Here is a 56,139-nt window from a genome sequence, read left to right on the forward strand (position 1 = left end):
CCGTCATCCACAGATCGAGCATATGTTCGAAGAATGGGCTCTGATCAGGTAAGATCGGGTCATGTCCACCGCTGCCCCCGCACCCCCGCGGCCGGCCCCTGCCGTGTCGCGGGGGCAGCGGGTGGCCCGGATGGAACAGCTCGTCGCGCTGCGGAACTCGATCAACGCCGAGATCGCCGAGGAGGTCCGCGCCCTCGCTCGGGACGAAGCCCGAGCCCGGGCCGAGCAGCTGCTCTCCGGGTTGGTCGATCCCGAGCAGATCGAGGCGGCAGTCGTCGGTCGGGTCGCGACGGCACTGGGGGTGTCCCCGACGCGGGGGCGGGAGCAGCTTCGGATCGCCCGGGACCTGCACTCCGGGCTGGATCGCGTTCGGGAGCTCTATGCCGGCGGTGAGGTGGACGAGCGGAAGGTAGCCGCGATCGTCGCCGCCGGGTCCTGGTTGGACACCGACGAACGAGCGCAGCTGGATGCGGAGCTCGCCGCGCACCGGATCAGCCGACTCGGGCTGCGGCGCGTCGGAGACCTGGCCCGGTCCATCGCGGCCCGGATCGCGCCGGAGAAGTTCGCCGAGCGGGCCGCCGCGGCGCGGCGCGGCCGGTACGTGTCGGTCACCCCGGCAGGGGACGGCATGGCCTGGCTGCGGGCGCTCCTCCCCGCCGAGCAGGCGATCCGCTGCCTCGGCGCGCTCCACAAGGCTGTGCAGGAGGAGTTCGTCGGACCCGGCCCGGTCACCCGCGGCCGCTCCCAGATCCTCGCCGACACCCTGGTCGAGCGGGTCACCGGCACCCCTGCCGCCAGCACCGACGTCGAGGTCCAGGTCCTGGTCCCGGTGCAGTCGCTGCTCGACGACGAGTGCGGCCCGTTGCCGGCCGAGATCCCCGGCTTCGGGCCGGTCCCCGCGGACCTGCTCACCGGGAACGGGCGCCGCACCTGGAGACGCCTGATCACCCGCGAGGGGCTGGTCATCGGCGGGGACTCCCGGCGCCGCACCTTCACCGGCCCCCTCGCCGCACGACTACGGATCCGGGACGGCGGCCGGCGCACCGCCCCGCACTGCGATGCCCCGATCCGCCACCTCGACCACATCCACCGCTGGGCCGATGGCGGGGCCACCCGGTTCGACAACGGGCGAGGGTTGTGCGAGTTCCACAACCTCGTCCGCGAGATCCCCGACCCGACCCACCCGGCTAGCGAGGATCTGACGCTCCCTGGCCGCCCGTCGGACACAGGACGCGGTGGCGTGTGCGGAGCCGGCCCGCCGATGGTGCCGGTCGGGGAACCGGCCTGCCCGGACCACGGCAGCACCCTCCGGCCCACAGCCTCCAGAGCCGATCAGGTCGGCCCGGACGCGTCGCCGACATTCCCGGACGAGGCCCCGGAGCGCCGGCGGTAGTGGGCGTTGCGGAGGCGCAGGACGATCGCGGCGAGGAGCGCGGCGACGACGGACGCCAGCACCACACCGATCTTGACGTGGTCGTCCTCCGCACTGCCGGGGCCGAAGGCCAGCTCCCCCACGAGCAGGGACACCGTGAAGCCGATGCCGGCCAACAGGGCCACGCCCAGGACGTCCCACCAGCTCAGGCTCTCGGCCAGCCGGGCCCGGGTCAGCCGCTGGGTCAGCCAGGCGCCGCCCAGGACGCCGATCGCCTTGCCCGCCACCAGCGCGACCGCGACGCCGAGCGCCACCCGGCTGCCCAGCGACGCAGCGAGCCCGCCGGCATCCACGATGGACACGCCGGCGGCGAAGAACGCGAACACAGGTACTGCGATCCCGGCCGAGATCGGGCGGAAGCGGTGCTCGAACGCCTCTGCGAGAGCGGGCTGCCCGGTGGCCTTCCGCGGCAGGGCCGGCACGGTGAAACCGAGCAACACTCCGGCGACCGTGGGGTGCACCCCGGACTCGTGGACCAGCACCCAGGTGAGCACGGCCAGCGGGAGCAGCAGCCACCAGGCGCGGACCCGGCGCTGGACGAGCAACCCGAAGAGCGCCAACGGGACCAGCGCCAGCAGCAGCGGGACCGGGTGCAGCGAGTCCGTGTAGAAGACGGCGATGATCGTGATCGCGAGCAGGTCGTCGACCACGGCGAGGGTCAGTAGGAAGATCCGCAGGGCGACGGGCAGGTGGCGGCCGAGCACGGCCAGCACCGCCAGGGCGAACGCAATGTCCGTGGCGGTCGGGACCGCCCAGCCCACGACTGCCGGCGTGCCCGCGGTGACCAGCACGAAGATCACGGCGGGGACGGCCATGCCGCCCACCGCGGCGATGATCGGGAGCGCGGCCCGGCGCGGATCGCGCAGGTCGCCGGCGACGAACTCACGCTTGAGCTCCACGCCCACGACGAAGAAGAAGATCGCGAGCAGTCCGTCCGCCGCCCACGTCGCGAGGTCGAGCCGCAGTGGCCCCCAGCCCAGCTCGACCGACGACAGCGCGAAGTACGCCCCGCGCCAGGGGGTATTGGCCCACACGAGTGCCAGGACCGCGGCACCGACCAGCAGGACACCGCCGACCGTCTCGGCCCGCAGCACCTCGCCGATCCGCCGGGTCCGCGGCCGGGATCCGCGGCCGAACAAGGGCAGACGGGCGAGAGCGGGACGCACGGGTGGCCTCCGGGGTCGGCGGATCGTCACGCCGACCAGACTTCCCGGCACACCGGCTGCCAGCGTACCGGAGCCGGCCTGCCGGGAGGCGGTCCGGCGGCTAGCGTCACGTCCATGAGCACGACTGTCGAGAAGGCCGCAGAGCTGCGGCGGTTGCACGAGGCGCCCGAGCTGCTGCTCGTCGTCAACGTCTGGGACGCGATCACCACGACCGTCGTGGCGAACACGCCGGGCACGAGGGCGATCGCCACGGCGAGCCACAGCATCGCAGCCTCGCGGGGCTACGAGGACGGCGAGAACATCCCCCGCGACGAGATGATCGCCGAGGTCGGGCTCATCGCCAGGACCGCGGGCGACCTACCCGTCACCGCCGACCTCGAGGCCGGGTACGGGGACGCGGGCGGCACGATCGCGCGGGCGATCGACGTCGGCGTGGTCGGGGCCAACCTCGAGGACCAGTGCAAGCCCATCGCCGACTCGGTCAAGGCCGTGGAGGCGGCCGTGGCCGCCGCCGAGAAGGCCGGGGTGCCCTTCGCGCTCAACGCCCGCACGGACGCGTTCCTGCGCGCCGGCGACCGGGACCCGGAGGAGGTGCTGGCGGACGCGATCGAGCGCGGCCGTGCCTACCTCGCCGCCGGTGCCACCAGCTTCTTCGCGCCCGGCAAGCTCGACGAGACCACGGTCGGGCGGCTCGTCGAGGCCCTCGGGGAGCGGAAGGTGAACCTGATCGGGATCCCCGGCTCGATCTCCCTCGAGGCGGCGCAGCGGCTCGGGGTGGCGCGAGTGTCGTACGGGCCGTGGAGCCAGAACGTGGCCCTCACCGCGCTGGCGTCGCTGGCCGAGGACGTCTACGCGGGCGGCGGGCTGCCCGCCGGCGCCCGCAAGCTCAACTGACCCCTCGTAAGTGGCAATAGCTGCTATGGCGACTATTGCCACTCACGGGCGCTTCTTGGCCAGCTCGGCGCCGAGGACGGCGGAGAGCACGAGCAGGACGCCGAGGACGACCAGCCAGGACAGCAGGATCGTCGCGACGCCGAGCAGGCCGATCCGCTCGGCGGAGCGGGCCACGGCGATCGGGATGACCAGGCTCGACGCCGTGACCAGCAGGGCCTGACCCACGCCCGTCAGGACCGCGCCGGGCAGCAGCGCGCGCCAGCCGATCCGGCCCCGGAGCAGCACGTACTGGATCGGCCACCACAGGATCAGGCCGGTCACCCCGGCCACCACCTGCGCCACCACCGGGCTGCCGAGCAGCCAGCCCAGCAGCGGCGCGAGCAGGACCAGCACCAGGAGCTCCGCGACCAGGGCGGCCGAGGCGAGCAGCCCCCGTCCGTACCCGCGCAGGCCGGTGGGCGGGAGGTCCCACGCGGCGGAGTAGGCGCGCTGCAGCGAGCGCACGAAGCCCAGCACCGAGACCACCAGCAGGATCCAGCCGAGCCAGCTCAGCGAGTGGTCCACCGAGGAGCGGTCGACGAGCTCCTCCAGCGGCCTGGCCGCGGACCGGGAGAAGCCGAGGCCGGTCGCGAGGGCCGCCGCGCTGTCGTCGCCCAGGGTGGAGGACAGCACCAGGACCGCGGGGACCAGCGCGACGAAGGACTGGGAGGCCAGGGCGAGGGCGCGGTCGTAGCCGTCGATGGAGATCATCCGGCGGAACACGCGGACCAGGAGGTGGTCGGCGTAGGGCTCCCACCACACGTCAGGCATGGAGGTAGCACTCGCGGGCCAGGAGGATCCGCTGGATCTCGCCCAGCAGGCCGTCGAGGAACTCGGCGCGGTAGTCGGCATCCGTGATCGTGTAGACGGCGAAGTAGAGGCCGGACAGGGCGCCGATCAGGATGCTGACCTGCAGCAGCTCGTTCGGCAGGCCGACCGGGAAGCCGAACAGGACGCCGGGCGTGGGTGGGTGGCCGACCCACGCCTCGATCACCGCGGGCTCGATCGCGATGCTGCCGAAGAACAGGAACACGGCGAACACCGCGACCGACAGCAGCAGGATCTGCAGGCCCTGGGCCACCACCAGGAGGGCGACGAGGTTCGTGCGCTCCGCGCGGCGCAACGGGTGCCGCGGGCCGAGATCGCCGGGTTCCAGCGCGCCGGCGCGGGCGGCCAGCGGGGTGTTCTCGCAGGCCTCCCGCACGTGGTCGACGCTGTGCGGCACCTCGAGGCGGGCCAGCTCCTTGGGCAGCCGCACCGCGAAGAACACCAGCGTGACGACGGCGAGGAACCCGACCACGCCCCAGAGCCGCGACCGGGGCAGCTCCGCCGACATCTGCCAGGCCTCGGCGTTGATGAACAGGAACGCGACGAGCAGGAGCAGCAGCGGGATCGCGCGCGTCGCGACGGACAGCATGGTGCCGAACCGCAGCACGGCGCGGCGGACCGCCCAGCCGAGCAGCGCACCGAGCCCGCTCAGCGCCAGCGCCAGCCCGACGGCCAGCAGCACCGCCGCCTCCCCGAGGTCGCTCAGCGCCTTGCCGAGGCCGCCGGCGAGCAGGCCGGCCACGAAGTTCAGGAGCAGCGCGGTCCCGACGCCGACCAGCCCCGCGCGGGTGCCGCGCAGGACCTCGCGGGTCCGCCGCAGCCGCAGGAACACGAGCACCGCGACCACGCCGACGGCGATCGCCGCGATCGAGACCACGAAGCTCGCCACGGCCGCCTCGGGAGGGGGGTCCTCGTCGTCGACACCCGGGAGGAAGGCGGCCCAGAGCAGGATGAACAGGGGCGCGTAGACCAGCACGAGGACGGTGAACGGCAGCATCCGGCCGAACGCCGAGTGCCGGGCGCGGACGATCGCGGGCACGCCCTCCCGCAGGAACCAGCGCTCGACCGCGAGGTCCGTCACGATCAGGCCGGGAGCTCGCCGCCGTGGCGGACGCGGTGCCGCAGCTCCCGGTGGTGGTGCGTCTCGTAGCCGACGAGCCCACCCAGCACCACGGCGAGGATCGTGAGCGTGAGCATCGCGGGCAGGTGCGCGACCAGCGGGGTGATCGCCAGCAGCACCACCCCGACGACCACCCGGACCGGGCTGAACGTGTGCACGACGTACCACTTGAAGCCGACGTGCGCGAACAGGTAGAGCACGGCGCCGCCGTAGAGCGCGGCGAGCGGGATGCCGTAGATCGGGTCCGCGAGCGAGTGCCCGTCGCCGCCGCCGATGTAGAGCAGCGCCTTCTTCAGCCCGAGCGACATCAGGATGATGCCGACGACCATCGGCAGGTGCAGGAACGTGTAGCCGCCGGTGGCGAGCTTGATCCGCCGCTCACCGGTCGCCTCGGCCAGGGCGTGCTCGGTGAGCAGCGCGGTGACGTCGAAGTACGCCCACCACATCGCGCCCGCCACGGCCAGGCCCAGCGCGCTCCCGATGATGATCGGCCAGGAGATCGGCAGCTCGGCCACGCCGATGCCGATGGACACGATGGACTCGCCGAGCGCGACGATGATGATCAGCCCGTGCCGCTCGGCGAAGTGGCCGGCCGAGTTGAGCCGCCAGGCGGAGCCGGCGAGCGCGGTGCCCAGGTAGTCGCCCAGGACCGCGGCGATCCACAGCGCCGTCTGTACCCAGCCCTCGGTCTGCGAGGCGATCAGCAGGAGCACGGTGCCGAGCACGACGGACGGGACGAACCGCAGGACCTGGCCGCGCAGCTGCGCGTCCCCCCGGCTGCTGATCCAGAACATGGCCAGATGGACGAGCCGCACACAGAAGTACGCGACGGCGAACACGACCGGGCCGGAGAGGCCGCCGGGCAGGTCGTCGAACGCCTCGGGGATGGTGATCGCGCCGACGAACACCGCCGCCATGGCCACGAACATGCCGATCCGGATCAGGCCCTCGTCCGCCTTCACGACGTTGCCCAGCCACGAGTAGCCGACCCACGACCACCACATGACGATCAGGATCAGCACCCCGCGCAGCACGGCCTCGGCGGAGGGGTCCTCGGCCATCCAGTCCGTGACCCGGGTGAGGGCGAAGACGAACACGAGATCGAAGAAGAGCTCGAGCGTCGTGACGGAGGCGCCCTCCGTCACCGCCTCGATCCGCGTCCGGCGGGGGGTGACCATGGGCGGAATGCTGCCAGATGGATTCCCCAGGGGGTGTCTGGTGGATCCATGCCGAGTCCGCGGGGCTCCAGGTGGATGCCCCGCAAGGCCGAGGAGGGTCCGATCCCGGGGTTGGATCGGGCCCGACGAGAACGTCGCGGGGCGCGGCCTGGGGCCCCGCGGGCCGGCTGGAGATCCACCAGACACCCCCCTAGCGCTCGGCCCGCGCGGCGGCCACCCTGGACGCATGCGACCGAACCGCGTGATGCTGCCCGCAGCGCGCTCGTCGCGGCATCCCGTCCCGAAGCCGGAGAAGGGCACCGCGGTCGACGCGCTGCCGCGTCGGCTGCGCAGCCTGTTCAGCCCCGGTGCGGCGATCGCGACCACCGGGGAGCCGGAGCGGCCGAGCAGCCGTCAGCTCGCGCGAGCGCGGGCGGAGGAGTCGGTCGGGGGCTGGACGGCCCCCGGCGATCTCGAGCCCGTGCGGCCGGACGCCGTGGAGCCGGTCGACCTGGACGGGTGAGGGGTGTGACATCCGGGCCCCGGTGATCGATGTCAGGGCATGGCCCAGGAACGTCGCACGCCCTTCCGCTGGTTCGCCGAGGGTGGGTGGTGGTTCTTCGCCGTCGTGCTGTCGATCGGGATGCTCGTCCCGGTGCCCTTCGTGCACGCCGCGACCCGGCTGCGCACCAGCTGGGCGTGGATCTGGGCGGCCGTCTACACCGCCGTCGAGGTCGGGCTGATAGTCGCGGTGCAGAAGACGGACACGAGCTCCAACAACAGCGCGCTCGGCGGGGTCATGGTGGGTGTCATCGTGATCGCGATCTGCCATCTCGTCGCGCTGCGCAGGCGGGTGTGGGCGACGGCGCCCACGTCGGCATATGGCAGCACGGACCCGGCGGTCGCCGCCGCGATGGCAGCGCGCGCCCGGCGCGAGGAGGCCCGGCGGATCGCAGCGCAGGACCCGGCCCTGGCCCGGGAGCTCAAGATCGGCCGCCCGGACCTGATGCCCCGCACCTACGACGACGGCGGGCTGGTCGACCTCGCCGGCGCCCCGACCCTCTACATCGCGATTGGCTGCGACATCGACCCGGCGATCGCGCACCGGATCGAGGAGGCGCGCCAGGCCCAGCCGCTGACCAGCGTCGACGACGTCTTCGCCTTCACCGACATCCCCTACCCGCTGTGGGACCGGATCCGGGACCGCGGGGTGGTCGTACGGTAGCGATCCACTAAATCTCGATGATGGAGATATTCGCGTAGCCTGGCGGGCATGCCGGATGTGGTGGCGATCAACGCACAGATGACCCGCACGATCCTCGACGGACCGGCGCAGCCCCTCGCCGAGGGCGGCTACGCCCTGCGGGTGCTGCGCAGCACCGGCCGGCGGAGCGGCGCGACCCGCGAGACGCCGCTCGGCGTGCTGCTGCTCGACGGCCGGGAGTACCTCGTCTCCCCCGACCCGACGCGCGCCTGGGTGCACAACCTCCGGGCGGAGCCGGTCGCCGAGATCGCCTCCGCGGACGGGTCCGTGCAGGTCACGGCCGCGCTCGCCGGGCCGGGCGAGACCACGGCCGCGGTCGCCGCCTACCTGCGGGCGGTCACCGTGCCGTGGGCGCTGCGGGCCTTCCCCGTCGGGCCCGACGCCTCCGTGGAGGAGATCGCCGAGCACCTCGACAGCCTCGCGGTCTTCCGGCTGGAACCCCGATGACGCCCGTGCGGGTGGTCGGCGGCGGGCCGGGCGGGATGCTGCTGGCCCATCTCCTCGCCCGCGCCGGCATCCCCGTGACGCTCCTCGAGGCGCACAAGGACTTCGACCGGCGCTTCCGCGGGGACTCGCTGCACCCCTGGACCCTCGAGCTGCTCGACCAGCTCGGGCTGGCGGACGGGCTGCTGGCGCTGCCGCACCATCCGGCGCGATGGTTCCGCTTCCACACCCCTGCCGGCACGCTGACGCCGACCGACTACGGGGCGCTGGACAGCAGGTTCCCGTACGTCGCGCTGATGCCGCAGGCGCGGTTCCTCGACTACCTGGCCTCGGAGTCCCTCCGGTACCCCTCGTTCGAGCTGCGCACGGGCGCGCGGGTGTCCGGGCTGGTCGAGGAGGACGGCGTGGTGACGGGCGTGCGGATCGGCGAGGAGGAGCTGCCGGCCTCGCTGGTGGTCGCCGCGGACGGGCGGTTCTCCAAGGTCCGGAACCTGGCGGGGCTGCCCGCGCGCTCGCTCGGCGCGCAGACGGACATCCTGTGGTTCGAGCTGCCTCACCGAGACACCGATCCGCCGGACGCGGACGTCGACCTCTACTTCGGGGCGGACCACTACGTCGGCCTGCTGGCCGGGCCCGAGAACTGGCAGGTCGGATACTCGCTGCCCAAGGGCGGGTACGCGGCGGCCCGGGCCGCGGGTGTGGAGCCGATCCGGGCGTTCCTGCGCGAGCACGTCGGCTGGCTGGCCGATCGCGCGGACCTGCTCGCCGAGTTCGGGCAGACGACGCTGCTGTCGGTGGAGATCGCGCGCGTCGACACCTGGCACCGGCCGGGGCTCCTGCTGATCGGCGACGCCGCGCACGTGATCTCCCCGGTCGGCGGGAACGGGATCCTCATGGCGCTGCAGGACGCCGTCGCGGCGGCCAACCGGCTGGTCCCGGCGTTGCGGTCCGGTGGGGTGCACGAGACGGACCTGATCGCCGTCCAGGCGGACCGGCAGGCCGGGCGGCCGGAGGCGGTGTTCTTCCCCCGGTCCGCCCTCAAGCCCGTGCAGGCGGCAGCGATGCTGCGCGCCGGCCTCGACCTCGACGGCGAGCTGCTCGCCCTGGCCGCGGCCAGCCACTCCGGCGAGCCCGGGCACCTCGACGGGGCCGCCCGGATCCTCGCCGGCGCCGGGCTCGACGAGGGCTTCCTGCAGAACACCCCGGACCTTCCGCTCGACGCCGACCTGGCCGCGGCCTGGCGGGTGGCCGGCACCCCGCCGTCGTCACTCGCGCAGAACTGCTCCGGGAAGCACGCCGCGATGCTCGCGACCTGCGTGGCCAACGGGTGGGACCTCGCGACCTACCGGGACCCGGGACATCCGCTGCAGCGGGCCGTCCGGGCCCACGTCGAGGCCCTGACCGGCGCGGACGCCACCCACGTGGCCGTCGACGGCTGCGGCGCGCCCCTGTTCTCGACGACGGTGGCGGGCCTGGCCCGGGCGTTCGCCGCGCTCGCCACCGCGGACCCCGGGACGCCCGAGGGCCGGGTCGCCGCGGCGATCCGGGGAAACCCGTGGTGGCTCGGCGGGACCGGACGGCTGCCGACCCGGCTGATCGAGGCCGTGCCCGGGCTGATCGCGAAGGACGGCGCCGAGGGCGTGTTCGCGGCGGCCCTGCCGGACGGGCGGGCCCTGGCCGTCAAGGTCCTGGACGGCAGCCCGCGACCGCTACCGGCGATCGTCGCCGCGGTGCTGGGGACCGTGCCCGAGGAGATCGCGCACGTGCCGGTGCTGGGTCACGGGGTGGAGGTCGGCTCCGTCGAGGCGGTCGGGTCCTCCTCCTGATCGAGGAGCTTCTCGGTGCGGTGCCGGACCACCAGCGCCACGCCCAGCCCGACGAGCACGGCCACGATCAGCCCGATCCAGGAGAAGCGGGAGAGCCACTTCTCGGCGGCGAGCCCGAGGAAGTAGACCGCCGCCGTGGTGCCGCCGGCCCAGGCCAGCGCGCCGCCGACGTTGGCGATCAGGAAGCGCGGGTAGTGCATGCCCAGCGCGCCCGCGAGCGGCCCGGCGAAGATCCGCAGCAGCGCGACGAACCGGCCGACGAACACCGCCCACATGCCCCACCGCGCGAACAGCCGCTCGGCCAGCGCGACGTGCTTGGGCCCGGCGTGCTTCGGGAACCGGCGACCCAGCTTCTCGAACAGCGCGAGCCCGTAGCGGCGGCCGACCAGGTAGCCGATCGAGTCCCCGATCACCGCGCCCGCCACCGCGACCGCACCCACCCCGATCGGGTTCACGGCCAGCTCGTGCTGCGAGGACAGCAGCGCGGCGCTCACGAGCACGATCTCGCCGGGCAGCGGGATCCCGAGGCTCTCCACCCCGACGACGAGGCCGACGATCAGGTACACCGCGATCGGCGGGATCGCCTCCAGGATGCTGTCCACGCTCATGTGTCCAGCGTGCCCGACGGGCCGGGCGGGGTGTCAGGGGGCCACCCACCGGATCCCGCGGGGTGCCCGCACCCGTCCCGGTCCGGTTCGTCCCGCTCCGGCACGCCCCGCCCGACTCACCCCGCTACGGTCGGGGAGGTGCGCCCGACTCCCCGCTCCACCCCGCCCGCGCCGACGCCACACGGGCGACCCAAGTGGCGTTCCCCGGTGCTGGGGGCGCCCCGGCGTCAGCTCGCGGTGGCGGTGCTGGCGGTGGGGCTCCTCGCGGGGTGCTCCGCCGGGACGCCGACCGGGCCGGGGGCGACCACGCCCGCCCGGGCGACCCCTCAGTCCGCCCCGGCTCCCGGCGGCCCGCGCGTGATCACCACCGGCCTCGAGGTGCCGTGGGGTCTGGCCTTCCTCCCCGACGGGTCCGCGCTGGTCACCGAGCGGAAAGCCGCCCGGATCTCGCGGGTCGCGCCGGACGGGAAGGTCACGCCGGTCGGCACCGTCGCCGGCGTCTCCCCGCAGGGCGAGGGCGGGCTGATGGGAATCGCGGTCTCCCCCGGCTACGCGACCGACCGGGCCGTCTACGTCTCCTTCACCGGGGCCGACGACAACCGGGTCGTCCGGCTGACCGCCGCCGCGGACGGGACGATCGACGGGGCCCGCCAGCAGCCCGTCGTCACCGGGATCCCGAAGGGCTCCATCCACAACGGCGGCGCCGTCGCGTTCGGGCCGGACGGGTTCCTCTACGTCGCCACCGGCGAGGCGGGCCGCCGCGATCCCGCCCAGGACCGCGCGGACCTCGGCGGCAAGATCCTCCGGGTGACCACGGACGGGGCGCCGGCGCCCGGCAACCCGTTCGGCACCGCCGTGTACAGCTACGGGCACCGCAACGTCCAGGGCCTGGCCTTCGACCCCCAGGGCCGGCTGTGGGCCACCGAGTTCGGCCAGAACACCTACGACGAGGTCAACCTGATCACGCCCGGCGGGAACTACGGCTGGCCGGTCGTCGAGGGCATCGGGAAGCGGGCGGGCTACACCGATCCGCTGGTCCAGTGGACCACCGACGAGGCCTCGCCGAGCGGGCTCGCGATCGCCGGAGGCTCGCTGTACGTCGCCGCGCTGCGGGGCGCGCGGATCTGGGAGGTGCCGCTCGCCGGTGCCGGTGTCGGCACCCCGCAGGCCCTGGCGCAGGGCGAGTTCGGCCGGATCCGCGGCGCCGCCACCGCCCCGGACGGCCGCTCGGTCTGGTTCACCACCAGCAACCGGGACGGGCGCGGCTCCCCCACCGGCGACGACGACCGGATCCTCGTCCTGCCGGTGGGCTGACCGGCAGCGCGTCCCGCTACCGTTCTCCCGGTGAACACCCGGGTCGGCAGGTACGTACGGATGGTGGCGGTGCCCGGGAGCGGGGCGGCGCTGGCCGAGGGCCTCCTCAAGGTCGCCGAGGGGATGCGCACCGCGCCGGGCTGCGAGCTCTACGTCGTGAACCGGACGCCGGACGAGGAGGACGCCGTCTGGGTCACCGAGGTGTGGTCCGACGAGGCCGCCTCGGACGCGGCCCTCAACCGGGACCTCGGCGAGGCCGGCTTCGGCGAGGTGCTGCCGCTGCTCGCGGGCCCGCCCGAGTTCATCGAGCTCAACCCGGTCGGCGGCCCCGGGCTCAGCTAGCGCCCTCGTCCGCCTTCTTCCTCGACGCCCGCAGCGAGCCCGGGTGGGCCGTGGCCGCGGGGTCGTTGCGGGTCTTGACCAGGCTCGCGACGGTCACGATCACCAGGATGCCGACGATCACGCCGAGGCTCAGCGGGGTCGGGATCTCCGGCACGCCCGGGGCGATGTCGACGTGCAGCCAGTGCAGGATCAGCTTCACGCCGATGAACGCCAGGATCACGGCCAGCCCCGCGGACAGGTAGACGAGCCGGTCCAGCAGGCCCTTCACCAGGAAGAACAGCGCGCGCAGCCCGAGCAGGGCGAACGCGTTGGCGGCGAAGACGATGAACGCCTCGCTGGTCACGCCGAACACCGCGGGGATCGAGTCCAGCGCGAAGAGCAGGTCGATGCCCCCGATGGCGACGAGGACGATGAACAGCGGGGTGGCGAACCGCTTGCCGTCGATCCTCGCGAAGAGCCTGCCGCCGTGGTACTCGTCGGTGACCGGGAAGAGCCGCCGCGCCCCCTTGACCACCGCGTTGTCCTCGACGTCCGGGTCCTCGTCGCGGTGCCGGAACAGCTGCACGGCGGTGAAGAGCAGCAGCAGCCCGAACAGCAGGAACATGAACGAGAAGGCGTTGAGCAGCGTCGCGCCCACGGCGATGAAGATGCCGCGCATGATCAACGCCAGCACGATCCCGAAGGTCAGGACCTTGTGCTGGTGCTCCTCCGGGACCGAGAACGTCGTCATGATGATCACGAAGACGAACAGGTTGTCGACCGAGAGGCTCTTCTCGACGATGTAGCCCGAGAAGTACTCGATGCCGAACTGGGAGCCGGCGAGCATCCAGAAGACGACGCCGAACGCGATCGCGACGGCGATGTAGAAGACCGACCACAGCACGGCCTCGCGGAAGCCGACCCGGTGCGGGCGCGCCGCCGCGACGATCAGGTCCAGCGCGAGCAGCAGGACGATCACGCCGATCGTCGCGGCCCATGCGAGCCCGGAGACCTCGAGCACGGAATCTCCACCCTTCGTCCGGGCCCGGTGCGGGCCTGTCCGGGGCGAGGCTACCGACGAACCGAGTTCCGGACGAATCGGACTCCTGTCACTCCCGTCACCGGACCGGGGTGACCCGACAGGTTCCGGAGACGGCGACGGCGCCGGGCGGCAGGGTCGTGCGGGCGCCGGACCAGGCCGGGTCGGCGGCATGGGCGGTGCTCGCCGCCAGCCACCCGGCGGCCGCGGTGTCGGCCTCGGCGACCAGGAGGTCGCGCGGTCCGGTCCCGGTGGCCCCCAGGTCCACCGGGACGGCTGCCGGCCCGGGATCGGCGCGTACCGGGGCGGCGGCGCCGAGAGTGCCGGCCGGGCGGCTCAGCACCAGCCAGTAGGTGTGACCGGGATCGGGGGCACGGGTGACGGCGATGTCCACGCGGGCCGCGGCGGGCAGGTCCGGGCCGCCGTCCGCGGCCACCACCGCGCGGATCGCGACCCGGGCGGTCGCCGGGGTGTCCGCGCAGCTCAGACCGGGTGCCGACGTGTCCGGGAGCGAGGCTGTGGGATCGGTGCGTCCGAGGACGGTCCCCAGGACGGTGCCGAGCCCGAACAGCACCACGGCACCACCGAGGAGGGCGAGGAGGACGGACCGGCGGAGCCGGCGGGGCTCCGGCGGACCCGGGGCCGGCGGAGCCGGAGCCGGGGCCGGCGGGGGGACGGCCGGGTCCTGCGGGGCGTCGGCGTCAGGCGCGGGGGGCTCGCCCGGGCCCGCCCCGACCTCGACGTCGGGCGCGGCACCGTCGCCGGGCCGCACCGGATCGTCGGCGGGCCGGGCGGGACCGTCGGCAGGCCGCACGCCATCGCCGTCGGGCTGGACGGGACCGTCGGCAGGCCGCACCCCATCGTCGTCGGGCCGCGGGGAACCGTCGATCGGCCGGACCGGGTCCTCGGCAGGCCGGGCCGGGCCGTCGGGGACCTGTGCCGGAGGAGCCGGCCGCCCCACCGCGGGGGCGGGCGCCCGTTCCGCCCCGGCCTCGGGAGCCCCCGGGGCGTCCCCGGCCTCGTCCGGAACCGGAGCGGCACCCTGGTCCGCCGTCCACGCCTCCCGCGCCGAGGCCCAGCGTGGCGCGAAGGGCTCCGGGTCGACTCCGTGGACCACGAGGAAGGCCCGCACCGACTCCCAGCGGGGCAGGGCGGTGCGGCCCGCGTCCGTGCGGCGCGGCCCGAGCATCCGCGAGGAGGTCGCGACCGAGACCGTGACCAGGTCGGGCCGGTCGGCGCGCGCGGCCACGATGGCCTGCTCGACCTGCCGGAGCCGCTCGAACGGCCCCGCGGAGTAGACCTCGCGCAGGGCGCCGACCACCTCGACGACGGCTCCCGGCAGCCCCTCCTGCAGGGGGTCGAGCCCCTGCTGCGGCATCGCGGCACCCCCGCAGAACACGGCCCGCGACCATCGCGGCACCGCTGTTCCACTCGCCCGAACGCCGCACCGGGTTACACAGGGCGACGCCGGACCGTCCCGGACTGCGCCGTGTGGGTCTGCTCAGACCCGCGCCACGGTCACCAGGACTCGAGCCGGAAGTCCGCCGGTAGTGCCGCTCCGTCGTGCCCGAGCAGGGCGAGCACGTCCGCATCCGTGCTGAAACCCGTGGGCCCGGACGGGGAGCCCTCGGGCTCCCCGTCCGAACCCTGCTCGGGTTCGCGACCGTTGTGCCGCATCGCGACCCCTCCCCCCTCGAACGGGGGAATGATCGCCCGGATCAGCCCGCCCGATGTGGCATCCGTGCCACATCCGCGTCGGTCTCCACGAACTCCTCCAACGCCGCCACGTCGAACACCCGGAGCCGGCGCGGGCGTGCCCGGTAGCCGGTGTCGATCAGTCCGCCGGCCTGCAGCCGGGCCAGCTCGAGGCCGACGATCCGCGGCCGCGCGCCCACGAGGTCCGCGATCCAGGGCTGCGACAGCGGCGCGTCGAGGACGACCCCCCGGCCGTCCCCGGACGGGGACCCGAAGTCCCGGGCGTGGTCCACCAGCACCCGGCCGATCCGGGTGGACAGCGAGCCCTGGGAGTAGCGGACCCGGCGGTCCACCAGCGCGCGTGTGCGCGCGGCGACCAGCAACGTCAGGGCGAGCATCACGGTCGGCCGGGCCGCGGTGACCCGCTCGGCGACCGGCCGGGACAGCACCCGCACGCGGACGGGCGTCGTCGCGCGGACGGTGCCGGAGCGCGGCCTGTGGTCGAGGAAGCCGACCCCGCCGAGCACCGAGCCCGGGCCGTCGAAGGCCAGGAACACCTCGGCCCCGTCCGCCGTCGACACGGTCACCGAGACGTAGCCCTCCTCCAGGAGGTACAGCGCGTCCGACGACCCGCCCTGGCTGAGCACCGCCTCGCCGCGGCCCAGACCCACACTGCGGCCCGCGGGCCAGAGCGCCGCCCACGCCTCGGGATCCAGCTGCTCGAGGCCGTGGGTCCGCTGCACCTCCGGGACGGACACCGTCCCCTCACCCCCCGAACCGGACCGACAGCCGTCACGGAAAGTACCGGACCGGAGTCCGAATCGTCCCCCTCCACCACGGCAGTACCGGTGGACGGCAGGCGACGGGAGACCAACAGGGAGACGAACGGTGTCACGGAACCCGGCGCCGATCTCAGCGCGCCCATCCGTAGCTCCGCAGCACCGCCCGCGTCCAGTTCTCCCGCTCCCGTTCCCGCACGGCCGGGTCCATGGAGGGTTCCCATCGCGCGGCCCGGTGCCAGTTGGCGCGCAGGACCTCCGCGTCCGGCCAGTGGCCCACCGCGAGACCGGCCGCGTACGCCGCGCCGAGCGACACCGCCTCCGACCCGAGCGGGCGCTCCACCGGCACGTCCAGCACGTCCGCGACGTACTGCATCAGCAGGTGGTCGGCCGTCATCCCGCCGTCGGCCTTGAGCCGGCTCACCGGGATCCCGGACTCGGCGTTCATCGCGTCGACCACCTCGCGCGTCTGCCATGCGGTGGCCTCCAGCACCGCGCGGGCCAGGTGCCCGCGGGTGATGTAGCTGGTCAGGCCGACGATCACGCCGCGGGCGTCCGGCTGCCAGTGCGGCGCGTAGAGGCCGGAGAAGGCCGGCACGACGTAGCAGCCGCCGTTGTCCGGGACGGTCATCGCCAGCGTCTCGATCTGCGCGGCGGTGCCGATCATGCCCAGGGAGTCCCGGAACCACTGCACCAGCGAGCCGGTGACGGCGATCGACCCCTCGAGCGCGTAGACGGGCGTGTCCCCCATCAGGTACCCGACGGTCGGGATCAGCCCCTGCGCCGATCCCCCGATCCGCGATCCGGTGTTCTTCAGCAGGAACGCGCCGGTGCCGTAGGTGCACTTGACCTCGCCGGGCGAGAAGCAGGTCTGGCCGACGAGCGCGGCCTGCTGGTCCCCGAGCGCGCCGGCGACCGGGACGCCCGGCAGCACCTCGCTGCACACGCCGTAGACCTCGGCGTTGGAGCGGATCTCGGGCAGCATCCGCTCCGGCACGTCGAGCGTCTCCAGCAGCTTGGGCGACCACTCCAGCGTGCGGAGGTCCATCATCATCGTGCGGCTGGCGTTGGTCACGTCCGTGACGTGCACGCCGGGCGGGCCACCGCTCCCACCCGGCCCGCCGGTGAGCCGCCAGATCAGCCAGGACTCCATCGTCCCGAACAGCACGTCGCCGGCCTCGGCGCCCTCGCGCGCCCCGGGCACGTTGTCGAGCAGCCAGCGCAGCCGCGGGCCGGCGAAGTAGGCGGCGGGGCCGAACCCGCTGGTCGCGGAGTAGAGGTCGGTCAGTCCCTGCTCGACCAGATCGGCGACGATCGACCCGGTGCGGGTGTCCTGCCAGGTGATCGCCCTGGCCAGGGGCACGCCGGTGTGCCGGTTCCAGACGAGCGTGGTCTCCCGCTGGTTCGCGATCCCCAGCGCGACGATGTTCTCCGGCCCGAGCCCCGCGCGTTTCAGCGCCTCCGGGACGACGCGGGCGACGTTGCGCCAGATCTCCTCCGCGTCGTGCTCCACCCGGCCGGACTCGGGGTAGTGCTGGCGGTGCTCGCGCTGCGCCACGGCCAGCATCCGCCCCGAGCGCGTGAACAGCAGGCACCGCGTGGACGTCGTCCCCTGGTCGATCGCGGCGACCACCCGTTCCCGCACCCCACCCCCCGATGAGCGAACGGCACTCTCGCTCACACCTACGGAGCGACCGTGCCGTTCGCTCATCGGAGGGATCCGAGCTGCGCCGAGATCTCCCGGCCCGCGTGCTGCAGCTGCTCCGCCTGCGCCCGCCGCGGCTCGCCTCCGCCCCCGAACAGGTCCTCGACGGGCGCCGCGATCCCCAGCGCGGCGACCGTCAGTCCGCCGCCCGAGCGCAGCGGGACCGCCGCCCCGCCGACGCCCGCCTCGTACTCCCCGACGTCCGTCGCCATGCCCCGGGACCGGGCCCCGGCGAGCTGCGCCTCCAGCATCACGACGGTCGTGGCGGTCCGGCCCGTGTAGCGGCGCAGCTCCAGCTCGCGGGGGGCCGGCGTGGCGACCGGCGCGAACGCCAGCAGGCACTTCCCCCACGCCGTGGCGTGCAGCGGCTGCTCCGTGTTGGTGCGCAGCGTCTGCGGCGAGCCGTCCGGGCGGAACACGTGGTGGACCACGATCGCCGCCGCCAGATCGGGCACCGCGAGGAACACCGCGCACCCTGACGATCCGGCCAGGGCGTCCGCCCAGTTCATCGCCCGGGCGCGCAGGTCGTGGCGGTCCCAGCCGGTCCCCAGCCGGCGCAGCCCCGCGCCCGGCCGGTAGTGCGAGGTGGCGCGGTCCTGGTCCACGAGCCCCTCCTCGCGCAGCGTCCGCACCAGGCCGTGCACCGTGGGTCGGGGCAGGTCGAGGGCGGCCGCCAGCTCCGCGAGGGCCAGCGGACGACCGGCGCCACCGAGGAGCCGCAGGATCGCCGCCGCCCGTTCCACGGACTGGATCGGTCCCGGCACGCGACCGAGCGTACGACCGTGTGACGTGGTCGTCAGGATCAGTTCGACATGGTCGAACGCCGCACGTTGTCGCGGGGCACGGTGGTTCCTAGCTTCGGACACCGTCCGCTCTCCCGTTCTCCGACGGGCAGACACCCACCGGAAGGAGAGTTCAGTGCGGAACTCCTACCTCGGCGAGCTGAGCGCCGAGTTCGCCGGGACGATGATCCTGATCCTGTTCGGCAACGGCGTCGTGGCGCAGGTGGTCACGGCGACGAAGGACAGTCCTCTGGGCGACCACGACTCGATCGCGTGGGCCTGGGGCCTCGGCGTGACGCTCGGCGTCTACGTCGCGGGACGGATCTCCGGCGCCCACCTCAATCCCGCCGTCACCGTGGCACTGGCCGCCTACCAGGGCTTCCCCTGGCGCAAGGTGCTGCCGTACGTGGCGGCCCAGACCCTCGGCGCGTTCGTCGCCGCGCTGATCGTCCGGGTCACCTACTCGGATCTGATCAACCGGATGGATCCGGGCCACACGATCAAGACCCAGGGCATCTTCTCGACGTTGCCGGGCAACGGCGGGGACGGCGTCGGCATCCCGACGGCCTTCCTCGACCAGATCATCGGTACCGCGATCCTGGTGTTCGTGATCTTCGCGCTCACGAACACGCGCAACAACCCGCCGCTGTCGAACCTGGCCCCGGTGTGCGTCGGCCTGCTGGTCGTCGCGATCGGCATGGCGTGGGGCGCCAACGCCGGGTACGCGATCAACCCGGCCCGTGACTTCGGGCCGCGCCTCGCCTCGTTCGTCACCGGGTACGGGACGGCGTTCCTCGACCAGAACGGTGATCAATACTGGTGGTTGCCCATCGTCGCGCCGGTCATCGGCGCACTGGTGGGTGGCGCGCTGTTCAAGGTGCTGATCGACCGCTACCTGCTGGCGGACGACAGCGAGCCCCAGCCCGTGGGCCGCGAGCCCGTGACCGAGCACAAGGGAGAGAGCTGATGGCGGAATACGTCGGCGCGGTCGACCAGGGGACCACGAGCTCCCGCTTCATGATCTTCGACCACGGCGGCAACGAGGTGGGCCGCCACCAGCTCGAGCACGAGCAGATCCTGCCGCAGGCCGGCTGGGTCGAGCACAATCCCGTCGAGATCTGGGAGCGCACCTCCTCGGTGATCCAGACGGGCCTGAACAAGACCGGCCTCAAGGCCTCCGACCTGGCCGCGCTGGGCATCACCAACCAGCGCGAGACGGCCGTGGTGTGGGACCGGACCACCGGGCGTCCCCTCTACAACGCCATCGTCTGGCAGGACACGCGGACGGACCGGATCGCGTCCAAGCTGGAGCGCGACGGCCACGGCGACACCATCCGCCGCAAGGCCGGCCTCCCACCGGCGACCTACTTCTCCGGCGGCAAGATCCAGTGGATCCTGGAGAACGTCGACGGCGCCCGCGAGGCGGCGGAGCGCGGGGACGCGATCTTCGGCAACACGGACAGCTGGCTGGTGTGGAACCTGACCGGCGGGGTGAACGGCGGCGTGCACGTCACGGACGTCACCAACGCCAGCCGCACGATGCTCATGGACCTGGAGACCCTCGACTGGGACGACGAGCTGCTCGCCCTGTTCGACATCCCCCGGTCGATGCTGCCCGAGATCCGCTCGTCGAGCTCGCCCACCCCCTACGGGACGACGCTGGCGAACGGGCCCCTCGGCGGCGAGGTGCCGCTCACCGGCATCCTCGGCGACCAGCAGGCGGCCATGGTGGGGCAGGTCTGCCTGGCGCCCGGCGAGGCCAAGAACACCTACGGCACCGGCAACTTCATGCTGCTCAACACCGGTACGGACCTGGTCCGCTCGGAGTCCGGGCTGCTGACGACGGTCTGTTACAAGTTCGGCGACGATCCCGCGGTGTACGCCCTGGAGGGCTCGATCGCGGTCACCGGCTCGGCCGTGCAGTGGCTGCGCGACCAGCTGGGGATCATCTCCGGGGCCTCGGAGTCGGAGTCGCTGGCCCGCCAGGTCGAGGACAACGGCGGCGTGTACTTCGTGCCCGCGTTCTCGGGCCTGTTCGCCCCGTACTGGCGCAGCGACGCCCGCGGCGCGATCGTCGGGCTGTCCCGGTTCAACACCAACGCCCACCTGGCCAGGGCCACGCTGGAGGCGATCTGCTACCAGAGCCGGGACGTGGCCGACGCGATGGCGAAGGACTCCGGGGTGAACCTCGACGTCCTCAAGGTCGACGGCGGCATCACCGCCAACGAGCTGTGCATGCAGATCCAGGCGGACGTCCTCGGCATCCCGGTCTCGCGCCCGGTCGTGGCGGAGACCACCGCATTGGGTGCCGCCTACGCGGCCGGCCTGGCCGTCGGGTTCTGGAAGTCTCCGGACGAGCTCCGCGAGAACTGGAACGAGTCGAAGCGCTGGACGCCCGAGTGGACGAGTGAGCAGCGTGACACCGCGTACGCCCGGTGGCAGAAGGCGGTCGAGCGGACGCTGGACTGGGTGGACGTCGACTGAGCGACGCCTGCGGAGCGGACCATCGGCCGATGGTTCGCTCCGTCGGCTCCTCCCACCAGTTCGTCCCGTCACCGAAGGGAACACCATGAAGACCGTCGCGCTCTCCCCGGAGGCCCGTGCCCGGGCTCTGTCGGACATGGCGTCCGGAGAGCTCGACGTCCTCGTCGTCGGGGGCGGTGTCGTGGGCAGCGGGTCCGCCCTCGACGCCGCCACCCGCGGCCTGCGCGTGGGCCTGGTCGAGGCCCGGGACTTCGCCGCGGGGACCTCGTCGCGCTCGTCCAAGCTGATCCACGGCGGGCTGCGGTACCTGGAGATGCTGGACTTCCGCCTGGTCGCGGAGGCCCTGCAGGAGCGGGGGCTGCTGATCCAGAAGATCGCGCCGCACCTCGTGCACCCGGTGCCGTTCGTGTACCCGCTCAAGCACCGCGGCTGGGAACGCCTCTACGCCGGCTCCGGCGTGGCGCTCTACGACACCCTCGGGCTGCTCTCCGGGCAGGCCCGCGGCGTGCCGCACCACCGGCACCTGACCCGCCGCGGCGCGCGCAAGATCGTCCCTTCGCTGCGCAAGGACGCCCTGGTCGGCGCCCTGCAGTACTACGACGCCCAGGTCGACGACGCCCGGCACACGATGTTCGTCGCCCGCACGGCGGCCGCGTGGGGCGCCCATGTGGCCACGCGGGCCCGGGTGGTCGGCCTGCTCAAGGAGGCCGGCCGGGTGGTCGGCGCCGAGGTCCACGACCTGGAGACGGGCGAGACGATCAAGGTCCGGGCCAAGCAGGTCATCAACGCCACCGGCGTGTGGACGGACGAGACCCAGGGTCTCGCCGGCGAGCGCGGGCGCTTCCACGTCCGCGCCTCCAAGGGCATCCACCTGGTCGTCCCGCGGGACCGGATCCGCTCGGAGTCCGGGCTGATCCTGCGCACCGAGAAGTCCGTGCTGTTCGTCATCCCGTGGGGGCGGCACTGGATCATCGGGACCACGGACACGGACTGGGACCTCGACAAGGCCCATCCGGCCGCGTCGAAGGCGGACATCGACTACCTGCTCGAGCACGTCAACGCGGTGCTGGAGCAGCCGCTCACCCACGAGGACGTCGAGGGCGTCTACGCGGGGCTGCGGCCGCTGCTGGCCGGGGAGTCGGAGTCCACGTCGAAGCTCTCCCGCGAGCACGCCGTCGCCACCCCGGTCCCGGGGCTGGTCGTGGTGGCCGGCGGGAAGTACACGACCTACCGGGTGATGGCCAAGGACGCCGTCGACGCGGCAGTGCACGGTCTCGACGCCAAGGTCCCCGAGTCCGCGACGAAGAACGTCCCGCTGCTCGGGGCGGACGGCTGGGAGGCGCTGCAGAACTCGGTGCACCTGATCGCCGAGCGCTGGGACGTCCACCCGGCCCGCATCGAGTACCTGCTCGGCCGGTACGGCTCGCTGATCGACGAGGTGCTGGGCCTGTCCGAACAGGACAAGTCACTGCTCGAACCCCTGGAAGGGGCGCCGGACCACATCCGCGCCGAGGTCGTCTACGCGGCCTCGCACGAGGGCGCGATGCACCTCGACGACATCCTCACCCGCCGGATGCGCACCAGCATCGAGACCTTCGACCGCGGCCTCGGCGCGGCGCAGGAGGTGGCGGACCTGGTCGCTCCCGTCCTGGGCTGGACGGAGGAGCAGAAGGCCAAGGAGGTCGAGCACTACCGGGGCCGGGTCGCCGCGGAACGGGAGAGCCAGACCATGCCCGACGACGCCACCGCCGACAGCGCCCGCATGGGCGCCCCGGACGTCGTCCCCGTCGCGTAGCCGCGCGGGGCCGGTCGCCGCCGACCTCGTGAGTGGCAATAGTCGCTGGAGCGACTATTGCCACTCACGGGTCGGGTGGGGTCGGATGTGACCATGAGTCCTGTGATCGTCATCGCGACCATCTCCCCCGCTCCCGGCCACGAGCAGGCCGTCCGGGACGTCCTGCTCGAGGCGATCCCGAAGGTGCACGCCGAGCCCGGCTGCGTGCAGTACGCCCTGCACGAGGCCATCGGGGACTCCACGGACCTGGTGTTCGTCGAGAAGTGGGAGTCGATCGACGCCCTGCGCGTGCACGGCAAGGCGCCGGCGCTCGCCGAGGCCGGCCCCAAGCTCGCGGACAAGCTGGCCAAGCCAATGGACGTCCGCCGGCTGACCGCGATCCCCGCCGGCACCCCGGAGCAGGGCGAGATCTGACCCGGGAGCACCATCGGGCGGTGCCCGTTCCGAACAGCAGCAGCACGGCCACCACGCTCGTCGGTCTCGACGACGTCCGCGCGGCCGCCGAGTCCATCGCCGGCCACGTCGTGCGGACCCCCACGGTGTCGAGCCCCGGCCTGTCCGCGCTGCTCGGCGTCCCCGTCACGGCGAAGCTGGAGCTGTTGCAGCGCACCGGGTCCTTCAAGGCCCGCGGGGCCGCGGCCAAGCTGTTGTCGCTGACCCCGGCCGAGCGCTCGGCCGGGGTCGTCGCCGTCAGCGGCGGGAACCACGGGATCGCCGTGGCCGAGATGGCCGCCGCGCTCGGGGTCGACGCCGCCGTCGTCATGCCCGAGGCCGCCTCGCCCGCGACGGTCGCCGCCTGCCGCGCCACCGGCTCGGACGTCCGGCTCACCCCGGACATCGCCGGCGCCTTCGCGCTGGCGGCGGAGCTGCAGGCGGCCGGGCGCACGATGGTGCACCCCTTCGACGATCCGGTCGTGGTCGCCGCGCAGGGCACCGTTGGGCTCGAGCTCGACGCCGACGCCCCCGCCGACCTCACGGACGTCCTGGTCAGCGTGGGTGGCGGCGGCCTGATCTCCGGGGTGGCCGCGGCCCTGCGCGCCCGCCGCCCCGACGTCCGGATCTGGGGTGTGGAGACCACCGGCGCCGAGGCGATGTCCGCCGCGCTCGCCGCCGGCGGGCCGACGCCCGTCGCCCTCTCCTCGATCGTCACCTCGCTGAGCGCGCCGTCGGCCTCGCGCCTGACCTACGACCACGTGGTCGCCCTGGTCCAGGAGATCCTCGTGGTGAGCGACGACGAGGCCGTCCAGGGCAGCAAGGACCTCGCGAACCACGCCAAGGTCTGGGCCGAGCCCGCCGCCGGCTGCCTGCTCCCCGCCGCCCGCCGCATCCTCGCCCGTACCGGCCCCGACACCCGCCTCGGCCTCGTGATCTGCGGCGGCAACGCCACCCTCCCCCTGTGACTGCTCACCGGCCCTGCTGAGCTGCGGAAACAATCCCGGCCGCGGCAGGGTTGAGAGCGGCGTGGACGTGGTGGTGATCGGTGCCGGGCAGGCGGGCCTGTCGACCGCGTACGGCCTGCGCCGCGCCGGGCTGGACTTCGTGGTGCTCGACGCCGAGGAGGCGCCCGGCGGGGCCTGGCGGCACCGCTGGGACAGCCTGCGGGTCTCCGGCGACGCGTTCGCGGCACACCGGATCCACTCGCTGCCCGGGCTGGAGTTCGCGCCGGAGGATCCCTCGCGGCCGGCGAACGAGGTCGTCCCCGAGTACTTCGCGGCCTACGAGAAGACCTTCGCCCTCCCCGTCGAACGGCCGGTGCGGGTGACCGCGGTGCGGTCGGCCGGGGAGCTGCTGGCGGTCGAGACCGATCGTGAGGCTTGGACGACGAGGGCCCTGGTCAACGCCACCGGCACGTGGACGCATCCGTTCGTCCCCAGCTACCCGGGCGCCGCCGTGTTCCGTGGCCGCCAGCTCCACGCCGTCGACTTCCCGGGCGCCGAGGCCTTCCGCGGACAGCGGGTCGTGGTGATCGGTGGGGGGACGTCCGCGGTGCAGTTCCTGCTCCAGCTCGCGCCCGTCGCCGCCGCGACGACATGGGTGACGCGGACCCCGCCGCGCTGGCGGGAGGGCCCGTTCGACTCCGATGCCGGCCGGGCCGCCGTCGCACTCGTCGAGGAACGGGTGCGGAAGGGTCTCCCGCCGCGTCCCGTGGTGAGCGTGACGGGCCTCCCCCTGACGCCGGCCTACCGCGAGGCGATCGACGCGGGGATCCTCGACCGGCGGCCGATGTTCTCCCGGATCACTCCGGACGGCGTGGAGTGGGCCGACGGCACCCGCGAGCCGGCCGACGTGCTGCTCTGGGCGACGGGCTTCCGGCCGGCGATCGGCCACCTGGCCCCGCTGCACCTGCGCTCCCCCGAGGGCGGTATCGCCCTCGACGGCACCCGCGCGGTCCTCGACCCCCGCGTGCACCTCGTGGGCTACGGCCCCAGCGCGAGCACGATCGGCGCCAACCGGGCGGGCCGGGCCGCGGCCCACGAGCTCGCGGAGTACCTCCGCCCCGCCGCCGCCTGACCGCCCCGCCGCCTGACCGCGCCGCCTCCGCTGCCCCACCTGCCGAGACCCCGTCGACATGATCATCAGGACCTCACGGCACCGTCCGCCGCACCTCGCACCCCGTCAGCATGATCATCAGACCCTGGGTGTCGCTCGCCCCGCGCTGCGCAACCCTGCCTCCCATGATCACCAGGACCTCGGGACGCCCGGCGATCGCTCATGTCCTGATGATCATGACGAGCAAAGATCACCAGGACGTGGCCGCGGATTTTCACTGATCATCCGACAGCCAGGTCCTGCTGATCATCGACGGAGTGCGCTGATGTCCTGATGATCACCGCGCCGAGCCCGCGCCGAGCCCGCGCCGAGCCCGCGCCGAGCCCGCGCCGGGGCTGCGCCGAGCCCGCACCGAGCCCGCGCCGGGGCTGCGCTGATCACCGCGCCGAGCTCGCGCCGGGGCTGCGGTGGCTCCTCCCGGCGCTCGAGGGTGTCCTGCTGGTCGCGATGAGCGTCATGATCCCGGCCGGATCTCGACGTCCTCGACGGTCCTTCGCGGCGTCCGGTCTCGCGGTGGCCAGGGCCGTCAGCGTGCTCGGTCGACCCTCCGCAGCACCACGTACTCCCGGATCACCAGCACGATGATCGCGGTGTCCAGGGCCGCGAGGAAGGGCAGCAGGATCGAGCCCGTGTGCACCGCCCGGACCACCTCGTAGACGACGAACGCGCCCAACACCACGACGGCGACCGGGTACGCCGGTAGCCACCTGCGCAGCAGCGCCACCACCAGCGCCAGCTTCACGACGCCGTGCAGCGCCAGATACAGCACCGCGAACGTCCGGTCGCCGGACACGAACTCCGACGTCCCCGCCACGAAGTGCCGGGCCAGCGACCCGTCGGGCGGGCCGAGCAGGTCCCGGGCCAGGACGTCCGCGACGAGCCGCTGCACGGTCGCGCCGGAGACGAGCACCAGCACGATCGCGCCGATCAGCTCGGCGGCCCCGTCGATCCCCTTGATCAGGAGCGCGACCCGGAACAGCCTCACCGCGTGATGCCCGTGTGGCCCAACGAGTAGCGACCGGGCTGCGGCCAGACGCACAGGCCGTGCGGGCCGTTGCCCACCGGGATCTTCTGGATGAGGTGGCCGTCGGCCGTCGAGAGCACGTAGAGCACGTTGTCGTAGCGGCCGGAGAGCCAGAGCTGGCTGCCGTCCGCCGTCACGTTGCCCATGTCCGGGCTGCCGCCGCCGGGGATCTGCCACTTGGTCAGCACCGCGCCGGTGTAGGAGTCCAGCACGCTGACGCTGCCCTCGTGCCGGTTCGTGACGTACAGCTGCTTGGCGTCCCGCGAGAGGTAGAGGCCGTGCGCGCCCCCACCCGTCGGGATCTGCTTGACGACCTTGGTCGCGTCCTTGTCGAGCACCCAGAGGCCGCCCTGCTGCGAGTCCGCGATGTAGAACGCGGAGCCGTCCGGCGCGAGCTTGATGTCCTGCGGGCCCATGGTGGTGTTGCGCTGTGGCATGTCGATCGTGCGCAGCAGGGTGCGGTGCTCGATGTCGATCACGGCGACGCGGCCGGCGAACTCGCAGGTGAACACCGCCGTCCTCCCGTCCGGCGTGAAGTCCGCGTGGTCGATGCCCATGCACGTCGGCGTCTGCAGCTCGCCCTGGACCGCCCAGGTGTGGGGGTCGTAGAACACGAGCTTGCGGCGGGCCTCGGCGACCGAGATCGCGGACTTGCCGTCCGGCGTGAAGTACATGTTGTACGGGTCGATCACCGGGATGTTCGCGCCCGGCTTGCCCGTCACCGGGTCGAACGGCGTGACCTTGTTGGTGGTGTCGTCCGTGGCGTAGAGCGTCTTCATGTCCCAGGACGGGACGACGTGCTGCAGCTCGCCGCCGAGCTTGTACTTCCCGACGGTCGCGAACGTCGTCGGGTCGATCACCCAGACCTCGCCGGACTTGGTGTGCGGCACGTAGACCAGCGGCTTCGCCGCCTTCGCGGCGTCGGAGAGCATGTTGGCGCCGGCCGCGGCGTCGACGTTGTGCGGGTCGGTGACCGGCGGCATCCCGGGCAGGCCGTTGCCCACGGGCGTGGCCGCGGGCTCGGCCGCGGCACCCGGGGTCGGGGCGACGGTCGGGGTCGGCGCGGCCGCGGTGCAGCCCGCCGCCGCGAACACCAGCAGAGCGGCCGCGAGCAGCCTCAACCGGACGGAGATCCCCACGCGCGTTTCCTCTCGCGTCAGCTGAAGAGTCGGGTCGCCGTGACCGGGGTGAGCCCCCGGCCGGCGAGGTCGTCGAGCAGGCCCGGGATCGCCGTCAGCGTCCCGGGATGGCCCAGGTGCATGCTGACGACGCTGCCGGGCCTGGCAGAGGCGACGTTGCGCCTGATCGCGAGGGCACCGGGATCGGTGAAGTCCTTCGAGTCGACGTCGTAGGACAGCACGGTCGGATAGCCCGCCGCGGCGGCGAGCCGGATGACCTCCGGCGTGGCGTGCTGGGCCTGCGAGGGCCGGAAGAACGCGCCGGGCGAGCCGATGGCGGCGGAGATCAGGTCCCGGCAGCGCTCGATCTCGGTGCGGACGGACGCGGCACCCATGGAGTCGACGTCGCCGTGGGAGTACGTGTGGTTACCGAGCTCGTGGCCGAGGCCGGTGACCATCTTCGCCGCGTCCGGGCTCTGCCTGAGCCAGGTCCCGACGGCCAGCACGGTCACCGCCGCACCGCGGTCGTGCAGCGCGGTGAGCACCGCGCGGGCCAGCTCCTCGTCGCCCGCGCCGTGGAAGGTCAGGGCGATCTCCGGACGGCCGGTGCTCGCCCGGGCGACCTCACCGGTGGGTGGGGCCACCGGCCGGGTGGTGACGGGCGGGGGCGGCGTCGTGGGCGCGGGCACCGCCACCGGGGCCGGGGCGGGGGCGGGGGCGGGGGCGGGGGTGGAGCAGGCAGCCGCCAGCGGCAGCACGGCCACGGACCACAGCAGCGCACGCCGCGTGACCGGCGCGACGCCGTCGTTCACCCTCACGAGGAGGGAACCCTAGCGAGCGACCCGCCACGACCTCCCTTCGGCATGGCCCTGACCGCGGCGTGCCGGGGGATCCCGCAGGTCGTGCTGTGGGGCGGACGGTTGCGCGCTATCATCATTAGCGATGCTAAGAGGCACTGCGGGTCCCGACCGCTACAAATGGGTCGCCCTCACGAACACCACCATGGGCGTCCTGATCGTCTCGATCAACATGTCCATCCTGCTGATCGCGCTGCCGGACATCTTCCGCGGCATCGGCATCGACCCGCTCGCGCCGGGCAACATCGGCTTCCTGCTCTGGCTGATCATGGGCTATCTCGTGGTGACCGCGGTGCTGGTGGTCAGCTTCGGGCGGCTCGGGGACATGTTCGGCCGCACCAGGATGTACAACCTGGGCTTCGCCGTCTTCACGGTGTTCTCGATCCTGCTCGCCGCCACGTGGCTGCACGGCAGCGCGGGCGCGCTCTGGCTGATCGTCATGCGGGTGCTGCAGGGCGTGGGCGGCGCGCTGCTGCTGGCGAACTCGACCGCGATCCTCACCGACGCCTTCCCGAACCACCAGCGGGGCCTCGCCCTGGGCATCAACTCCGTCGCCGGCATCTCCGGGTCGTTCCTCGGCCTGGTCGTGGGCGGGGTGCTCGCGCCGGTCAACTGGCACCTGGTGTTCCTCGTGTCGGTGCCGGTCGGCCTGTTCGGCACGGTCTGGGCCTACTTCATGCTGCGTGAGACGGGGCAGCGGCGTGCCGCGCGGATCGACTGGTGGGGCAACCTGACCTTCGCCGTCGGGCTCGTCGCGATCCTCGTCGGCATCACCTACGGCATCCAGCCCTACGGCGGGCACACCATGGGCTGGACGAGCCCGCTGGTCCTGGGCCTGGTCGTCGGCGGCATCGCGGTGCTGGGCCTGTTCGGCATCGTCGAGACCAGGGTGGCCGACCCGATGTTCGCGCTCGCGCTCTTCCGGATCCGCGCCTTCACCGCCGGCAACGTCGCCAACCTGCTGGCCTCGCTCGGCCGCGGCGGGCTCCAGTTCGTGCTGATCATCTGGCTGCAGGGCATCTGGCTGCCCCGGCACGGCTACGGCTTCGAACAGACGCCGCTGTGGGCCGGGATCTACATGGTGCCGCTGACCATCGGTTTCCTCGTCGCCGGGCCGATCTCCGGGGTGCTGTCGGACCGCCACGGCGCCCGGGCCTTCGCCACCGGCGGGATGGTCGCGGCGGCGGCCAGCTTCCTGCTGCTCGACCTGCTGCCCGTCGACTTCCCCTACTGGGCGTTCGCGCTGATCCTGGCCCTGAACGGGCTGGCCAACGGCCTGTTCGGCTCCCCCAACCGGGCCGCGATCATGAACGCGTTGCCGGCCGAGCGGCGCGGCGCGGGCGCCGGGATGATGACGACCTTCCAGAACGCCGCGACCGTCCTGTCCATCGGGCTGTTCTTCTCGATGCTGATCCTGGGGCTGTCCGCGACGCTGCCGCAGTCCCTGTTCACGGGGCTGACGGAACAGGGGGTGCCCGCCGCCGTGGCCCAGCAGGTGTCCGGGCTGCCGCCCGTCGCCACGCTGTTCGCCGCGCTGCTGGGCTACAACCCCATCCAGACCCTGCTGGGTCCCCAGGTCCTCGACGCGCTCACGCCGGCCCGGTCCGGGTACCTGGCGGGCCGGGCGTTCTTCCCCGACCTGATCTCCGGTCCGTTCGCCTCGGGCCTGAACTACGCGCTCGCCTTCGCCGCGGGCGCGTGCCTGGTCGCGGCGGTGGCGAGCCTGCTGCGCGGCGGGAAGTACGTGCACGTGGAACCGGCGCGCGAACCCCACCCCGTGTCGTGAGTGGCGATAGTCGCCATGGCGACTATCGCCACTCACGGGGTCAGGACTTGACCTCGGTGCCGTCCTGGGACCAGCGGGTGTGGAAGGCGCCCTCTTCGTCGGTGCGCTGGTAGGTGTGCGCGCCGAAGAAGTCGCGCAGGCCCTGGATCAGGTTGGCCGGGCCCCGCTCCCGGCGGTAGCCGTCGTAGTAGCTCAGCGAGGAGCTGAACGCCGGGATCGGCACGCCCTGCTCCGTGGCCTTCACGATCACCCGCCGCCAGGCGTCCTGCGCGTCGGCCACGGCCTGGGTGAAGTACGGGACCATCAGCAGGTTGTCCAGGTCCGGGTGCTGGTCGTAGGCCTCGCGGATGCGGTTGAGGAACCGCGCCCGGATGATGCAGCCGCCGCGCCAGATGGTGGCCATCTCGCCCAGCTTGAGGTCCCAGCCGTTCTCCACCGAGGCGGCGCGCATCTGGGCGAAGCCCTGCGCGTACGCGACGACCTTGGACGCGTAGAGCGCCTGGCGGATGTCCTCGACCAGGGACTCGTCGACCTCCTTCGACGGCGTCGGGCCCGCGAGCACGGCAGCCGCCGCAGTCCGCTCCTCCTTCAGCGAGGACAGCCCGCGCGCGAACACGGCCTCCGTGATGCCGGTCAGCGGGATGCCCAGGCCCAGGGCGTCGATCGCGGTCCAGGTGCCGGTGCCCTTCTGGCCCGCCTTGTCCACGATCACGTCGACCAGCGGGCGGCCGGTCTTCGCGTCCGTCTTGGCGAGGACCTTGCCGGTGATCTCGATCAGGAAGGAGTCGAGGTCGCCGGTGTTCCACTCCTCGAAGATCTTCCCGACGGCCGGCGCGTCCAGGCCCGCGACGTTCGTGAGCAGGTCGTAGGCCTCGGCGATCAGCTGGATGTCGGCGTACTCGATGCCGTTGTGCACCATCTTCACGTAGTGCCCGGCACCGCCGGGGCCCACGTGCACGCAGCAGGGGGTGTCGTCGACCTTCGCCGAGATCGTGGTGAAGATCTCCTCGACGGTCGCGTAGGCCTCGGTGTCGCCGCCGGGCATGATGCTCGGCCCGAGCAGCGCGCCCTCCTCGCCGCCGGACACGCCGACACCCATGAAGCGGATGCCGTTGGCCTCGCACTCGGCCGTGCGGCGCACGGTGTCCGGGAAGTGGGAGTTGCCGGCGTCGATGATGATGTCGCCCTGGTCGAGCAGCGGCGTCAGCTCCTCGATGACGGCGTCGACGGGCTTGCCCGCCTTCACCATCACCACGATCGTCCGCGGGCTCTCCAGCGCGTCGACGAAGTCCTGCACGGACTCGGCGGCGGTGAACGCGCCCTCCGGGCCGTACTCCTCGATGAACTCCCGGGTCTTCGCGGTGGTGCGGTTGTGCACGGCCACCGTGAACCCGTTGCGCGCCATGTTGCGGGCCAGGTTGGCCCCCATCACCGCGAGCCCGGTCACGCCGATCCGGCTCTTCGTGGCCTCGTTCTGGGCCATGTCGCTCCCTCGCTCGGGGTCAGCTCTCCGCGGGTGCCCGCCAGCGGGACAGCCCGTTACCGGTGCCCCATCTTGCCGCTCCCGGCCGCCGCCTGCGAGGACCTGAGTTCCCCCGCACGGTGTGATCCGGATCGGGCGGGCCGGTGTCAGGACCGGGTGCCCGCGTCCCACATGGCGAACACGCGACCGGCGAGGTGGTGGTGCGCCTCGAGCGCCTCCGGCGGCGGGGGGACGATCAGCGGGCCGTCGGCACCCCAGCGGCGCAGCACGATCCCGTCGACGCCGGGATCGAGGTCGAGCAGCCCGTGGACCATCGCCAGGTCCCGGACGAGGTCGGGCAGGGCCACGGCGCTCGGCCCCGGCCCGGCGGACGACCCGGTCCCGGCCGCCGCGGGGGTCGCGAGCAGCTGCCTGCCCAGTGCGCGGGCGTGCGAGCCCAGCTCCGCGACGTCGTCGGCGTCCACGGTCACGTGCACGAGCCGCGGCTCGAGGTGGTGCTCCCCCGGCCGGGCCCGGCGGGCGGCGGGGGCGAGCGCCGCGACGAGCCGGGTGGCGGCCGGTGAGAGCGACGGCGGCGGGTTCCCCGTCGCGGCGAAGCCGAGCGCGACGGAGCACAGCAGGCGCCGCCAGTCGGCCGGTGCGTACGGCACCGCACGGCACAACCCGCGTTCCACCCGCGCAGCATCGCCGCGAACGAGGCCGCCCACCATACGTCGACCTGCGTAGTCAGCCGTGACGACGCCGTTCGGAGCAGCGCTCAGAAGGCCGGCCAGGGGATCGCGGGCCCGTATCCGGAGGGTTCCGGGAACAGGGGCACCGCCAGCAGGAGATCCACCCGCTCGGTCAGCGTGCGGATCTCGGTGAGCGTGACGTGGGGGCCCAGATCGTCCTCGAGCGTGCCCGCCAGCTCGGCCCGCAGCCGCGACAGCGCCTCGATCTCGGCCTCGGCCAGCTGCTCGCCGACCCAGCCCCACAGCACCGTCCGCAGCTTGTCCTCGGTATGCATGGTGAGGCCGTGGTCGACGCCGTAGACCCGGCCGTCGTCGCCCGCGAGCACGTGCCCGCCCTTGCGGTCCGCGTTGTTGACGACGACGTCGAACGCGGCCATCGCCCGCAGCCGCGGATCGTCCGCGTGGGCCAGCACGGCGGGCGAGCCCTCCCCGTCCCGGGCCCGGAGCACCCGGCGCCAGCCCTTGGGCACGGCCTTCGGGGAGCACACGTCGACCAGGCCGTCCGTGGTGTCGGTGTCGACCCAGGCCTGCAGCATCCCCGGCCCGAACGGGCCCGTCCCCCGCAGGATCGTCGGCGGCACGACGTGCCACCCGGCGGCCTCCGAGACCAGGTAGGACGCCACCTCGCGACCGGCCAGGGTGCCGTCCGGGAAGTCCCAGAGCGGCCGCTCCCCGCGCACCGGCTTGTAGACGCACTGCAGCGTCTCGCCGTCGCCGGACACGGTGCCGAACAGCGTCGCGTTCGACGCGTCGACCATCCGGCCGGTGATGTCGATCTTCCCGCGCTGCAGCAGCGTGAGGACCGCGGGGTCTCGGAGGTCGACCCTGTCCTCCTGCGGGGTGGGGAGGGGATCCGGTGCGTCGCTCAAGCCCGGTTACTCACCCGGGTCGGCGGCCGCGTCCCCCATCGGGGACCGCTTGTGGAAGCCGTTGAGCCGCACGCAGATGTGCCCCTCGGGATCGAGCGGCTCGGCACACAGCGGGCAGGGCGCGCGACCGGCGGAGACGACCTTCTCGGCCCGCTCGGCGAACGCCCGGGCCTGCGGCGGGGACAGGAACACGCGCAGCGCGTCCGGCCCCTCCTCGGTGTCGTCCAGCACGACGGACTCGTCGACCTCCTCCTCGCTGACCGCGAGCAGCTCGACCACGATGGACTTCGAGTCGGCGTCCCAGCCGAGGCCCATCGTCCCGACGCGGAACTCCTCCTCGAGCGGGACGGCGAGCGGATCGGTGTCCGACGCGGCGGGCTCCGGCGCGGCCTCGGCATCGCCGAACCGGCGCGCGACCTCGGTCAGCAGCGCGTCGATCCGCTCTGCGAGCACCGAGACCTGCTGCTTCTCCAGCAGGACGCTGATGGTGCGGGCCTCTTCGATCGCCTGCAGGTAGAAGGCCCGGTCGCCGGGCTCGCCGACGGTCCCGGCGACGAAGCGCTCGGGCTGACGGAAGACGTGGATGACGCGTGACATGGCGAATTCCAGAGTAGGCCACCCGGGAGCCCACGGCACGCCGGTGTGTCCAGGCAGGCTTCAGACCCCTGTGGACCCGCCCACGACGGCCTCCGAGCTGGGCTCCGCGGCGGCGTTCTCGACCTTCGGGATCAGCGCGGAGACGTCCCCGCCCACGTCGTTCACCCGGGCCACGAAGGGCCGGGTCTGCGTGTAGGTGATCACCGACATCGAGCAGTTGTCCACGACGATCCGCTGGAAGTTGTCCAGGTGGCTCGCCAGCGCGTCCGCCACCACGGACTTGATGACGTCCCCGTGGCTGCACGCCACCCACACCGCGGAGGGCCCGTGCTCGGCCGCGATCCGGCGCTCGTGACGGCGGATGGCCGCGACCGCCCGGCACTGCATGTCCGCGAGCCCCTCACCGCCGGGGAACACCGCCGCGGAGGGGTGCGCCTGGACGACCTTCCAGAGCTCCTCCTTGCCCAGCTCCTTGAGCTCGCGGTTGGTCCACTCGCCGTAGTCCACCTCGGTGATGCCCGGCTCGATCACCGGCTCCAGCGCGCGGGCGGCGGCGAGCGGCGCGACGGTCTGCCGGCACCGCTCCAGCGGCGAGGTGACGATCGCCGCCAGCGGCACCGGGGCGAGCCGCTCGACGACCTTCGCGGCCTGCTCGCGGCCCTTCTCGTCCAGCTCGACGCCGGGGGTGCGCCCGGCCAGCACGCCGGACGTGTTCGACGTCGACCGGCCGTGCCGGAGCAGGATCAGGGTGGTCACGGTGATCGAGCGTACGTGTCGGTCCGGCGTCAGGTGGCGGACACGGCGCCGATGGCCAGCGCGGCCAGCAGCGCGCACCCGAGCGCGATCCGGTACGCCACGAACACGTACACCGAGTTCTTCTCGACGAACCGCAGCAGCCAGGCGATCACCGCGTAGCCGACGAGCCCCGCGATGACCACGGCGACGACCAGCTGCGCCGGCGTCGTCCCGTCGCTCTTGAGCACGTCCGGCAGCGTGAACAGGCCGGACGCGAACACCGCCGGGATGGCCAGCAGGAAGGAGAACCGCACCGCCGCGGCGCGCTGCAGGCCGAGGAACAGGCCGACCGTGATCGTGCCACCGGAGCGCGAGACGCCCGGGACCAGCGCCATCGCCTGCGCGAAACCCAGCACGATGCCGTCCTTCATGGTCAGCTTCTCGATCGGCCGCTCCTGGCGGCCGAAGCGCTCGGCGAGGCCGAGCAGGATGCCGAACACCACGAGCGTGGTCGCGATGAGCCAGAGGTTGCGCGCGACCGTCTCGATCTGGTGCTTGAGCAGGATGCCCAGCAGGCCGATCGGGATGGTGCCGATGATCACCATCCAGGCCATCCGGTACTCCTGGGTCCCCCGCACCTCGGGATCCCGCAGCCCGCGGAACCACGTGACGATGAGGCTCCAGATGTCCTTGGCGAAGTAGACGATCACCGCCACCTCGGTGCCGATCTGGGTGACGGCGGTGAAGGCGGCGCCGGGGTCGTTGTGGAAGAACAGCCCGGAGACGATCCGCAGGTGCCCGGAGGACGAGATCGGCAGGAACTCCGTCAGCCCCTGGACCAGGCCCAGGACCACGACCTCGAACCAGCTCATCGCGCTCGCTCGCTGCGCGAGCTCGGCACTGACCTGGAGCGCTGTGCTGATGATTCGCTCGCCGGCTCGCTCATGCGGCGTCTCCTGGGATCACGGGGCGTCACGGTAGCGAGACCGGGGTGGGCCACGGCCGCCGCACCCCCTGATGGCAGGCTCGGCGGCGTGCTGCGCAGGAGGGTGGGCGGGTCCGGGCTGCAGGTCTCGCGGATCGGCCTCGGCACCATGACCTGGGGCGAGGACACGGACGCGGACGGCGCGGGCGAGCAGCTGATCGCCTTCGTCGAGGCCGGCGGGACGCTCGTCGAGACCGCGGACGTCTACGGCGACGGCACCGCCCAGGACATCCTGGGCGCCCACCTCGCGGACGGCCTGGTGGACCGGGACGATCTCGTCATCGCTGGCCGCGGGGGTCCGCCGCCCGGCGCGCTCGGCGAGGCCCCGGCCCGCGGCGCCCTGCTCCAGGCCCTCGACGCCACCCTCGGCCGGCTGCGCACGGACCGTCTCGACCTCTGGCAGCTCCCCGCCTGGGACTCCTCGGTCCCCCTGGAGGAGACGCTCTCGGCCGTCCAGGTCGCCGTCCTCGCCGGCAAGGTCCGCTACGCCGGGCTCGTCGCGCCCGCGGGCTGGCAGCTCGCCACGGTGGCCGAACGCGCCCGCGGCCTGGGCAACGTCGTGATGCCCGTCTCGGCGCAGGCCGAGTACTCGCTGCTGCACCGCGGGGCGGAGGCCGAGCTGCTGCCGGCCGCGCGCCATCACGGCCTGGGCCTGCTCGCCTGGGCGCCGCTCGGGCGCGGGGTGCTCACCGGCAAGTACACGGACGGCACCCCGGCCGACTCCCGCGCCGCCTCGCCGCTGTTCGCGGGGTACGTCGAGGCCCGGCGCAACGAGCGCAGCGCCCGGATCGTCCAGTCGGTCCTGACCGCCGCGGACGGGCTCGGGACCTCGCCGCTGACCGTCGCTCTCGCCTGGGTGCGGGACCGGCCCGGGGTCGCCTCGGCCGTCGTCGGCGCGCGGGATGCGGCGCAGCTCACAGCCTCGCTGGCCACGGAGGCGGTCTCGCTGCCGCCGGAGATCCGCAGCGCACTCGACGACGTGAGCGCCCCCGTCTGACTCGCCCGCCGGGCTCCACGGAGCCCGCGGACGGACCTGGCCCGGGTACCGGGCACGCGCCTATGGTTGTCCTGTCACCCCGCGTTCACCGGGGGGAGCGAGCACGTCAGGAGGTGACCGGTGGCGACCGGTTCGGTGGAGGCCGTCGACTCCGACGGGAATATCACCGTGGAGGGGGACTGGGAGTACCGCCCCCTCCGGATCGACGGCGACGTCCCGCGGCTGACGGCGGCGGTGCGGCTGGCGATCCAGGCCGAGTACTCGGGCTGGGAGCTCTCCCGCGTCCGGCTCTACCCGGGCGGTGTGCGCAAGGTGTGGCTGCGCCGCAAGCGCACCGGGCAGATGCTCCCGGAGCTGTCGTACTGACCACCCTGCGATCGCACCTCGGTGCGGTCCGGGCGCGGCTCCCCGTCGAGGGGCCGTACGTCGTGCGGATCGTCGTGGCGGCGGCGCTCGGCTGGCAGATCTGCGTGTGGCTCGGGGCGACGCAGCCGCCGATCTACGCGGTGATCGTGCCCCTGCTGACGCTGCGGGACGAGCCCGGGACGGCCTGGAACCTGTCCTTCACCCGGATGGTCGGCGTCGTCGCCGGGCTGCTCGTCGGGATCGGTGTGCTGGCCTGGCTGCGGCCCTCGACCGGGGCGGTGGCGCTGGTCCTGGCGGTCGCGCTCGGGATCGGTCTCGTGCTGCGGGCCGGCGGCGCGATGAACATCCAGGTCGCCGTGTCCGGCCTGCTCGTGCTGTCCAATCCCGCGCCGGAGGCCTATGCGCTGTCCCGGATGTGGGAGACGGCCGTGGGGGTCGGGGTCACCGTCGTCCTCGCCCCGTTGCTGTTCCCGACGAACCCGGTGCGCGCCTTCCGGTCCCGGCTCGACGAGGTCACGGGCTCCTGCGCCACCGTGCTCCGGGACGCCGCCGGGGTCCGCCGCGGCACCGGCTCGCCCGCCGCACTCGTCACCGACGCCCGCACGCTGGACCGGCGAGCGCACGACCTCGGCCCGGAGCTCGCGAAGGCGGGCAGGGCGGTGCGGGTGCACCCCTACTGGCGCCGCCGCTTCAGCGCGGAGGTCGCCGCGCTCGGCCCCGTCGCCGACGCGACGACGACCATCGCCGCCCTGGTCCGGGTGCACGCCGAGGACCTCGCCGAGATGCGCGCCCGCCCGGACGCGGCCCCCTGGCTGGCGGAGTACGGGCCGCACGCGGCGGAGGTGGAAAGCGCGGTCGCCGACGCCGTCGACGCCGCGGCGAGGCAGGGCACGATCGGTTCCGTGGTCCCCACCCCGACCACCCCCTCAGCCACGCCGTCCGGAGCCACGCCGTCCGGGGCTGCCGCGGAGGTCGCGTCCCCGTCCGAGGCTGCGTCGGCGCTCGCCGCGGCCCGGCGGATCCTCGCCGACGACTCCACGGCCGATCCCGGCCCACTCGGCGTCGTGGGGCGCCGTCCCCTCACGAGGATCCTGACCGTCCTCCAGGGCCCCCAGGCCCCGCTGGGCCCGCCCACGGCCATCGGCTGACCGGATCGGGCGGGGCAACGGTCGATTTCCGACCGTTGCCCCGCCCGATCGGGCTCAGTGCGACTCCCAGCTCACCGGCGGTGGGGCACCGGCGCCCTTCGGGCCGGGCACGCCGCGGAAACCGTAGGGGGCGGGCTCGCGGCCCGGCTGCACGAACCAGCACTCCCCCGGCGCCCCGCGCTCGAGGATCCCCTCGATCGCCGCCGCCACGTCGTCGGGCGTGAGCAGCGGGAAGTCCCCGAACTGGTCCTTGGCCCGGGCGATCAGGGGGGTGTCCGCGAAGCCCGGGCACACCGCGTTGACGACGATCCCGTCCGCCTCCAGCACCGGTGCGGCGGACCGCACGTACCCGACCACCGCGTGCTTGGACGCCGTGTAGAGCGCATCCCCCGGCATGGCGACGAGCCCGGCGAGCGAGGCCGTCGCGATGATCCGGCCACCCCCGGCCCGGCGCAGCGCCGGCACTGCCGCCGCCGTCCCGAACACGACGTGGTCGAGGTTCACGCCCATGATCAGCCGGTACCCGGCGAGATCCAGGTTCTCGACGCCGGACTGCCCGGCCGTGACGCCGGCGTTGAGCAGCACCAGGTCCAGCCGGCCGTGCCGCTCCTCGGCGGCCGCGACCAGGCCGGCCATCGCCTCGGGATCCGTGACGTCCGCGACCTCCGCGCTGCCGCCGATCCGCTCCGCGACCTGCCCGGCCCGCTCGCCGTCGAGATCCGCGACGACCACCGCCGCGCCGGCCGCCGCCAGCCGCGCGGACGCCGCCGCGCCGATGCCCGACGCACCCCCGGTGACGAGGGCGACCTTGCCCGTGAGATCCATCAGCACATCCTCACGCCGTATCGATGATCCCGCTCACGCCGTCCGCAGGAAGCGGTCCAGCACCTTCGTCCCGAACTCCAGCGCGTCGACCGGCACCCGCTCGTCGATGCCGTGGAAGAGCGAGGCGAAGTCCAGCTCCGGGGGCAGCCGCAGAGGAGCGAACCCGAAGCAGCGCATGCCCAGGTCGACGAACGCCTTGGCGTCCGTGCCGCCCGAGAGCATGTACGGGACGGTCCGCGCCTCGGGGTCCTCGGTCCGCAGCGCAGCGGCCATGGCCTCGACCAGCGGCCCGTCGAACTCGGTCTCGAGCGCCGGCAGGTCCTGGATCCACTCCCGCTCGACGTCCGGGCCGAGCAGCTCGTCGACCTCGCGCAGGAAGGCGTCCCGGCGGCCCGGCAGCACGCGGCAGTCCACCGTCGCCTCGGCCGTCGACGGGATCACGTTCGCCTTGTACCCCGCGGAGAGCATCGTCGGGTTCGCGGTGTCCCGCACCGTCGCACCGACCATGCGGGCCACCGGGCCGAGCTTGGCGAAGGCGCCCTCGATGTCGGAGTCCGGGAACTCCATGCCGGTGAGCTCGCGGATGTGCTCGGCGAAGGAGCGCACGGTGTCGGTGAGGACGAGCGGGAAGCGGTGGTTGCCCAGCCGCGCCACCGCCTCGGCCAGGATCGTGACGGCGTTGTCGTCGTGGAGGAACGAGCCGTGCCCGGGCTTTCCCTTGGCGCGCAGGCGCATCCAGGCCATGCCCTTCTCGGCCGTCTCGATCAGGTAGACGCGGCGGTCCTGGCCCAGCGTGAGCGAGAACCCGCCCACCTCCCCGACGGCCTCGGTGCAGCCCTCGAACAGGTCCGGCCGGTTCTTCGTGAGCCAGTGCGAGCCGTAGGACCCGCCGGCCTCCTCGTCCGCCAGGAACGCGAACACGATGTCCCGCGGGGGGACGAAGCCTTCGCGCTTGAACTGCCGCGCGACGGCGATCGTCATCGCCACCATGTCCTTCATGTCGACGGCGCCGCGGCCCCACACGTAGCCGTCCTGCACCGCCCCGGAGAAGGGGTGCACGGACCACTCGGAGGGCTCGGCGGGCACCACGTCGAGATGGCCGTGCACCAGCAGCGCGCCGCGCGACGGGTCGGCACCCTTCAGGCGGGCGAACACGTTGCTGCGCCCGGGGGCCCCGGAGTCGAGCACCTCGACCTCGTACCCCACCTCGGAGAGCTTGCCCGCGACGTACTCCGCCGCCTCCCGTTCGCCCTTCACGGTCTGCGGATCGCCGGTGTTGGAGGTGTCGAAGCGGATGAGGTCGGAGCAGAGCTGGACGACCTCGTCCGGCGCGGTCGGGGAGCCGGTCATGTGGATGTTCCTACCACCTGCGAGACCCCCCGGAACGCTCCGCTATGCTTCCCCCATCGCGCCGGGCATCGCCCGGCGAGGTCCGAGTGGCGGAATGGCAGACGCGCTAGCTTGAGGTGCTAGTGCCCTTTAACGGGCGTGGGGGTTCAAGTCCCCCCTCGGACACCACATCATCCCGGAGAACGCCCAGGTCGATGGCCTGGCGCCAGCGCCCCGATGCGGCCTCTGCTTCTCCGGTGATGCCAGGCGCGTGAAGTCATCGTCCGAACACCACCGCTGCAAAGGTGCCAGCCGCCTCGCACCGCATCGTCGGGATGACGTGCGAGTACGTGTCCAGCGTGATCGAGATCGTCGCCTGCCCGACGCGCTCCTGTGCGACCTTGGGGTGCACACCCGCGACAAGGAGGGCGGTCGCGTGGGTGTGGCGCAGGTCGCGCAGACGGATCACAGGAACTATCTCCCCCATCGTCCGCTGCGCGAGTACAGCAGCCGAGACAAGCTCCACTTCGGCGAGAAGGCGCTCGGCCCGTGCCAGCCGATCGACGAAGAAACGCAGGAACCGTTCCGGGTGGCGGACGTCGCCGCTTCTGCTCGGAGTGACAGGCGCAGCATCACGAACCCACGACAGATCCAGCTCAGCGAACTACGTACGGCGACGGCGGAGAACACCCACAGTCCGAGCACGATATCAACTACGCGTGCCCGCGAGTTCTTCGGCGGACCAATCTCGACTGTCTTCCTCGGCCCGTGGTGCTTGACCAGCACCGCGCCACGCCGGATGGGGATCCGACCATTGAGTGGGAACCAGGTCAGCGCGATGAGCCACGCGGGAAGCTGTCGCAACAGCAATTCAATCGCATCGTCGTAGGTCCGGTATCTGTCCTCCTCCCGGCTGACGTCGCGCTGCTGGTGGCCCTGTCGATCCCTTGGCGGGTGCCCTTCTGCCGACTGTCCCCGGCTTTCGCCCTGAGTATTGCGCCTGGGATCCTACTATTCGTTCTGCTTTCTCGCTTGTCGCTTGTCGCATTCGAAGCGGCCTTCTTGGTCTCGACCCCGGCTAACATGCTTGGCTTGAAGAAGCCTGGCTAGGCGTTGCGCTACGTGGCGAACTTTCTGTTGGTCGCCGGATTCCACGTCGACCTACTTGCGAGCTGACTCGATGAGTTAGCTACAGGGCTGGCCCGTCCGCGATGATCTGCTGTACCTCGGCGTCGTCCCCGATCTGCCAGAGCACGGAGAGGTAGGCGCTGCCCCTCTTGGCGGGTTCGTCGCCTTGCCCGTCCTGCGACATGCTCCGCATCGACGTAGCGGGGGCCGCGGCGTGACCGACGTCGCGCAGCACCGGCCCAACGAGAGCGATCAACCGCTGCTCGGCGATGTCCTAGAGGTCCTCGCCCCCGAAGTAGTCGTCCTCGCTGTCGGCCACCTCGGCAGGGTCGCGCCTACGGGGGCTCCACGCACCCGGGTCCTGGCAGCTTTCCCAGGTCGGCGGGACGGCATGCCCGAGGGTGAGCGGTTTGCGCCCTGCCTACCGAAATTTGATGACACTGAGAAACGCCGTGGCCACTGGCTGCGAAGTCGGACGTATGGGGTTGATCCGGAAGTCGCTCGCCGTGGGCACCCTCGGTGTCGTGCGCCCGAACTCGAAGAAGCAACGCGTGGCTAAGGGACAGCTCAAGGAGATGCGGAAGCAGACCCAGCTGCTCGAACAGCATGCGCGGGCAGAGCGTGCCGCCCAGCGGGTCGCGGCTCAGGCTCCTGCTCCGCAGGTTGCGCCGGCGCCGATGCAGCCGCCGGCTGCGGGTTGGTACCCGGACGCGGACCGCCCACACATGCTCAGGTGGTGGGACGGCCAGAACTGGACCGAGCAGCTCGCACCTCGCGGCTGACCTGGTGCGTACCGACGCTGTGCGATGACTGCTCTTCCACCACCCGGCCCGTCAGTACCCGGCCCAGAAGGACTTGACCAAGCCCTCCCCTACCGCCCCATGCAGCCGCTCCCGATCGGCTGGCGAGCGCGTCGTTGGGACGAGCTGACGCCGACCGAGCAGGCAGTTGAATGGCAGCGGTGGCGGTACTCGGTGCCGCCGCCCTACATCGCCCCGACTGATCGAGGCGCGGCAGGGAACCCGTTGGCCTATGCCGGAGTAGCCGTCAGCGTGGTCGCGTTCTGCCTCTGCTGGGTCCCGTTCATCGGGTTCCTAACCGCAGTGACTGGCTTAGGCGTGAGCATGATCGGTTACCGGAAGGCGGCCCAGGTGCGGATGGGTGAGGGCGTCGCATTGGGCGGGATGATCGCAAACGGAGCCTTGGCTGCCCTTGCAGTCGTCTTCACAATCGCAATCCTCAGCTGAGGCCGATGCGGCAATGGCCCGCCGACCTACGTGGCCGGGCCATCTTTGGTGCGGGCCGGGCTTGCCTTTTTGGCCTCCCCCGCCGAGCTGTATGGCACCCGGGAGAGGCATTGCCAGCGATAGCGGTTGACCTACTTGACGCAGACGGTCGCCCGCGCTGCCGCGACGAGTTGCTGGGCTTCGCCGCGGGTCACCTGGTATGACCCGGACGAGAACCGCTGCACCGCTTGGTCGACAACAGCCGCTTCCGGGCGCCCGTCCCCTGCGGAGTCGCACGTGTTCGCGCCCCGCGCGGCGAGGCGCTCGTCGTCTCCGACAAGCCGCGGCACCACTTTGCGTGCCCGTGCCACGAATGCCTGTTCCTGCGCGCTGAGCACCTCTGTCGTGGCTGCGCTCGGGGTAGCTGGAGTCGAGGCGCCGGCACCGCACCCCGTGAGCGTGAATAGGACGACGAGAGCGAGCAGCGCATAGCGCGCGGACCGGATCACGGTCCGCATTTTCACAGACTCCCCGTCGGCAACGGCGTGGGCCTGGCCCGAGGTGTACGAGCACGTGACCAGGGAAGCGGTGGTGACGTAGCCCTGGTCGCCGCTGCGCTTCCCCCGCGGCCCGGATTGTCGCTGGGGAAGCGTGCGCAGGAGAGTCGCGCGGGGGTGCGAGCGCCCGGTGAGGAACCACGTCGGGCACTCAGGCACATGCGGCCGGCCGATCGAGTGGATGAACTGCTCGCCCTACAGCGAGCGTCCCGAGCGGCGCACATCAACTATCTCTGCAACGAGCACCAATGGTCGTGTTCCGACCCGCGTCGCGTCACCGTCGAGGAGTTGGCCCTGTTTGGGCAACTCTCGGCGAGAAGCGGCTGGTGGACGGAGGAACGAGTCGCGCGGGAGGAAGCGCGCACGCGCGACACCGGAACCGGCCGCGGTAACGGCCAGATTGCATTCGGCGACTGATGAGCGTGCGTCGCGCTCTTCTGCTTCTGATGTCCGTATCCGCGTTCGGCTTGGCCGCATGCTCCTCACCAGGTGCCGTGTCTCCGGCTGCTCCGGCAACCGTCGCGCCAGCACCCGCAGCCGCGGCCCCCACATCACCCACGGGATTGTCGCCGCGTGGTGCCCTGCCGAAACAGCTGGGCCAGGCCGCCATCGTCACAACAGGTACCTCATCGAACGTGCACGTCCTGGACTTCACCGTCCAGCAGATCACCGAGCCTCGCTGCGACAGCAGCAGCGGTCGAGAGGCACCGAAGAATGGCCGGCTGGTGTCGCTGAAGGTCGATGCGGTCTCGAAGGACGATCCGAACAACGTCCTGCCTGCGATCCTCTTTGGCGCCGGCTGGGAGTTTGTGGGCGCAGACGGCCGCTCCGTGGAGGCGTCGACCACTGCCGCAGCGATCTGTCACTACGACGCACCGCAGATCAAGCCGAACCGCACGTACAGCTTCGACGTCGTGCTCGACGTTCCGAAGGGCCAAACCGGTGTGCTCGTCTTTGATCCGGCCCGCAATGGCGGGTGGGAGTGGGCGCTCACGACCTGACTGCAATGCAGCCAGTACGGCTGACCTTGCGGCCCGCGGGGATTGGTCACCTGGAGAAAATCGCGACCATCCGATACGGCTGCTACTCGGACGAACGCCCATCGTCACTTCTGATGAGCGGGGTTGTCGCATCGCAGCGGCCGGGTTTCGTGTGGCGGGGCGTCGTCGGCCCCGACAAGCTGACCGATGAGCAACTCGTCGAGGCGATCCGACAGGCTCGGGAGACCCGCAAGATCACTGAGACTGTGGCGGCGAACGAGCTACACGAGCGTGGCTGGTACTGGGAGAAGATCGGGGTCCGCAACGTCGAAAGTGCTCACATCTGGGCACTGCTGACCTTGCAGCAAGTCGATGGCATATGGGCGGACCGACAGCGGGAATGGGTCGACCGGCTTGCCGCACAGCAGGTCGTGGCGCAGGAGGCTGGGCACCTGGTCCACATGGAGGCGCCGCACTTTGTCGCGGAAGTCGTCATCGAGATGTTGAACGCTGCCCGACTAGGTCAGGCCCTTGCCTGGCGCTAAGCGGATCAGGGCGGTCAGTGGCCTCCTTCAGGTTTGACGCGTGACCGGGCATGCTCCCCACTGTGAGCGAAACCGCCGAGCGGGATGCGTAGCTGATGGTCCATGGATTTGGGGCGGCGGCTGCTGAGGCTGCAGTCTGGTTCTGGGATAGCCCTGGCAGCCTCGCGGACTGGGTAGCTGCAAGCGGAAGTGTTCTGGCGGTGACAGTTGCTGCGTTTGCAGCATGGGCGACGGTGAAGACAAACCAGGCGCAGCAGCAAACACTTGAACTCCAGCGGCAACAACTCGCGCAACAGGAGTTCGACAGGAAGACTTCCCAGGCTCGACTAGTCAATTTCTGGATCACGAGTTCGAAGCGTGTCGAGGAGACCAGCGCCGGCATCGAAGCCCTGAAGCCGATCCAGGTAGTCTTTGACATCCCAGACGTTGTCATTAAGCTGATGAACAGCTCGCCGACACCCATCACCCTGAAGTCCTGCGAGGTTGTGTTCAAATTCTGGCTAACAGAAGGGACCGATGGAGAGATCCCCTGGACTTGGCGCGAGGAGATCCCGGTTGTCACTCAGCTACGAAATCGAGTAGTGACTCCCACTTCCGACTATCCGATTGAACTCACTGTCACACGCCCTAATGAATTCCAGGAGCGCCTTGAGGGCAGGCGGCAGCTGGCGCCAGCACCGACAGCGAAGTTCCGGGAGTTTGCCTCCGCGACCCTTGAGTTCGTAGACTCCGCCGGATTCCGCTGGCAGAAGTCGCTTGATGGCCATATTGAACAGGTGGAAGCTCAGACTGACGGTTCCAGCGATGATGCCACCTATTGATCGAGCCATCTGAAGGTTAGTTTTCGGATCTGGGTCGATCGGGAATTGCGATAACCGCCCGCCCACGGCAAAGGCCAGATGGCCGACACCAAGATCGGTACCGGCCCTCTGCGCATCGGCTCAACGAAGCCGGATGCATCCGCCACAGCCCGACGGGCGCCCGCTTGACCAGCCACCACTGGTCAAGCGGGAAGGCGTACCGCGACTGTGAGCGCCGAACCCATCGAGCAGCCAACCACCGTTGCCGTAGTCCAACGTGGTGGTCGCACGGGACTCCACGTCCTCCTCCGGACACAACGTCGTGGCTACCTGCGGGTCGAGGTCAGCTGAGAGCATTTCCGGGGTCCCCGCCGAGCGCGGAGGAGATCGCCAGGGCCTCCGCCTTCAACGGCTCCCGCGAGTCGCGCATCCGGTCACCGGTGAACCGCCGGTTCGGCCCCGCGACCACGAGTGCGGCAACGATCGCCCCACCGTCTCCGAAGATCGGCGCCGCCACGGTCGCGACGTCGGGATGGTGCCGGTTACCCGGTTCGTCGGACAGCATCACGACGCCGGTCCGGCGCACACCGGCCACCTCCGCCAGGACCGTCGCCTCCACAGCTGCCGCCTCCACAGCCGCCGCCTCGCCGAGGATGCCGCGGACCCACCGCCGGACCGTCTCGCGGGTCTCGTCCGCCATGAGGACGCGGGAGCCGGGGCTCAGCTCCATCGGGGCCAGGGTCCCGACCGCCACGTACTGGCGGATCTCGTGCGAGCCCTCCGAGACGGCGACGCACACCTTGGCGTCGTTCGAGCGCACCCACAGCGAGACGGTCTCGTCCGTGGCCGCACGCAGCTCATTCATGAACGGCTGGGCCACCGAGGCCAGGTCGAACTGGGCGGCACGGCGTTTCGCGAGCCGGGTGATGCCGGCGCCGAGGCCGTACCGCCGGGTGACGGGATTGAACTGGAGCAGCCCGCTCTGGGCCAGGGTGGCCGTGATCCGGTGCGCGGTGCTCGGACTGCATCCCAGCTCGGCGGCGAGGTCCTGCATCGTCCGGGGGGTCCCGGCCGCGGCCAGGACCTCCAGCAGACGCACCGCCCGCTCCACCGCCTGCACACCGTTGCGGCCGATCCGGGTCGGACCCTCGTCCGTGCGAACCGTCTCGTCATCGTCGTCGCGCATCCGACCGGTCCTTCCCGTCACCGCGCCGGGGCCGTCCCACCCGCCGGCCACGGACCATCGTCGACACCCCCGCGACCCGGCCCCGGCCGCAGGCACGGCTCGTCACCGGACCGGAGCGAGACCGCCCAGGCCGAGGGCGCCCCGCACCTCGTCCACCCGACGGTCCTCGTCGCGCAGGAGCAGACGCGCCTTCAGGCACACGGCCTGTGCGTCGATCGTGGTGACACCGGTGACCAGATCGTCGCGGACCGACAGGACGACGGGTGCACCGTCGGGTGCCCGACAGGTGATCTCCTCGTCGCCGCCGACGCCGACCGTCTGGATCCGCCGGCCGAACTGGTCCGACCACACGTAGGGGAGCTCGCCGAACGGGGTCGCCGTCCCCGCGGCGATCGACCCGGCGACGTGCCTGCCGTGCTGTGTCGCCGTCGTCCAGTGCTCGGTGCGGCGGAGCTCTCCGTAGCGGGCGTTGTGCCACCGGGCGCAGTCCCCGATCGCCCAGATCCCCTCGCCTGCGCGGAGCCCGGAGTCGCAGACGACGCCGTCGTCGAGGGCGAGACCCGATCCGGCGAGCCAGTCGACGGCCGGCACCGCCCCGATCGAGACGATGGCGAAGTCCCCTGCGACGCCGTCGACGACGGCGCCACCGGCGTCGCCGTCGACCGTCGGGCTGCTGATCCCGAGCCGGAGCTCGACACCCTCCTCGCGGTGCCCGGCCGCGATGATCTCCGCGGCGGACGCCGGGACGCCACGCCGGAGAACCTGCGGCGCGACGTCGAAGACGGTGACCTGCATACCCTGGCGGCGGGCCGCCGCCGCGGTCTCCAACCCCAGGAAGCCCGCGCCGACCACGAGGAGCCGCCCGCCCCGGGCCACGGCCTCACGCAGCCGCGCCCAGTCGTCCTTCGTGCGCACGTACGTGGCTCGTGGGGGCAACGGCGCCGGCAGTCGGCGAGGCCGGCACCCGGAGGCGATGACGAGGTCGTCGAAGGCGATCACCCCGTCGGACGTCTCGACGACACGACGCGAGAGGTCGAGGCCCACGGCGGGACGGCCCCCGTGGAACTCGATGCCGCGAGCCCCGAGGACACCCCGCTCGACGAGCAGCGGCACGCCGTCGTCCGGTGCGAGGTTCTTGGACAGCGGAGGCTTGTCGTACGGCGTCTCGTCCTCGGCGTCGAGCAGGACGATCCGCCCGTCGTGGCCCGCGTCGCGCAGCGCGGTCGCGCAGCGCACCCCGGCCACCGAGGCGCCGACGATCACGACGGTCCGCGTCGACGTCCTCGCCGAGCCCGCGCCCCCGTCAGGCACGGTGCTCCCGGTCGCGCAGCCGCAGGGCGTGCGCAGGGCAGTCCCCGACGGCGGCCGCGACAGCGGCTCGCTCCCCCTCGTCCCACGTGTCCTTCACCAGGACGGCGACGTTGGAGCCCAGGTCCAGGTCGAACAGGGCGGGGGCCGCGAAGACGCAGTTGCCGTACCCGCTGCACCGGTCCAGGTCCAGCTCGAGGACCTCGGTCGTCGACGACGACCTGACGAGGGTCGGCGTCGCCTCCTCCCGGTGTGGGTCCCGGGCTCCTTCCGCCGGGTCGGTGGCGAACCGCAGCGGCAGCGACCGGGGGCCGTGGTGGGTGCCGCCCATCAGGCCCCCGAGGTCCGCCTCCCCGGCGGGCACGATCGCGGGCAGGGTCACGAGCTTCTCCAGCAGCAGGCGCAGCTCCGTCCGCGCCAGCAGGGCGCCCGCGCACTGGTGCCGCCCGAACCCGAAGGTGAGATGGCCGGCCGCGGAGCGATCGACGTCGAACTCGTCGGCGTGGTCGAACCTCGCCGGGTCGTGGTTGGCGGCCGCGTAGACGAGCAGGACCCGCGAGCCGGCCGGGATCGTGACGCCGTCGACGTCGACGTCGCGGGTCGTGTAGCGCCCGAGGGTCTGGACCGGCGTGCCGAAGCGGAGGGCCTCCTCGACGTACTGCGGGATCAGCGACGGGTCCGCCCGGATCCGCGCCTGCGACCGGGGATCGCCGGCGTAGAGGTGGAGGAGCCACCCGGAGGCGTTCATCGTGGTCTCGTGCCCGGCGATGGCGAAGGTCATCAGGGTCCGCTCGATCTCGTCGTCCGTGATCGGCCTGCCGTCGATCTCCCGGTCCAGCAGCTGCGTGATGTAGTCCTGCGGGCGCGTCCCGCGATGCCGGGCCACCTCCTGCCGCACGAGCTCGCGCATGCCCGAGCGCGCCTCGTCCAGCGGCATGCTGGCGATGTCCCGCCACGACTCCTCGGTGATCACCCGGAACCGGCTCACGGTCTCGGCGGAGAACCCCACGAGGTGCTCGAGCACCTTCAGGGGCAGCGCGAGCCCCACCTCGGCGACCCACTCGCCACCGCCCCTGGCGAGGAAGGCGTCGAGGAGCTCACCGACGAGGGCGGTGAGACCGGGCGTCATGTCCCGCACGGTCTCGGGGCTGATCCGGTCGGTGAACAGGGCGCGGTACCCGGAGTGGCGCGGCGGGTCGTAGTCGAGCGGGATCGCCTTGTCCTCGCCGATCGCCGGGATGCGGGTACCCCGCCCCGACACGAACGTCGCGGGGTCGCGCAACGCGGCCATGACGTCGGCGTGGCGCGAGAGCACGTAGAAGCCGCCGTGCTCGGGGGATCGCACCACTCCCTCGGCGCGGAGCCGGTCGTAGGACCGCCGTATCGACACCTCGTCCCCGAGAGCGTGGTGGTCGAAGGGGCAGGTGGCCGCAGCGGACATGGGACCTCCGAGGGAACCGGGCCGGGCAGGACGGGCAGCGCCGGACAAGACGATACGTTCATTCTTGACGGGTTGCCATACTGTCGTCATGGAGAGCGCACGCCGGCCCGGTCCCGGCACAGCGGCGGACGAGCCCCCGCCGACGAGGCGGGGGCCGAGCCGGCGGGTCGAGGACGCGGTGCTGGACGCGACCACGACCCTGCTGCGGGACGTCGGCTTCGCGCGCCTGACCATCGACGCGATCTCCGAGCGCAGCGGCGTCGCCAAGGCCACGATCTACCGCTGGTGGAACAACCGCTCCGACGTCGCCATGGAAGCCCTGCTGGGCCAGCGCGGCCCGTCGGAGCCGTTCGTGCACGAAGGCTCCGCGCTGAGCAACCTCCGCACCCACCTGACGGAGGCTGCGGGCTTCCTGAGCGGCCCGACGGGCCGGCTCGTCGCCGGGATCGTGGGCGACGCCCAGCACGACGCGCAGATCGCACGGGCGTTCCGGGAGCGGTTCCTCGCACAGCGCCGGACCCTCATCATGCGGCTCCTCGCCGCCGCGGTCGCGGAGGGCGACGTGCGCCCCGACGTCGACCACGACGTGCTGGTCGATCTCCTGACCGGCGCCCTCTACTACCGGCTCCTCGTCACCGGGGCACCGCTCTCCGCCGACGTCGCCGACCGGGCGCTCGACACCGTCCTGCAGGGGGTGCGGCCCGGCCCGGCACCGGATGCGCCGCCGTCCGCAGGCCCACCGGAGCACGGGGAGCACGGGCGCGCCGCGCTGTCGGACGACGAGTGGTCACGGGTCGCGCCCCTGCTGCCCGCGCCGCACCCCCGGGGCGGACGCCCGCAGGCCGACCTCCGCATGGTCCTGGCGGGCATCGTGTACCGCCACCGGACCGGGATCGCGTGGCGCGACCTGCCCCGCGACCGGTTCGGCCCCTGGCAGACGGTGTGGAAGTGGCACCGGCATCTCGTCGAGGACGGCACCTGGCCACGGATCTGGGCGAGCCTGCGGAGCGGGACGGAGGCGGACGAGGTCTGACCGACGCCCTTGTGTCTGCGAACTGGATTTGGAGACACAGCTCGGATGCCGACATTCCGCTGGGCGGGTTGAGCATCCCTCTCGGTGAGCTTACGGTCCGGGATGTCGCGCATCGCCGGGCCGGTGGTCCGGGACCTGCGGACGAGACTCGTCGAAGGAGACGCGCCACGTGCACGAGAAGATCGATTTCCCGCGTCTGGGGCCCGTGCCGGGCTCGAAGATCGTCGTGGTGGGCGGCCACGGCGGGATCGGCGCGGCACTGTGCCGCCGGGCTTTGGAGACGGGCGCCGAGGTCCTGGCGCTGGACACACCGACGGCGATCGCGGAGGGCGGCCCGATCCCCGGCGTGACCTCGCTCCCGATCGATGTCACCGACCCCGGTTCCGTCACCGCGGCGGCCGCCGAGGTCGGCGAGAGGTGGGGCGAGATCGACTCGTTCGCCTACGTGAGCGGGATCGGTGACCAGGACACCTCGCTGATGGACTACCCGGTCGAGCGGTGGGACCAGGTCCAGAGCGTCAACCTGCGTGGCGCCTTCCTCGTGACCAAGGCCCTGGTCCCGGCGATCACGCGCGGCACGGGGTCGATCGTCCTGATCGGTTCGACCGTCGCCGTCCAGCCGCCGCCGGGGCTCGCCGCCTACAGCGCCTCCAAGGCGGGCGTGGTCGCCTTCGCCAAGGCGGTCGCGAAGGAGCTCGCGCCGGACATCCGCGTCAACGTCGTCTCCCCCGGCATCACCGAGACGCCGTTCCTGGTGGGCGGCAGCGGCCAGGGCCACGCGCACCAGGAGGTCTCCGCCGAGCAGTGGTTCGGCGAGGAGGCCTACCGCAAGCGCCTGCAGATGATCCTGCTGGGCCGGTTCGCCGAACCCGACGACATCGTCGCGCCGACGCTGTTCCTGATGGGGCCGGGTGCCCGGTACATGACGGGCCAGACGATCCACGTCAACGGGGGCCTGTACCTGCCCTGAGCAGGCCGGGGCGGAGAGCGGAGACACGATGCGGAAGTTCCTGATGACGATCGGCGCGGACCGGTGTCCCGCGCTCGCGGACGAGTGGATCGAGACGGAGAACCCCTACACCGGTGAGCCCTGGGCGGTCATCCCCCGGGGCCGCGAGGCGGACGCCTACCTCGCCGTCGAGGCCGCCCACGAAGCCGGCAAGGGCGCCTGGGGACGGCTCACCGCGACGGAGCGGGGCCGGCTCCTCCACCGGCTCGCCCAGCTGATCCGGGAGAACAGCGACACGCTCGTCGACCTGGAGGTCACCGACGTCGGCCGGCGGCGCACGGAGCTCGAGGGCGGTGCTCTCGAGTACATCGCGAGCTACTACGAGTACTACGCGGGGCTGGCCGACAAGGTCGAGGGGCAGGTGACCCCGGTCGACCGGCCCGGGATGCTGCACTACACGACCTATCAGCCCATGGGCGTCGTGGTCTGCATCGTCCCGTGGAACGGCCCCCTGCTCCTGGCCAGCACCAAGATCGCACCGGCGTTGGCCGCCGGGAACACCGTCGTCGTCAAGCCCTCGGAGTTCGCCTCCACGTCGATCCTGGCCCTGGCCGAGCTGTTCGACGAAGCCGGCTTCCCCCCGGGCGTGCTCAACGTCGTCACCGGGTACGGCAACGAGGTCGGCAGCGCCCTGACCTCGCACCCGCTCGTCCGCAAGGTCGCCTTCACCGGCGGCAACGCGGGCGGCGCGGCGGTGGCGCGGTCCGCCGCGGAGGGATTCAGGAGCGTGACGCTGGAGCTCGGCGGCAAGTCGCCGAACATCGTCTTCGCCGACGCCGATCTCGACGCGGCGCTGGCCGGTGTGAGCCTGGGCATCTTCTCGACGAGCGGCCAGTCCTGCATGGCCGGCTCCCGACTCCTGGTCCATCGCTCGATCGCCGACGAGTTCGTCGACCGGCTGGTCGCCTCGATGCGGGACGCGACCCTCGGCGACCCCGGCGAGCCGACGACCGACATCGGGCCCATCTCGACCCGCACCCAGTTCGCCGCCGTCCTCGAGCACCTGGACGTCGCCCGCCGGGAAGGTGCGACGGCGGTCCTGGGCGGGGCCCGGGCCCTGCCGGACGGCGGGGAGAAGGGCTGGTTCGTCCAACCCACCATCCTCACCAACGTCACGAACGACATGCGCATCGCCCGCGAGGAGATCTTCGGGCCGGTCCTCGTCGTCATCCCCTTCGACACGGACGACGAGGCGGTGGCGATCGCGAACGACACGAACTTCGGCCTGGCCGCCGCGATCTGGACCTCGAGCCTCGCCCGGGCCGTCGGCATCCCGCCCCGGCTGGAGGCGGGCACCGTCTGGGTCAACGCCTATCGGGTGGTGAGCGCCATGTTCCCGTTCGGTGGCATGAAGGACTCCGGGGTGGGGCGCGAGAACGGGACCGCGGCGATCAAGGAGTACCTCGAGACCAAGAGCATCATCATCAACGCCACCGTGCGCACCCGGTAGTGCGCGGTCGGAGACCGCGCGGCCGACGGGGGCTCACGTCCGTCGGGTTCGGACGGTGAGCCCCCGCGGGATCAGTGGTAGAAGTACGGGTCCAGGACGCTGACCTCGGTGATCCGGTCGACCGGCAGGCCGGTCGTGGCGGCCGCCTCCCGGATGGACTCCGGGGAGGGGCCGTCGTAGATGCAGAAGGTCGCGGTGCGCTCCGGGTTGATGTAGGAGTGCACCCAGGTCACCCCGTGCTGGGCGTTGCCCGCGACGACGCCGCGGGTCACCTCGGCACCCCGGTCGTCGGCCGGGATCGCGAGGCCGTCGGGGAAGGTGCGTTCCACCAGGTAGCGAGCCATCGTCAGGGCTCCTCTCGGTCGTGGAGGGTGTCGGTCACCCTCGACGCCACGACCCTGTCCGGCCGCGCCCTGCGGCGTATCGGGAGCAGCTCCCCATCTTGGCGCCGGTCACCTCCCGTCCCGGGCCCAGCTCGCCGCCTCGCGCCGGGTGCCGACGCCGAGCTTCGCCAGGATCGCCGAGACGTGGTGGTCGACGGTCTTGGCCGAGATGTGCAGCCGGGCGGCGATGTCGACGTTGCGCAGCCCGGCCTCCAGCAGCTCGAGCACCTCGGCCTGGCGTTCGGTGAGCAGGCCCGGGTTCTCCCGGGTCGACCTCCGCGGCCGGCGGGGCAGGTTGCGCACGCCGAGCTCGCGCAGCCGCCGGGCCACCAGCTCGGCCGCCGGCCAGGCACCCAGGTCGCGCAGGTCGTCCATGGCCGCCCGCAGCTCGTCCGGATCGTCGCCGGCTGAGCGGGCGAGGGCCGCCTCGTAGGGCAGGCCGAGCTCGCGCCACGCGCTCGCGGCCCCCTCGGCGTCCCCGGCCCGCTGCCGCGCCCACGGGCGGGCGAGCCCGGGCTCCACCCCGGACAGACCCAGCCAGTGGCCGAGCTCCCCGGCGGCCCACCCGTCCCCGTGGGCGACGGCCAGGGCGTGGGTCCGCTGCAGCTCCTCGACCGGGCCGGGGGCGCCGGCCAGCCATGCCACCTCCGCGAGCCCGGCGGTGACGGGCCAGAGCAGGAGGAGATCATCACCGCGCCCCGCGAGCGCCGCGGCCCTGCGCAGCGGGCCTGCCGGGTCCGGGTCACCGCGGCGGGCGCGCAGCCGGCCGAGGACGGTGAGCGCGACGGCCAGCCCGGCCGGGTGCACCACCCGCCCGTCGACGACCTCCACCGCCGCGGCCGTGGCCTCCGTCCAGCGTCCCTGGTCGAAGGCCGACCGCGCCTGCCAGGCCCGGACGAAGCCCCGCATCGCGTCGAGATCCCTTGCGGCACACCACCTCTCGGCCTCGGCCAGCCACCGGTCCGCCGTCGGGTGGTCGTGGACCGCGGCCGCCCCGGCCCCGAGGTTCCCCAGGGCGACCGCGGTCATCAGGTCGTTGCCCACCGACCGTGCGACCTCGACGCTGCGGGCCAGCAGGGCGGCGGCCCGCTCGGGTTCGGTGGTCCACAGGGCGTTGCCGACGACGCCCAGCGCGTGGGCCAGCGTGGTGGTGTCGCCGTGCTCCTCCGCGTGGGCCACCGCGACCGTGCCCGAGGCGACGGCGGCGGGCAGGTCCCGCGCGAGCATGCGCAGCCGCGCGAGGGCGGCGTGGGCCTGTCCCGTCCGCGGGCCCGGCGGCAGCCGGACCAGGGCCTCGGCCACCGCCGCGGCGGCGCGGGCGGCCTCCTCCCGGCGGCCCGAGATCCACCACAGCAGGGCCCGACGTGCTCCTGCGGCGGCCGCCTGCTCGGCGTCGCCGGTCTCCTCCCACAGCTCCGCCGCCCGTTCGGCCGCCGCGACGGCCGCGGCGATGTCCCCGCCGCCCGTGGCGGCCGACCCGGCCCAGTGGCTGTTCTCGTGTGCCTCGGCCCGCCGTTCCCACAGCTCGGCCCGGAGCTCGACGGGTGCGGCGACGCGCTCGGCGTGGCGCACGGCCCGCGCGTAGTGGGCCGCGGCCTCCCGGTGGGCCCCGAGCCGGACGGCGGCCCGCGCGGCAGCCGGGGCGTGGCGCAGGACGCCGGCGGCGTCGTGCGCGGCGTCGGCGTGGAACGCCATCCGGGCGGGATCGGCGCCGCCGACCGCGTCGAGTACCGAGATGATGCGACCGTGCAGCTCCACGGCCCGGCCGGCGGGGACCTCCGCCTCGACGACCCGGCGGGCGAGCTCGTGGCGGAAGCGGACGACCGGCCCGTCGAGCACGAGGATCCCGGACCGGATGCCCTCGTCGAACGCCATCGGGTCCACGGCGACCACCGCCTCCCGCAAGGCGCCCACCGCCCCCTCGGGCACGAGCGACACCCCGTCGAGCACGACCCGGACCGCGGGGTCCAGCCGCCCGACGCGGGCGAGCACCGCGTCCCGCACGGTGGCCGGGATCTCCTGCTCAGGGGTGCGCAGCGCCTCGGTCACGAAGAACGCGTTGCCCCCGGTCACGGCGTGCAGCGTGCCGCCGTCCCGGGCCCCGGCCAGCGCCCGCACCGCCGCCTCCGACAGGGCCGGCACAGCGAGCCGGTGCACCGAGCGGGTGGTTGCGAGGTCGCCGAGCAGCCGCCGCAGCGGATGGTCCGCGCCCAGGTCCTCGGGCCGGTAGGTCACGACGAGCAGCGCCTCGAGCGGCGCGATCCGGCGGGCGGCGAACCGCAGCAGGTCGAGCGTGGCGTCGTCCGCCCAGTGCGCGTCCTCGACCACGCTCACCGAACCGCCGGCGGCGATCGCGTCGAGGAACGCGGTGAACACGGCGTGCCGGTCGCCCGTGGCGAGCGGCCCGCGCAGCGCCCGCGGCCACGACCGGGCCATGTCGTGCAGGGGGCCGAGCACCCGGGGGGTGTCGAGCGCGTCGCAGTAGCCGAGGTGGACGGGCGTCGAGAGAGCACGGCAGAACGCCTCGACGAGCACGGACTTCCCCGCGCCCGCCTCGCCCTCGACGAACACGACGCTGCCCGCGCCGCCGCGTGCGTCGGCGTGCAGTCCGCGCAGCGACGCCAGGAGCGGCTCCCGTTCCAGGAGCTCCACGGCGCACATCGTAGGCGGCCGGGACCTGCCGGGATGGGGTGCCCGCCCCCGGAAGATGGGCATCTCGTCCCGATGTCGGGGTCCGTCCCGCGGGGCACCGTGGGTCGCGAACCCGACGGAAGGAGACCGCCATGACGGGATGGGTCCTGCTCGCGGTGCTGGTCGCCGTGGCCGCACTGGCCCCGCGCTACGGCGCGGACACCCGCACGAACGACAGCTGGACGGTGCTCACACCCGGTCGTGAACCGCCGCCCAGGTCGCGTCGAAGTCCTCGACCCAGAACTCGTGGTGCACGGTCGGGACCCGGCGGATCTCCCAGCCCAGCCCCTCCAGCTCGGTAGCCAGGGCG

55 protein-coding genes and 1 tRNA gene (1 of these 56 running past the window's edge) are annotated in these 56,139 nt (G+C 72.7%); 26 read left to right on the forward strand and 30 right to left on the reverse strand.

The window, feature by feature from the left end:
* Positions 1–61 precede the first annotated feature (61 nt).
* The gene (locus ABD324_RS24570) at positions 62–1,393 is read left to right on the forward strand and encodes an HNH endonuclease (RefSeq protein WP_344421562.1); all 1,332 of its coding nucleotides are present in this window, start codon (positions 62–64) and stop codon (positions 1,391–1,393) included.
* Here the strand turns inward: ABD324_RS24570 and nhaA are convergent.
* Positions 1,333–2,598: a Na+/H+ antiporter NhaA gene (gene nhaA / locus ABD324_RS24575; RefSeq protein WP_344421565.1), complete on the reverse strand. Its 1,266-nt coding sequence runs from the start codon at positions 2,596–2,598 to the stop codon at positions 1,333–1,335. The genes ABD324_RS24570 and nhaA overlap by 61 nt on opposite strands.
* A 114-nt stretch (positions 2,599–2,712) precedes the next feature.
* Between nhaA and ABD324_RS24580 the strand changes: the two genes are divergently transcribed.
* A complete protein-coding gene (locus ABD324_RS24580) occupies positions 2,713–3,492 on the forward strand; it encodes an isocitrate lyase/PEP mutase family protein (RefSeq protein ID WP_344421567.1) in 780 nt (259 codons plus the stop codon).
* A gap of 42 nt (positions 3,493–3,534) precedes the next feature.
* On the opposite strand, the gene ABD324_RS24585 is transcribed toward ABD324_RS24580, so the two are convergent.
* Genes ABD324_RS24585 through ABD324_RS24595 form a run of 3 tightly spaced genes read right to left on the reverse strand, consistent with a single transcriptional unit; the run spans position 3,535 to position 6,657 of the window.
* Positions 3,535–4,302, reverse strand: coding sequence for a YhjD/YihY/BrkB family envelope integrity protein (locus ABD324_RS24585; protein WP_344421569.1), 768 nt, complete (start codon positions 4,300–4,302; stop codon positions 3,535–3,537).
* Positions 4,295–5,440 carry a hypothetical protein gene (locus tag ABD324_RS24590; RefSeq protein ID WP_344421571.1) on the reverse strand — a complete coding sequence of 382 codons (1,146 nt, stop codon included), beginning with the start codon at positions 5,438–5,440 and terminating at the stop codon, positions 4,295–4,297. Before ABD324_RS24590 ends, ABD324_RS24585 begins: the two co-directional genes overlap by 8 nt.
* Positions 5,441–5,442: 2 nt before the next feature.
* A complete protein-coding gene (locus tag ABD324_RS24595) occupies positions 5,443–6,657 on the reverse strand; it encodes a low temperature requirement protein A (RefSeq protein WP_344421573.1) in 1,215 nt (404 codons plus the stop codon).
* 226 nt (positions 6,658–6,883) lie between these two features.
* On the opposite strand from ABD324_RS24595, the gene ABD324_RS24600 reads away from it, so the two are divergent.
* Genes ABD324_RS24600 through ABD324_RS24615 form a run of 4 tightly spaced genes read left to right on the forward strand, consistent with a single transcriptional unit; the run spans position 6,884 to position 10,170 of the window.
* Positions 6,884–7,159, forward strand: a complete 276-nt coding sequence (locus tag ABD324_RS24600; RefSeq protein ID WP_344421575.1) for a hypothetical protein — start codon at positions 6,884–6,886, stop codon at positions 7,157–7,159.
* A 39-nt stretch (positions 7,160–7,198) separates the two neighbouring features.
* Positions 7,199–7,861: a hypothetical protein gene (locus ABD324_RS24605; RefSeq protein WP_344421579.1), complete on the forward strand. Its 663-nt coding sequence runs from the start codon at positions 7,199–7,201 to the stop codon at positions 7,859–7,861.
* 48 nt (positions 7,862–7,909) lie between these two features.
* Positions 7,910–8,347, forward strand: a complete 438-nt coding sequence (locus ABD324_RS24610; protein ID WP_344421582.1) for a nitroreductase/quinone reductase family protein — start codon at positions 7,910–7,912, stop codon at positions 8,345–8,347.
* Positions 8,344–10,170 carry an asparaginase gene (locus ABD324_RS24615; protein WP_344421585.1) on the forward strand — a complete coding sequence of 609 codons (1,827 nt, stop codon included), beginning with the start codon at positions 8,344–8,346 and terminating at the stop codon, positions 10,168–10,170. The genes ABD324_RS24610 and ABD324_RS24615 overlap by 4 nt, the downstream gene beginning before the upstream one ends.
* Here the strand turns inward: ABD324_RS24615 and ABD324_RS24620 are convergent.
* Positions 10,122–10,778 carry a DedA family protein gene (locus tag ABD324_RS24620; RefSeq protein WP_344421588.1) on the reverse strand — a complete coding sequence of 219 codons (657 nt, stop codon included), beginning with the start codon at positions 10,776–10,778 and terminating at the stop codon, positions 10,122–10,124. The genes ABD324_RS24615 and ABD324_RS24620 overlap by 49 nt on opposite strands.
* 207 nt (positions 10,779–10,985) lie before the next feature.
* Between ABD324_RS24620 and ABD324_RS24625 the strand changes: the two genes are divergently transcribed.
* Both ABD324_RS24625 and ABD324_RS24630 read left to right on the forward strand, forming a co-directional pair.
* Positions 10,986–12,092, forward strand: a complete 1,107-nt coding sequence (locus tag ABD324_RS24625) for a PQQ-dependent sugar dehydrogenase (RefSeq protein ID WP_344421591.1) — start codon at positions 10,986–10,988, stop codon at positions 12,090–12,092.
* A 30-nt stretch (positions 12,093–12,122) separates the two neighbouring features.
* The gene (locus tag ABD324_RS24630; RefSeq protein ID WP_344421594.1) at positions 12,123–12,434 is read left to right on the forward strand and encodes a putative quinol monooxygenase; all 312 of its coding nucleotides are present in this window, start codon (positions 12,123–12,125) and stop codon (positions 12,432–12,434) included.
* On the opposite strand, the gene ABD324_RS24635 is transcribed toward ABD324_RS24630, so the two are convergent.
* The 6 genes from ABD324_RS24635 to ABD324_RS24660 form a co-directional block, all read right to left on the reverse strand.
* Positions 12,427–13,434: a TerC family protein gene (locus tag ABD324_RS24635; RefSeq protein WP_344421597.1), complete on the reverse strand. Its 1,008-nt coding sequence runs from the start codon at positions 13,432–13,434 to the stop codon at positions 12,427–12,429. The two genes, ABD324_RS24630 and ABD324_RS24635, sit on opposite strands and share 8 nt — an antisense overlap.
* A gap of 97 nt (positions 13,435–13,531) precedes the next feature.
* Positions 13,532–14,830 (reverse strand): hypothetical protein, encoded by a 1,299-nt coding sequence (locus tag ABD324_RS24640; protein ID WP_344421600.1) that lies wholly within the window; start codon positions 14,828–14,830, stop codon positions 13,532–13,534.
* 140 nt (positions 14,831–14,970) lie between these two features.
* Entirely contained in the window at positions 14,971–15,129 is a 159-nt protein-coding gene (locus ABD324_RS24645; RefSeq protein ID WP_344421603.1) for a hypothetical protein, read from the reverse strand.
* 41 nt (positions 15,130–15,170) lie between these two features.
* The gene (locus ABD324_RS24650; protein WP_344421606.1) at positions 15,171–15,905 is read right to left on the reverse strand and encodes a Crp/Fnr family transcriptional regulator; all 735 of its coding nucleotides are present in this window, start codon (positions 15,903–15,905) and stop codon (positions 15,171–15,173) included.
* A gap of 154 nt (positions 15,906–16,059) precedes the next feature.
* A complete protein-coding gene (gene glpK / locus ABD324_RS24655; protein ID WP_344421609.1) occupies positions 16,060–17,571 on the reverse strand; it encodes a glycerol kinase GlpK in 1,512 nt (503 codons plus the stop codon).
* A 62-nt stretch (positions 17,572–17,633) separates the two neighbouring features.
* A complete protein-coding gene (locus ABD324_RS24660; protein ID WP_344421611.1) occupies positions 17,634–18,395 on the reverse strand; it encodes an IclR family transcriptional regulator in 762 nt (253 codons plus the stop codon).
* 154 nt (positions 18,396–18,549) lie between these two features.
* Here ABD324_RS24660 and ABD324_RS24665 point away from each other — a divergent pair, with 154 nt between their 5' ends.
* The 6 genes from ABD324_RS24665 (at position 18,550) to ABD324_RS24690 (ending at position 25,203) form a co-directional block, all read left to right on the forward strand.
* The gene (locus ABD324_RS24665) at positions 18,550–19,380 is read left to right on the forward strand and encodes an MIP/aquaporin family protein (protein WP_344421613.1); all 831 of its coding nucleotides are present in this window, start codon (positions 18,550–18,552) and stop codon (positions 19,378–19,380) included.
* Complete coding sequence (glpK, locus tag ABD324_RS24670) at positions 19,380–20,897, forward strand: glycerol kinase GlpK (RefSeq protein WP_344421616.1); 1,518 nt, start codon at positions 19,380–19,382, stop codon at positions 20,895–20,897. The genes ABD324_RS24665 and glpK (ABD324_RS24670) overlap by 1 nt, the downstream gene beginning before the upstream one ends.
* 85 nt (positions 20,898–20,982) lie before the next feature.
* On the forward strand, positions 20,983–22,692 hold the full coding sequence (locus ABD324_RS24675; RefSeq protein ID WP_425565893.1) for a glycerol-3-phosphate dehydrogenase/oxidase: 1,710 nt from the start codon (positions 20,983–20,985) through the stop codon (positions 22,690–22,692).
* Positions 22,693–22,785: 93 nt separating this feature from the next.
* A complete protein-coding gene (locus tag ABD324_RS24680) occupies positions 22,786–23,106 on the forward strand; it encodes a putative quinol monooxygenase (protein WP_344421619.1) in 321 nt (106 codons plus the stop codon).
* 20 nt (positions 23,107–23,126) lie between these two features.
* Complete coding sequence (locus ABD324_RS24685; RefSeq protein ID WP_344421621.1) at positions 23,127–24,092, forward strand: threonine/serine dehydratase family protein; 966 nt, start codon at positions 23,127–23,129, stop codon at positions 24,090–24,092.
* Positions 24,093–24,153: 61 nt separating this feature from the next.
* Positions 24,154–25,203, forward strand: a complete 1,050-nt coding sequence (locus tag ABD324_RS24690) for an FAD-dependent oxidoreductase (RefSeq protein WP_344421624.1) — start codon at positions 24,154–24,156, stop codon at positions 25,201–25,203.
* A 565-nt stretch (positions 25,204–25,768) separates the two neighbouring features.
* Here ABD324_RS24690 and ABD324_RS24695 read toward each other — a convergent pair.
* From ABD324_RS24695 to ABD324_RS24705, 3 genes are read right to left on the reverse strand one after another with little or no spacing between them, the layout of a single operon-like run.
* A complete protein-coding gene (locus ABD324_RS24695) occupies positions 25,769–26,227 on the reverse strand; it encodes a DUF2127 domain-containing protein (RefSeq protein ID WP_344421627.1) in 459 nt (152 codons plus the stop codon).
* Positions 26,224–27,405, reverse strand: a complete 1,182-nt coding sequence (locus ABD324_RS24700) for a YncE family protein (protein ID WP_344421629.1) — start codon at positions 27,403–27,405, stop codon at positions 26,224–26,226. Before ABD324_RS24700 ends, ABD324_RS24695 begins: the two co-directional genes overlap by 4 nt.
* Before the next feature lie 17 nt (positions 27,406–27,422).
* Positions 27,423–28,202, reverse strand: coding sequence for a polysaccharide deacetylase family protein (locus ABD324_RS24705; RefSeq protein ID WP_344421632.1), 780 nt, complete (start codon positions 28,200–28,202; stop codon positions 27,423–27,425).
* Between the two features lie 124 nt (positions 28,203–28,326).
* Here ABD324_RS24705 and ABD324_RS24710 point away from each other — a divergent pair, with 124 nt between their 5' ends.
* Complete coding sequence (locus tag ABD324_RS24710; RefSeq protein WP_344421635.1) at positions 28,327–30,027, forward strand: MFS transporter; 1,701 nt, start codon at positions 28,327–28,329, stop codon at positions 30,025–30,027.
* Positions 30,028–30,067: 40 nt separating this feature from the next.
* On the opposite strand, the gene gndA is transcribed toward ABD324_RS24710, so the two are convergent.
* From gndA to ABD324_RS24740, 6 genes are all read right to left on the reverse strand, one after another.
* Positions 30,068–31,510 carry an NADP-dependent phosphogluconate dehydrogenase gene (gene gndA, locus ABD324_RS24715; protein ID WP_344421637.1) on the reverse strand — a complete coding sequence of 481 codons (1,443 nt, stop codon included), beginning with the start codon at positions 31,508–31,510 and terminating at the stop codon, positions 30,068–30,070.
* A gap of 146 nt (positions 31,511–31,656) precedes the next feature.
* The gene (locus tag ABD324_RS24720) at positions 31,657–32,184 is read right to left on the reverse strand and encodes a hypothetical protein (protein WP_344421640.1); all 528 of its coding nucleotides are present in this window, start codon (positions 32,182–32,184) and stop codon (positions 31,657–31,659) included.
* A gap of 83 nt (positions 32,185–32,267) precedes the next feature.
* Complete coding sequence (locus ABD324_RS24725; RefSeq protein WP_425565894.1) at positions 32,268–33,110, reverse strand: SCO1664 family protein; 843 nt, start codon at positions 33,108–33,110, stop codon at positions 32,268–32,270.
* Between the two features lie 6 nt (positions 33,111–33,116).
* Positions 33,117–33,707, reverse strand: coding sequence for a DUF3090 domain-containing protein (locus ABD324_RS24730; RefSeq protein ID WP_344421643.1), 591 nt, complete (start codon positions 33,705–33,707; stop codon positions 33,117–33,119).
* Positions 33,708–33,767: 60 nt separating this feature from the next.
* On the reverse strand, positions 33,768–34,463 hold the full coding sequence (locus ABD324_RS24735; RefSeq protein ID WP_344421646.1) for a histidine phosphatase family protein: 696 nt from the start codon (positions 34,461–34,463) through the stop codon (positions 33,768–33,770).
* A 29-nt stretch (positions 34,464–34,492) separates the two neighbouring features.
* Positions 34,493–35,314, reverse strand: a complete 822-nt coding sequence (locus tag ABD324_RS24740) for an undecaprenyl-diphosphate phosphatase (protein ID WP_344421649.1) — start codon at positions 35,312–35,314, stop codon at positions 34,493–34,495.
* Positions 35,315–35,476: 162 nt separating this feature from the next.
* On the opposite strand from ABD324_RS24740, the gene ABD324_RS24745 reads away from it, so the two are divergent.
* From ABD324_RS24745 to ABD324_RS24755, 3 genes are all read left to right on the forward strand, one after another.
* Entirely contained in the window at positions 35,477–36,424 is a 948-nt protein-coding gene (locus tag ABD324_RS24745; RefSeq protein ID WP_344421652.1) for an aldo/keto reductase, read from the forward strand.
* Between the two features lie 120 nt (positions 36,425–36,544).
* Complete coding sequence (locus ABD324_RS24750; protein ID WP_344421655.1) at positions 36,545–36,790, forward strand: DUF5703 family protein; 246 nt, start codon at positions 36,545–36,547, stop codon at positions 36,788–36,790.
* A gap of 62 nt (positions 36,791–36,852) precedes the next feature.
* Positions 36,853–37,938: an FUSC family protein gene (locus ABD324_RS24755; RefSeq protein ID WP_344421658.1), complete on the forward strand. Its 1,086-nt coding sequence runs from the start codon at positions 36,853–36,855 to the stop codon at positions 37,936–37,938.
* A gap of 54 nt (positions 37,939–37,992) precedes the next feature.
* On the opposite strand, the gene ABD324_RS24760 is transcribed toward ABD324_RS24755, so the two are convergent.
* Positions 37,993–38,763, reverse strand: coding sequence for an SDR family oxidoreductase (locus ABD324_RS24760; protein ID WP_344421661.1), 771 nt, complete (start codon positions 38,761–38,763; stop codon positions 37,993–37,995).
* A gap of 33 nt (positions 38,764–38,796) precedes the next feature.
* Positions 38,797–40,113: a M20/M25/M40 family metallo-hydrolase gene (locus ABD324_RS24765; protein ID WP_344421664.1), complete on the reverse strand. Its 1,317-nt coding sequence runs from the start codon at positions 40,111–40,113 to the stop codon at positions 38,797–38,799.
* 80 nt (positions 40,114–40,193) lie between these two features.
* On the opposite strand from ABD324_RS24765, the gene ABD324_RS24770 reads away from it, so the two are divergent.
* A tRNA-Leu gene (locus tag ABD324_RS24770) sits at positions 40,194–40,281 on the forward strand.
* A gap of 88 nt (positions 40,282–40,369) precedes the next feature.
* On the opposite strand, the gene ABD324_RS24775 is transcribed toward ABD324_RS24770, so the two are convergent.
* Positions 40,370–40,561 carry a site-specific integrase gene (locus ABD324_RS24775; protein ID WP_344421667.1) on the reverse strand — a complete coding sequence of 64 codons (192 nt, stop codon included), beginning with the start codon at positions 40,559–40,561 and terminating at the stop codon, positions 40,370–40,372.
* 720 nt (positions 40,562–41,281) lie between these two features.
* On the reverse strand, positions 41,282–41,476 hold the full coding sequence (locus ABD324_RS24780; protein WP_344421670.1) for a hypothetical protein: 195 nt from the start codon (positions 41,474–41,476) through the stop codon (positions 41,282–41,284).
* Between the two features lie 421 nt (positions 41,477–41,897).
* Between ABD324_RS24780 and ABD324_RS24785 the strand changes: the two genes are divergently transcribed.
* The 4 genes from ABD324_RS24785 (at position 41,898) to ABD324_RS24800 (ending at position 45,349) form a co-directional block, all read left to right on the forward strand.
* Entirely contained in the window at positions 41,898–42,002 is a 105-nt protein-coding gene (locus ABD324_RS24785; RefSeq protein ID WP_344421858.1) for a DUF2510 domain-containing protein, read from the forward strand.
* A gap of 1,636 nt (positions 42,003–43,638) precedes the next feature.
* Entirely contained in the window at positions 43,639–44,004 is a 366-nt protein-coding gene (locus tag ABD324_RS24790; protein WP_344421672.1) for a hypothetical protein, read from the forward strand.
* Between the two features lie 113 nt (positions 44,005–44,117).
* A complete protein-coding gene (locus ABD324_RS24795; protein ID WP_344421675.1) occupies positions 44,118–44,528 on the forward strand; it encodes a hypothetical protein in 411 nt (136 codons plus the stop codon).
* Between the two features lie 200 nt (positions 44,529–44,728).
* A complete protein-coding gene (locus tag ABD324_RS24800; protein WP_344421678.1) occupies positions 44,729–45,349 on the forward strand; it encodes a hypothetical protein in 621 nt (206 codons plus the stop codon).
* 322 nt (positions 45,350–45,671) lie between these two features.
* Here the strand turns inward: ABD324_RS24800 and ABD324_RS24805 are convergent, their stop codons facing one another.
* The 3 genes from ABD324_RS24805 to ABD324_RS24815 all read right to left on the reverse strand — a co-directional run bounded on the left by ABD324_RS24805 (position 45,672) and on the right by ABD324_RS24815 (position 49,263).
* Positions 45,672–46,514 carry an IclR family transcriptional regulator gene (locus tag ABD324_RS24805; RefSeq protein WP_344421681.1) on the reverse strand — a complete coding sequence of 281 codons (843 nt, stop codon included), beginning with the start codon at positions 46,512–46,514 and terminating at the stop codon, positions 45,672–45,674.
* A 102-nt stretch (positions 46,515–46,616) separates the two neighbouring features.
* Positions 46,617–47,825 carry an NAD(P)/FAD-dependent oxidoreductase gene (locus ABD324_RS24810; RefSeq protein WP_344421685.1) on the reverse strand — a complete coding sequence of 403 codons (1,209 nt, stop codon included), beginning with the start codon at positions 47,823–47,825 and terminating at the stop codon, positions 46,617–46,619.
* The gene (locus ABD324_RS24815; protein WP_344421689.1) at positions 47,818–49,263 is read right to left on the reverse strand and encodes a cytochrome P450; all 1,446 of its coding nucleotides are present in this window, start codon (positions 49,261–49,263) and stop codon (positions 47,818–47,820) included. Before ABD324_RS24815 ends, ABD324_RS24810 begins: the two co-directional genes overlap by 8 nt.
* 88 nt (positions 49,264–49,351) lie before the next feature.
* On the opposite strand from ABD324_RS24815, the gene ABD324_RS24820 reads away from it, so the two are divergent.
* The 3 genes from ABD324_RS24820 to ABD324_RS24830 all read left to right on the forward strand — a co-directional run bounded on the left by ABD324_RS24820 (position 49,352) and on the right by ABD324_RS24830 (position 52,755).
* Positions 49,352–50,296, forward strand: a complete 945-nt coding sequence (locus ABD324_RS24820) for a TetR/AcrR family transcriptional regulator C-terminal ligand-binding domain-containing protein (protein ID WP_344421692.1) — start codon at positions 49,352–49,354, stop codon at positions 50,294–50,296.
* 169 nt (positions 50,297–50,465) lie between these two features.
* Positions 50,466–51,266 carry an SDR family NAD(P)-dependent oxidoreductase gene (locus ABD324_RS24825; protein WP_344421696.1) on the forward strand — a complete coding sequence of 267 codons (801 nt, stop codon included), beginning with the start codon at positions 50,466–50,468 and terminating at the stop codon, positions 51,264–51,266.
* A 28-nt stretch (positions 51,267–51,294) separates the two neighbouring features.
* On the forward strand, positions 51,295–52,755 hold the full coding sequence (locus tag ABD324_RS24830; protein WP_344421698.1) for an aldehyde dehydrogenase: 1,461 nt from the start codon (positions 51,295–51,297) through the stop codon (positions 52,753–52,755).
* 71 nt (positions 52,756–52,826) lie between these two features.
* Here ABD324_RS24830 and ABD324_RS24835 read toward each other — a convergent pair whose 3' ends face one another.
* From ABD324_RS24835 to ABD324_RS24845, 3 genes are all read right to left on the reverse strand, one after another.
* Complete coding sequence (locus ABD324_RS24835; RefSeq protein ID WP_344421701.1) at positions 52,827–53,099, reverse strand: DUF4242 domain-containing protein; 273 nt, start codon at positions 53,097–53,099, stop codon at positions 52,827–52,829.
* Positions 53,100–53,207: 108 nt separating this feature from the next.
* Positions 53,208–55,790 (reverse strand): AAA family ATPase, encoded by a 2,583-nt coding sequence (locus tag ABD324_RS24840; RefSeq protein ID WP_344421704.1) that lies wholly within the window; start codon positions 55,788–55,790, stop codon positions 53,208–53,210.
* 228 nt (positions 55,791–56,018) lie between these two features.
* On the reverse strand, positions 56,019–56,139 hold the 3' portion of the coding sequence (locus tag ABD324_RS24845; RefSeq protein WP_344421707.1) for a hypothetical protein. 68 nt of this gene lie beyond the right edge of the window; 121 of the gene's 189 nt are visible here — the last part of the coding sequence; its start codon lies off the right edge, out of view; it ends in the stop codon at positions 56,019–56,021.

The sequence above is a fragment of the Pseudonocardia ailaonensis genome, from assembly GCF_039531635.1.
GTDB lineage: Bacteria > Actinomycetota > Actinomycetes > Mycobacteriales > Pseudonocardiaceae > Pseudonocardia > Pseudonocardia ailaonensis.

Coding starts and splice junctions, on each gene's coding strand:
- ABD324_RS24805 (WP_344421681.1), bottom strand. CDS start 46,514: ATGCGCGACGACGATGACGAGACGGTTCGCACGGACGAGGGTCCGACC.
- ABD324_RS24815 (WP_344421689.1), bottom strand. CDS start 49,263: ATGTCCGCTGCGGCCACCTGCCCCTTCGACCACCACGCTCTCGGGGAC.
- ABD324_RS24620 (WP_344421588.1), bottom strand. CDS start 10,778: ATGAGCGTGGACAGCATCCTGGAGGCGATCCCGCCGATCGCGGTGTAC.
- ABD324_RS24645 (WP_344421603.1), bottom strand. CDS start 15,129: ATGCGGCACAACGGTCGCGAACCCGAGCAGGGTTCGGACGGGGAGCCC.
- ABD324_RS24605 (WP_344421579.1), top strand. CDS start 7,199: ATGGCCCAGGAACGTCGCACGCCCTTCCGCTGGTTCGCCGAGGGTGGG.
- ABD324_RS24830 (WP_344421698.1), top strand. CDS start 51,295: ATGCGGAAGTTCCTGATGACGATCGGCGCGGACCGGTGTCCCGCGCTC.
- ABD324_RS24570 (WP_344421562.1), top strand. CDS start 62: ATGTCCACCGCTGCCCCCGCACCCCCGCGGCCGGCCCCTGCCGTGTCG.
- ABD324_RS24675 (WP_425565893.1), top strand. CDS start 20,983: ATGAAGACCGTCGCGCTCTCCCCGGAGGCCCGTGCCCGGGCTCTGTCG.
- ABD324_RS24820 (WP_344421692.1), top strand. CDS start 49,352: ATGGAGAGCGCACGCCGGCCCGGTCCCGGCACAGCGGCGGACGAGCCC.
- glpK (WP_344421616.1), top strand. CDS start 19,380: ATGGCGGAATACGTCGGCGCGGTCGACCAGGGGACCACGAGCTCCCGC.
- ABD324_RS24610 (WP_344421582.1), top strand. CDS start 7,910: ATGCCGGATGTGGTGGCGATCAACGCACAGATGACCCGCACGATCCTC.
- ABD324_RS24760 (WP_344421661.1), bottom strand. CDS start 38,763: ATGGATCTCACGGGCAAGGTCGCCCTCGTCACCGGGGGTGCGTCGGGC.
- ABD324_RS24730 (WP_344421643.1), bottom strand. CDS start 33,707: ATGTCACGCGTCATCCACGTCTTCCGTCAGCCCGAGCGCTTCGTCGCC.
- ABD324_RS24835 (WP_344421701.1), bottom strand. CDS start 53,099: ATGGCTCGCTACCTGGTGGAACGCACCTTCCCCGACGGCCTCGCGATC.
- gndA (WP_344421637.1), bottom strand. CDS start 31,510: ATGGCCCAGAACGAGGCCACGAAGAGCCGGATCGGCGTGACCGGGCTC.
- ABD324_RS24615 (WP_344421585.1), top strand. CDS start 8,344: ATGACGCCCGTGCGGGTGGTCGGCGGCGGGCCGGGCGGGATGCTGCTG.
- ABD324_RS24580 (WP_344421567.1), top strand. CDS start 2,713: ATGAGCACGACTGTCGAGAAGGCCGCAGAGCTGCGGCGGTTGCACGAG.
- ABD324_RS24710 (WP_344421635.1), top strand. CDS start 28,327: ATGCTAAGAGGCACTGCGGGTCCCGACCGCTACAAATGGGTCGCCCTC.
- ABD324_RS24795 (WP_344421675.1), top strand. CDS start 44,118: ATGAGCGGGGTTGTCGCATCGCAGCGGCCGGGTTTCGTGTGGCGGGGC.
- ABD324_RS24765 (WP_344421664.1), bottom strand. CDS start 40,113: ATGACCGGCTCCCCGACCGCGCCGGACGAGGTCGTCCAGCTCTGCTCC.
- ABD324_RS24595 (WP_344421573.1), bottom strand. CDS start 6,657: ATGGTCACCCCCCGCCGGACGCGGATCGAGGCGGTGACGGAGGGCGCC.
- ABD324_RS24680 (WP_344421619.1), top strand. CDS start 22,786: ATGAGTCCTGTGATCGTCATCGCGACCATCTCCCCCGCTCCCGGCCAC.
- ABD324_RS24600 (WP_344421575.1), top strand. CDS start 6,884: ATGCGACCGAACCGCGTGATGCTGCCCGCAGCGCGCTCGTCGCGGCAT.
- ABD324_RS24740 (WP_344421649.1), bottom strand. CDS start 35,314: ATGAGCTGGTTCGAGGTCGTGGTCCTGGGCCTGGTCCAGGGGCTGACG.
- ABD324_RS24640 (WP_344421600.1), bottom strand. CDS start 14,830: ATGCCGCAGCAGGGGCTCGACCCCCTGCAGGAGGGGCTGCCGGGAGCC.
- ABD324_RS24585 (WP_344421569.1), bottom strand. CDS start 4,302: ATGCCTGACGTGTGGTGGGAGCCCTACGCCGACCACCTCCTGGTCCGC.
- ABD324_RS24785 (WP_344421858.1), top strand. CDS start 41,898: ATGCAGCCGCCGGCTGCGGGTTGGTACCCGGACGCGGACCGCCCACAC.